Source organism: Lentzea sp. NPDC051213 (assembly GCF_044455585.1).
Classification (GTDB): domain Bacteria; phylum Actinomycetota; class Actinomycetes; order Mycobacteriales; family Pseudonocardiaceae; genus Lentzea.
In genome coordinates this window covers 507,612-564,862 of sequence record NZ_JBITEX010000001.1, presented here as the reverse complement: position 1 = coordinate 564,862, position 57,251 = coordinate 507,612, and the positions used below count along the sequence as shown (strand labels likewise).

Here is a 57,251-nt window from a genome sequence, read left to right as displayed (position 1 = left end):
GGCCGAAATTCCGGCGGCTCACGCTGAGCCCATCCGACCTCACCGGCTGTTCGAATGGGCAGCCGGGTTTGTCCGTTCGGGGTAGTTGAGCCGCCTCTCAACCGATCCGTTTGTACCGGAATTCGGGAAACCTGTTTCGCCCGGAACCGGTTTCGGCTACTAAGTATGAGAGCGCTCCCACACGCTGCCGCCGCACGAGCCCTCCGGAGACCACATGGATCGCGACGACGTGCCCTACCTCGACGCTGCTCTGCCGACCGCCGACCGGGTCGCGGACCTGATCGGGCGCATGACACTGCCCGAGAAGGTCGGGCAGATGATGCAGCTGGACTCGAGGGAGGACCTGGACGACCACGTGCTGCGCAAGCACGTCGGTTCGATCCTGCACACCTCGCCCGAACGGGTCCTGCGCGCGCACGACCTCACCAACAACACACGGCTGCAGATCCCGCTGCTCATCGCCGAGGACTGCATCCACGGCCACTCGTTCCACGAGGGCGCCACGATCTTCCCGACCCAGCTCGGCATGGCCGCGTCCTGGGACCCGGACCTGGTCGAGCAGGTCGCGCGCGTCACCGCCGTCGAGGCGGCCGCGACCGGCGTGCACTGGACGTTCTCCCCGGTCCTCTGCATCACCAGGGACCTGCGGTGGGGCCGCGTCGACGAGACGTTCGGCGAGGACCCGGTCCTGATCGGCGAGCTCGCGGCCGCGATGGTCCGCGGCTACCAGGGCGACGGCCTCGAGGACCCGACGGCGATCCTCGCGACCGCCAAGCACTTCGCGGGCTACTCGGAGACGCAGGGCGGCCGGGACGCCAGCGAGGCCGACCTGTCGCGGCGCAAGCTGCGGTCGTGGTTCCTGCCGCCGTTCGAACGGGTCGCCCGCGCGGGCTGCGCCACGTTCATGCTCGGCTACCAGACGACCGACGGCGTGCCGATCACCGTCAACTCGTGGCTGCTCGACGAGGTCCTGCGCGGCGAGTGGGGATACAAGGGCACCCTGATCACCGACTGGGACAACGTCGGCCGCATGGTCTGGGAGCAGAAGCTGCAGCCCGACCACGCCCACGCCGCCGCGGCCGCCGTGAAGGCGGGCAACGACATGATCATGACGACCCCGCAGTTCTTCGAGGGCGCGCTGCAGGCCGTCGAGGAAGGCCTGCTGGCCGAGGTGGACCTCGACCGCGCGGTCACCCGCATCCTGACGCTCAAGTTCGACCTGGGGCTGTTCGAGAACCCCCGCAGGCCCGACACCGAGCGCCAGCGCACGATGATCAACCACGACGAGCACGTCGCGCTCAACCTCCAGGTCGCGCGCCGGTCGCTCGTGCTGCTGCGCAACGACGGCGTGCTGCCGTTGCAGCAGCCCAAGGCCAAGATCGCCGTCGTCGGCCCCCTCGCCGACGACGCCCAGACCCAGCTCGGCGACTGGGCGGGCTCGTCCGGCCAGGCCGACTGGCTGCCCAACGGCCAGCCGCGCGACATGATCACCACGGTCCTGGACGGCCTCCGGGAGCTCTCGGCCGGAGAGGTCACGTACGCGCGTGGCGCGGACATCCTCACGCTCGTACCGGACCCCGCCGGCGACACGTTCCCCGACGGCCAGCCGCGGCCGGAGATCGTGCGGCCCTGCCCGCCGGACGCGGACCTGATCGCTGAGGCCGTCGCCGCCGCCGAGGCCGCGGACTACGTGGTGGCCGTGGTCGGCGACCGGATCGAGCTGGTCGGCGAGAGCCGTTCCACCGCCACGCTCGACCTGATCGGTGGCCAGATCGCGCTGCTCGACGCACTGGCCGGGACCGGCAAGCCGCTGATCGTGGTGCTGCTCGCGTCGAAGCCGCTGGTGCTGCCCGAGTCCGCGCGCAACGCCGCGGCGCTGCTGTGGGTGGCCAACCCCGGCATGCAGGGCGGCCGGGCCATCGCCGAGATGCTGCACGGCCTCATCGAACCGAGCGGGCGCCTGCCGATCTCGTTCGCGAGCCACGTCGGGCAGCAGCCGACCTACTACAACCAGATCCGCGGCCAGCACGGCACCCGCTACGCCGACCTCACCCAGGAACCGGCGTTCGCGTTCGGCGAGGGCCTGTCCTACACCACGGTCGAGTACGGCGACCTGCGCGTGGAGACGGCGGTGCTGCGTCCCGACGAGACCGTCCAGGCCTCGATCACGGTGACGAACACCGGCTCCCGTCCCGCGCGCGAGACGGTGCAGGTCTACGTCAGCGACGCCGTGACGTCGGTCAGCTGGGCGGACAAGGAGCTCAAGACGTTCCAGCAGGTCGACCTCGAACCGGGCGAGACCGCGACCGTGCGGATCGACCTGCCGGTCGCGGCCTGCTCGATCGTCGACGCTCAGGGGCTCCGGGTGGTCGAGCCGGGCGAGTTCGTCCTGCTGGTCGGTCCGAGTTCGAAGGAGCTCCGCAGTGCGGAGTTCACGGTGAAGCCTCAGTTTTAAGTAACACTGAAGTTATTGAGAGAACGAGGAACGATCGTGAGGTAGCGCGGAGGCACCTCCACCGCCCTCGTGATCGCCTTCTTCACCGCCGGGACCAGGTCCGCGTCGACCAGCGCGACCGCGGGCCTGCCCGGCGGATCGATCAGCATGCAGGCACCGCGCGCTCCGGCGGCCAGTGCGGCGCGGACCACCGCGTCCTGTTCCGGGTCGGGAACCTGGACGTGGTGGTAGGCGGTCATTTCGGCGCCGAGGTCCTCGGTCCGCGGGGTGAACGGCCTTTCCTGCTGCGGTTGCGGCCTGCGCACCCGCGTGTCGACGACCAGCAGCCGCTGACCTGGCAGGTCGAGCGGCACCGCCGGGGGTTCCTCGAACCGCTCGGCCGCGAGATCCCGCAGCGCCAGCCCGACCGCCGTCCGCAGCGCCTCGCCTGCCGACAGGCCACTGCCCTGTGGCAGGTCGACGCTGCACATCAACGTCGCGCCGCCCTTCGAGCCGGTCAGCGGTGCCGCCCACGCAGGAACATCTTGAGCTGGCAGCAGTGCCCGTTCGGTCGGCCGGTTCACCGAGACCAGTTCGAGCTTGCCGTCCTCACGCCGTTCGCCTGCCACGATGGCGCCCCACTTGGCCTGCACCCGCACCGCACCGCCGAGCAGGTTCAGCACGCCCGGCGCGTACCAGACACCGGTGGCCGGGCGGCCGAACGTCTGGCGGAACGCGTGCGGCACCAGCCTGAGCTCCGGCGCGATCTCCGGCCGGTCCGCGATGTCGATCATGCCTGCTGCACCGATTCCTTTTGGGCCAGGAGCCGGTAGGCGTTGCCGCGGTCGCTGCGGTGCGCCAGGAACCGGTTCACCGTCTGGTCCAGCGCCAGCGCGACGAAGAACGCCGGAATCCCCAGCGACCACACCAGGAGGCTCCTGGTCCGGCGCAACCGGACGCGTTCCGGCCGCCACGGTGCGGGCGTGCGTGGCGCGATGTTCCCCAGCCACAGCAACAACGCCAGCGTGAAGTCGTTGCACATGTGCGCTTTCGAGCGTTCCGTAGCCACGGTCTTGAGCCCGCGGTCGGCCAGTGCGTGCTCCAGGTTGCCGATCGGCATCATGTGCTGGTGCTGCGGCTGGAACCACGGCATCCAGTACTGGCCGAACAACCGCCCGAGCCCCCACTCCGGGTCCGGCAGCTCGATCAGCAGGTAGCCGCCGTCGGGCAGCACGTCCGCGGCGATGTCGAGCTCCTCCCACGGATCGCGCACGTGCTCCAGGTAGTGGTGCATGCTGATCACGTCGTAGCGGCCCTTGAGCTCGCCGGCGAAGTCCTTGAAGCTGCCCCGGTAGGACTGCTCGATCCGCCCGAGCCTGGCCGCGTCCTCGATCGCGGCGCCCTGGTCGAGCCCGTCGAACACGGTCGCGGGCAGCACCTCCTTGGCGCCCAGGCAGAAGTGCGCGTGCCCGGAGCCGACGTCCAGCCACCGCTCGGGTTTCGTGAACGGCTCGACCATGCGGGCCCGGCCGTAGTAGGGATCGGTCTTGCCGGAGAACACCGCCTCCGCCGACGTCTCGCCGAGGCCGTCGTAGAAGTCGCGGTAGTAGAAGCCCAGTCCCTCTCCGGACAGCCGGGGGTTCTGCCAGACGTGTCCACATCGGACACAGCGGTCCATCGTGAACTTGCCGGGCTTGCGCTGCACCAGGTCCGTGGCCGTCACCCAGCGGCGCAGGTCCAGGCTGCCGCACGACGGGCAGTCGTCGCGGCGCGCCTCGTGGAAGTCGCGATGCCGGTTCTCCTCGTACCAGGGCGCGGCCTGCTTGAGGTGCTCGGCCTGCCGGCGTTCGGCCGTGGACTTCTTGCCGTTCGCGGTCTTCACCCACAGGTACGGCGTGCGCAGGAACCGCGGTACCCACAGATCCCTTGGCTTGAGCGGCGTTCCGGCGAACACCAGGATCGGGTGCGCCCAGTACGCCGCCAGCGCGACCAGTCCCCACGGCCAGGCCGTGACCAGAGCGGTGACGACGGCCGCGTAGCCGATGACCGAGCCCGCGATCCACAGCGACGGCCGCTTGCCGAACTGCCGCAACGTGGCCGCGCGGTAGCCCAGGTCGTACGGCCCTGACCGCAGGCCGGGAGCGACCGCGATGTCCACCTGAGCGTGCACGTGATCCTTGACCCGGCGGACGAACGCCACGAACTCGGTGGGGTCGTCCGGGTTCACGTCCTCCTTGTACTGCGCGCTCACCAGCACGGCCTGCGAGGCGCTGATGCCCCGTGCCCACTGGTCGTCGCGGTACTTGGCCGGATCGACCGAGCCGAGCAGGTCGAGCGCCGCGACCGTCGGCAGGTCGCGCGGCACCAGGTCGACCAGATCGGCGTCGCTCTCCCACGAGCCCTCGGGATGGACACCCGTGGCGGTGAGAAGCGAGTGCTCGCCCGCGCCCGTGGCGAGCACTCGCAGCTTGGACGCGCGGGAACGCAGGCGCAGCACGTCCAACAGGACGACCAGCACCACCACCACGCTGAGGATCACCCGGCCACCACCTTTTCCAGTCGGTCGGCTGCGGCCGCTGCGCCGCCTGCCGCCAAGAACGACTCCCGCACCAGTTCCGCCGCGGTGGCGTACTCCGGTTCATCCAAAACGGACTCCAGCGCGGACCGGATGTCGGCCGCGCGAGCCCGTGAGTAGGTCAGCCGCACACCGGCTCCGGCCGCCACGACCTGGGCGGCGACGGTCGGCTGGTCGTCCCGGATCGGGGCCACGACCAGCGGCAGTCCGTGCGCCAGCGCCTCGCACACCGTGTTGTGCCCGCCGTGCGTGATCACCGCGTCGAGGTGCGGCATCAGCGCGAGCTGGGGCACCGACGGCAGCATGAGGACGTTCGGCGGCCCAGGACGCGGTTCGGCGACCATGATCACCTGGAGGTCGAGTTCCGAGACCGCCTCCAGCACCTGGCTGAAGAAGCGTTCGCCCGCCGGGCCGTTCAACGTGCCGAGCGAGACCAGCACCCGTCGCTTGCCGGTCAACCGCTCCCACGGGAAGTCCGCGCGTTCCACGCGATGGGCGAGTGCGGGCCCGACGAACGCGACCTCGTCCCCGAAGTCCTCCGCCACCAGCGACTTCGAGCTGTAGACCAGCACCAGCAGCTCCGAGAACCTGATGTCGCCACCCGCGAAGTCGTGCAGCATGTCCCGCACCCACGCGTCGACCTTCGGCATCGTCCTCAGTGGATTGACCAGCTCGGCCGAGGTGGACGCCGAGGTCACCCACGGCAGACCGGCGTGCTTGGCCACCAACGGCCCGGCCAGCGCCTGCTGGTCAGCGATGATCACGTCCGGGGCGAACTCCGCGACGGCGCCCGACACGCCCGGCACCATGGAGTGCCCGAGCGGGATGAGGAACTCCTCCCAGAAGAACTTCAGCACCGCCATCCCGCGCAACGCGAGCCACCGCTCCCGTTGCGCCCGGATGTCGGCTTCCAGGAAGTCGTCGATCGCGGGGAACACCACCGCGTCGTCCGGCAGCAGCGGCGTGAGCGTGCCCGGATGCCCGACCCACGCCACCTCGTGGCCGCGCGCCAGCAGCTCGCCACCGACCGAGGCGGTCGGGTTGACGTGCCCGGTCAGCGGCGGCACCACGAACAGGAACCGGCTCATGACGGCAACCAGTCCAGCAGCACGTCGAGCAGCTCGGCCGTCGCCTCGCGCAGCACCGTGTGCCCGAGCCCGGAGACGATGTGCAGCCGGCACGACGGGATCCGCTCGTGCAGCTCGGCCGCAGCCCCGATCAGTTCCGATTCGGAGCCGTACACCCCGAGCACCGGGCACCGCACCTGCGTCAGGTCGAGCTTCGCGCCGGAGCCGAGGTCGTCGATGAGCGTCGTCCCGTTGAGCAACGCGTTGGCGTTCACGGCGAGCCGGGCGATCTTGCGTTGCCCGAGTGCCATCAGCTGGTCCTGGGTCCGGTCGAACTCGAGGCCCAGCGCCGCGACCGTGAGCGTGTTCGTGATGTCCTCGAACCACGCGTCGCCGACCACTCCCCCGCACGCCGACTCGACGAGCACGACCCCGCCGACCCGTTCGGGCGCCTGGACCGCCGCGTGCATGGCGACGACGCCGCCGTAACTGTTGCCCAGCAGGTAGACCGGCTCGGTCACGCCGATCTCGTCCAGCACGGCCACGAGGTCCAGCGCGCTCTCCTCCGGCGTGTAGCCGGACGGGGGCCGCTCGGACAGGCCGTGCCCGCGCAGGTCGAACAGCACGGTGCCGTAGCCGCTTTTCGCGAGCGGCGCGGCGAGCGTGTAGTAGAAGCTGGACAGGTTGTCCATCACCAGGCCGTGCACGAACACCACGGTCGGATGCCCTGCTTGGTCAGACACTGCCGGCCCGAGCCGCTGCACGTGGAATCGCAGCCCTCGGGCGTGAACGTCAGACACGAGCCGTGATGTGGTCGACGAGGCGGCCTACGGACATCGCCATGATCTCGTCGATGTCCATGTCCGCCAGGAACGCCACGAGATCGACGCCGTAGTGGGCGTTGAGCTTGTCCGCCAGTGCGACGAACTCGATCGACTCCAGACCCAAGTCGTCGCTGAACGTGGTGTCGCGGGTGATCTCCACGCCCAACAGGAAGTCCGGCCCGACCACCTCGGTGATCAGCTTGGCGACCTGCTGCAGCACCTCGTCCATCACTTCTCCGTCTCCACCCTGGCGGCGGCTGTTCCTCGTTCGGCAACGACTTCGACCCGTGGCACGGCGAACGCGCCACGCACCCTGCAGGCGGCGTCCACGGTCAGTTCCGCCGGGTAGATCGGCCCGGCGCCGCGGTCCCACAGCCACGTGCGCACGGCGTCCTTCACCGCGATCACGCGCAGCAGCCAGTCACGTTGGGCCGGCACGTCCAGCCCGCCGTAGTGCCGTCTTTCGGCGGCGTTCAGGTAGCGGCGCATGATCAGGTCGCGGGTGGCGCTGTCCGCCCAGTTCTCCTTGACCCGCAGCCACTCCTCGTTCGGAGTGGACAGCATTTCGGTGCCCGGCCGCAGTTTCACCTGCCAGATCCGGTCGTCCGTGGTGAACCGGCGGGTGGTCCAGCCGCTGATCCGGCACCACAGCGCGCCGTTCACGGTCAGCTCGGCGTCGGCGACCATCTCCTGGGCGGTCACCGCGCGGATCCAGGCCGTGCAGTGGACGTCGCCGGTCGGCACCGGTCCGTGGAACGAGACCTGCTCGATCCCGGTCGGCAGCACTGTCTGGTCGACGGTGAGGCTGACCTGCATCCAGTGCCCGATCAGCTGCCCGGCGCTGTCGAGCAACGCTCCCGGCGCGGGCAACGGCGTGAGCACGCCGCTGATCCCGTTGTCCGCCAGCGACTCGATCTTCGTGACGCCCGCGAACGCCGGTCCGTGGAACATCCAGTTGTCCCGGTACAGCTCTGTGGCCTGGACCGGTGCCTCGCGCACGCCCTGCAGCTCTGTCTCGACCCGCTGCACCGGAACCGGTGCCATCAGCACGATGCCCTCAGCGAAGTCGCCGACCTTCACCATCACGCGATCCGCGCTCTCCACGCGGGCGGTGATCTTCGCGGTCGTCGCGGGCAGCGCGGTCAGCCAGCGCTTGGCCCTGACCTCGGCGAACCCGTGGACGGTGCCCCCGGTGAGCCGGCGGGCGGCGTCCGCGAACACCTCCAGCAGGCCGGTCGCGGGCACGATCGGGAACCCGTCGGCGAGGTCCGGCCAGCCGGGCGCCTGCGGGAACACCGAGTGGTCCACGAGCTCAGGCATGGTGCGCAACGAGAATTCGCGGGTGAACCCGGCCTCGTTGGGCCGCAGCGCGCCGACTACCTCGCGGGCCACCGCGTTCGTGTGTGCGAGCAGGGCGTTGACCGCGGCCGACATCGGGCTGTCGTCGGCCACCACCGCGGGTCCGGCGGCGATCGGGTCGAGCCTGATCCTCGGCGTGCCGAGCTGGAGCTTGACCCGGTGGGCGGTGCCGCGCTTGAGCCCGAACGCCCACAGCGCCTCCGGCGCGATGTCGGCATTCACCGCGAGGTGCGGCCGGTCGGACAGCGTGTCGCCGACGAAGCCGGGCAGGCTGCCCTGTCCGATTTGGACGAACGCGCGGAAACCCGCACCGTGCAGGCGTTCCAGCAGCGGCCGGAACCGCACCGGTTCCACCAGGTGCCGCAGGACCAGGTCGCGGATCTCGCCGGCGGCCATCGGTTCGAGGGAGTTCGCCGACCACACCGGGATGTCCGAGGCGCGGACGGGCAGCTGGTCGAGCATCTCCTTGGCGCGCCCGAGGTACGGGGCCAGCGCCGGGGTGTGGAAGCCGGTGCGGAACGGCATGAGCTGAGCCAGCACGCCGTTGGCCTTGAGTTTCTCGAGCACTGTCTCGAGGCGGTCGATCGGGCCGCAGATCACCGACTGGTGCGGGCAGTTGTCGTGGCTGATCGTGACACCGTCTGCGAGGTACTTCTCGGCGATGTCGGCCGAGCACCCCAGCGCGGCGTATGCGATATCCACGACCGCGACCGCGCCAGGTCCGAGCGCGCTGACGAACTCGTCGATCGTCGGGTAGATGCCGCCGACGACCATGGCGGTCCACTCGCCCATGCTGTGCCCGGCGAGCGCGCCGGGGGTGATGCCGAGCGCCATCAGCTCACGGGCCTCGCGGCGGCCGTCCTGCAGCAGCTTGACCGCGTGGTCGACGACCTCGCCGCTGAACTCGCGCTCGAAGCCGGGGAACAGGAACGCGACCTGGTCCGTGCCGGTCAGCAGCGGCTGTGGAGAGAACCAGATGTCGTGGCGGCCGGGCCACGCCTTGCCCTGGGCCAGCACCCGTTCGGCGAGCTTGAGCTTGCGCTCGTCGGGGTTGCCGATCGCGAGCCGGAACGCCCTGTCCGCACTGGAGGACCGGCGTTCCTGGAGCGCCTTGGCCAGTTCCTCGGCGGTGTCGGCGGCGAAGGTCATGACCGGCTTGCGCGGCTTGGCGACCGTGTGGCCGTCGAGCACGGCGTGCGCGTTGATCCCACCGAAGCCGAACGCGTTCACGACCGCGCGGTGCGGACCGGTCCAGTCCCTGGCTTCCTGGACCGGCGTGAACCTGGTGCCGTTGAGCGCCGAGTGCGGCTTGTCGACGTGCAGGGTCGGCGGCAACGTGTTGTGGTGCAACGCGAGGGCGGCCTTGATCAGCCCGGCCATCCCGGCGGCGGGCATCGCGTGGCCGATCATCGACTTCACCGTGCCGATGCCGATCTCGTCGCCGTCGGCGCCGAACGCGTTGATCATCGTCTGCAGCTCGGCCGCGTCACCGGCGGGCGTGGCGGTGCCGTGAGCCTCGATCAGGCCTGGTCCGTCGGTTCTCGGGTCAAGGCTCGCTGATGCCCAGGCCCGTTGCACGGCAAGGAGCTGGCCATCGGGGTTGGGCGTCATCATGCTGGTGGCGCGGCCGTCACTCGCGGTGCCGATGCCGCGGATCACCGCGTAGACGCGTTCGTCGCCGACGTCTTCGAGGCGCTTCAACACGACCATGCCGACGCCCTCGGACAGCAGCGTGCCGTCCGCTCCCGCGTCGAACGGCCGGATGCGCTCGCTCGGGCTGAGCGCGCGGAGCTGGGTGAAGACGCTCCACAACGTCGGGTGGTGGCAGACGTGCACGGCGCCGGCGAGCATGGCGTCCGCGCGGCCCTCCTGGAGCTCGCGGACGGCGTGCTCGACGGCGACCAGGCCGGACGCGCAGGCCGCGTCCACGGTGTAGGCAGTTCCCTTGAGGTCGAACCGGTTCGCGATGCGGGAGGCCGCGAGGTTCGGCACGAGGCCGATCGACGACTCGGGCTGTTCCGGTCCGAGCCGCTCGCGGATGGCCTGGCGCACCGACTCCAGGTCCGTGCCGGGGAAGAGGTCCCGGACGACCGACACGACCTCGTCCGCGAGCCGGACCCGCTGGTCGAGACGGGCACAGCCGGGCGTGAGGTAGCCGCCGCGGCCGACGATCACGCCGATGCGGTCCCGCGACGGCAGGGTCGTCTCGCCGCCGGCGTCCGCGATCGCCTCGGCGGCCGTCGCCAGCGCGAGCAGCTGGTCCGGCTCCGCGCCGTCCACTGTGGACGGCATGATGCCGAACCTGGTCGGATCGAACTCCGCCAGGTCGTCGACGAAGCCGCCCTTGCGGCAGTAGAACCGGTCGCCGGTGGTGCTGCCCTGGTCGTAGTAGGTGGCCGGGTCCCAGCGGCCGGGCGGGATCTGCCCGATCGCGTCGACGCCGGCGACGATGTTGCGCCAGAACGTCGTGGCATCGGGGGCACCGGGGAAGACGGCACCGATCCCGACGATCGCTATGCCTCCCATCGGTAGACCACCTGCACGTCCTCACCGGCGGCGATCTCGTTCAGCAGCGCGTCGGCGCCCTGTTCGGGATCGATCAGCCCGATGCCGCGGCGCGCGTACTCGCCGGCGAGCCCGACGGCCATCCCGGCACCGGCCCAGGGACCCCAGTCGACGGCGACAACACGCCGTTGGGTGCCCCAGAACCTGGCCATCCGGTCCAGCGCGTCGTTCGCGGCCGAGTAGTCGGCCTGGCCGCGGTTGCCGAAGACGCCGCTGACACTGCCGAACAGCACGAGGAAACCGTCGCCGAACGCCTTGGCACCGTTGACCTTGGTGGCCCAGACGCGGTCGAACGACTCCTGCGTCTTGTCGGCGATCAGCTTGTCGTCCAGCACGCCCGCGCCGTGGATCACGCCGTCGATGCGCCCGAACCTGGCCCGGATGTCGTCGAGCACGGCGGTCACGGCTGCGGTGTCGGTGACGTCGCACTCGTGGTAGCGCACCGAGGAAGCCGTGGCGCGCAGCCGTTCCATGGTCTGGCGGACTTCGCGTTCGGCGAGCACCTTGCGTGCCTTGGCCGGCACGTTCTCCTTCTCCCCCAGCTCGAACAGCGCCTTCACCAGGTCGGGCTCGGTGGTGGCGTGGCTGAGCCGGTGGTCCTCGGCCGCGATCGGGGTGCGGCCGAGGAGCTCGATGTGGCAGCCGGTGCGTTCGGCGAGCTTGAGCGCGGCCAGCGCGGTGATGCCGCGGGCGCCACCGGTCAGGAGCACCACGCTGTCGGCGTCCAGCTTGAGGTCACCGGTCTTGAGGCCTTGTTCTTCGGCTTCGATGATCTGGCGCCTGCCTGCCTGATAGCCGACGACCGCCGGGCCGGGGCCGATCTCGGTGAACAGGGCGGTGGCGATGTCGCGGTGGCTTTCCTTGGGGTTCACGTCGACCGCGCGCACCACGAGGTCCGGGTACTCGAGCGCGGCCGTGCGGATCAGACCGTGCAGGCCGATGTCCGCGGGCAGCTCGTCCGGGGTGTGGTCGAAGCCGAACGTGCCTCCGCCCGTGGTCACCACGAGGAGGCCGACCCCGCTCGTGACGCAGGTCTTGACCTCGCTGAACGCCTCCGGCAGTCGTCCGCCGAGCCGCACCACGACGTCGATCCCGGTCAGGTCCGCGGGGAAGGCGGGCTCGATGCGCGGGCGGGTGATGTGGCGTTCGAGGATGTCGGCCAGTTCGAGGCCGATGCCGTTGTCGTCGACGATCAGCACGGTCTTGCCGGTGAGGTCGGCGGGGTGCGCGGGCTCGCAGGGCACGACCTGCGGCACCAACCGCACGAGACGGCCTGCTGTTTGGGCGTCTGCAAGTACTACCAACTGCGAGTTGGTAGTACTTGCAGACGCCGTGCCGAACCAGCCGACGATTCCGTCGATCGTCTTCAGCTGGGCCAGTTCGTCGATCGCACCTGTCGCACCCAGTTCCTGGGCCAGCTCGCCGACGATCTCGGCGCGCTTGATGGAGTCGATCGACAGGTCGGCTTCCAGGTCCAGGCCCGGCTGCAGCATGTCGATCGGGTAGCCCGTGCGGGTGCTGATGGTCTGGAGGACGACGGCACGCACGTCCTTCGCCGGGGCTGATACCGGTGCGGAGACACCGAACCAGCCGACGATGCCCTCGATCGTCTTGAGCTGCGCCAGCTCGTCGATCGACCCCGTCGCGCCCAGCTCGGCCACCAGCTCGCCGACGATCTCGGTCCGCTTGATCGAGTCGATCGACAGGTCGGCTTCGAGATCCAGCCCTGGCTGGAGCATCTCGAGCGGGTACCCGGTGCGGGCGCTGATCGTCCGCAGCACCACCGCGCCCACGTCCTCCTGCGGCGCGGCCTGGGGTGCCGGGGCCACCGCGCGTTCGATGGCGGGCTGTACCGGTGCGGGCGCCGGTGCGGCAGGCGCGTTGCCGAGGTAGCTCAGCAGCACGTCGCGCTGGGCGCTGACCGCGTCCCGCATGCCGTCCAGGAACTTCTCGATGATCTCGTCGCGACTCAGCCCGGATCCCACGTGCAGCGTCGGGAACTCGGTGGCGGGCCGCAGCCCACCGGGTAGTGCGTCGCCGTTCGCGTCCCGCACGAGACCTCCATCCACGTACCAGGACGGCCGTGGCGGCACGGCCGTCGCCGGTTCGGTCCTGTCCTCGAACAGCGGCGCGGCGTCCACCTCGACACCGGCGACCGCGAGCTCCGCGAGCGTGCGCAGGAACGTCACGTGGTCGTCGCAGCGCAACGCCTGGTGCGGCCGGTCGCCGAGGGTCTTGCCCACCAGCGACGTCAGCACCCCGCCCGGTCCGGCCTCGACGAAGATCCGTGCACCCGCCGCGTACATCGACTCGATCTGGTCCACGAACCGCACCCGGCCCGCGAGCTGCGCGGCCAGTCCGCCGCGCACGTCGGTGTGCGGCTCGGCGGTGACGTTCGACCAGACCGGGAAACGCGTCTCACCAATGGAAACGGCCGCGAGACGGGCCGCGAACCGGTCGCGGGCACCGCCCATCAGCGGGCTGTGGAACGCGGCGGCGACCGGGATGTTCTTCACGGTCAGCCCTGCGCCTCGCAGCACCTCGACGGCGTTCTCCACAGCCTTGGTGGGACCGGAGATCACGACCTGGTCGGGCGAGTTGTGGTTGGCCACCACGACATCCGCGGGCAGCAGGGCCTCGACCTCGGCCACGGCAGCGGTGACCGCGGCCATCGTGCCGGGATCCTCGCCGACGGCGTCGAGCATCGCCTCGGCGCGTGCCGCGCTGAGGGCGAGCAGGTCGGCGGGCTCGAACACGCCGGCCGCGGTGAGCGCGACCAGTTCGCCGTAGCTGTGGCCACCGGCGAGATCCGGCCGCACCCCAACGGATTCCAGCAGCGCGGTGACCATGAGCCCGGCGATCCCGAGCGTCGGCTGAGCCATCCGGGTGTCGGTGATCGCGGCACGCTGGCTCGCCACGTCGTCGGCGGTCAGCGGGGCCGGCGGGAACATCACCCGCTCGTACCTGGGGTCCACGAAGTCCTGCAGTCGCGGGAAAGCCGTGACCAGGTCGAGCAGCATGCCCGGCCGCTGGCTGCCCTGGCCGGGGTACAGGAACGCGATCTTAGGCCGCTCCCCCGTCGTCAACCGCACGACGTCGGACGCCTGCCAGGCCTCGACATCAGCCAGGGCCTTCCGAAGACCGTCGTGATCGCTGACCACGAACGCCGCCTGAACCACCCCGCTGCCGCAAGCCGCGGCCAGGGCGCGCAACGGCGTCCGCGAGTCCACCAGAGCGGAGAGGCGGGCGGCTTCTCGTTGCGCGGCTTCGGGGTTCTCGCCGCGGATCAGGAACAACTCGGCCGGCCACACGGTCCGGCCGTGACGCGGCTCGTCGGCGCCGTCGTAGCCGGCGATGACGGTGTGGAAGTTGGTGCCACCGAACCCGAACGCGCTCACCCCCGCGATCCGGTCCCGCACGGGCGTGGCCCAGGTGCGGTGGCCGAACGCGAACGGGCTGGTCTGCGCGTTCCAGAAAGCGTTGGGCTGCTTGACGTGCAGCGTGCCGGGCCGTACCCCGGTGTGCACGGCCAGCGCCGCCTTGATCACGCCCGCCAGCCCGGCCGCGCACTTGGTGTGCCCGATCTGCGACTTCACCGAGCCGATCGTGCAGGTGCCGGGTCCGGCCGCGGAGAACATCTCGGTGAGCGAGGCCAGCTCGGTCCGGTCGCCCACCACGGTTCCGGTGCCGTGCGCCTCGACCAGGCCGACCGCCGTGACCGGCACACCGGCGGACGCGTAGGCCCTGCGCAGCGCCCGCTGCTGGCCTTCCGGACGGGGCGCGGTGAGGCCCAGCGACCGGCCGTCGCTGGACGCGCCGATGCCCTTGATCACCGCGTAGACCCGGTCGCCGTCGCGTTCCGCGTCGCTCAGCCGCTTCAGGACCAGGCATGCCACGCCCTCGCCGAGCGCGATGCCGTCCGCCGCCGAGTCGAACGTGGCGCACCGGCCCTTCGCCGACAACGCCTTGACCGAGGCGAACATCTGGTAGTCGTGCGCGCTGTTGTGCAGGTCGACCGCGCCGCACAGCACCATGTCGCTGGTGCCGCCGACGAGTTCCTTGCACGCCACGTCGAGCGCGGCGAGGCTGGACGCGCAGGCCGCGTCGACCGTGTAGTTGGCGCCGCCGAGGTCGAGCCGGTTCGCGACGCGGCCCGAGATCACGTTGCCCAGCACGCCGGGGAACGAGTCCTCGGTCAGCTCGGGCAGGTGATCGTCCAGGCCGCGAATGCCCAGGGCGGGCAACGCGGTGCGGATCGTGTACGCGTTCGCCAGGTCGGCACCGGCCTCGGCGCCGAAGATCACCGCGGTGCGTTCGCGGTCGAAGATCCGCGTCGCGTAGCCGGCGTCCTTCAGCGCCCTCGCCGACACCTCCAGCGCCAGCAGCTGCGCGGGTTCGATCGAGGTCAGCGACGTGGGCGGGATACCGTAGACAAGCGGGTCGAACGCCGTGCGCGGGATGAATCCGCCCCATTTGAACGGGCTGTTGTAGCGCTCGGGTGACCACCGGTCCGCCGGGATCTCGGTGATGGAATCGGTGCCCGCCAGCACGTTCGACCAGAACTCGGCGACGTCCCGCGCGCCCGGCATGATCGCCGCCATGCCGACGATGGCGACGTCCAGCGGCTCGGCGACGGTGCCGTGATGGGCGGCTTCCGGCAGCAGGCCGGAGACGATGTCCTCGTGCAGCTGGGCGATCGTGGTGCGTTCGGACCTGAGCGTCGCGACCTGGCCGATCATGAACATGCCCTCGCGGCGCTGTTCGTCCTCGCCGACCTCCACCAGGCCGTCATCGCCCCGGACGAGACCTCGGCTGGCCAGCCGGAGACGTCCCAGGTTGAGCTGTTCGAGCCGCTCCCAGCTCTCCTGCTTCGACAGACCGGTGAGTTCGGCCCGCGCCTGCTCGAAGGTGTCCACATAGGACGTCTGGGCGCACCGGACCGCGTGGCCCGGCGAGGTCTCCAGCAGCGCGGTGTCCTCGCACTCCAGTGCGATCTGCTGGAACACCGGCCGGATCGCGCCGTGCGTGACGGCTTCCTCCGTGAAGAGGTAGGCCGTGCCGATCAGGACGCCGATCGCCGCACCCCGCGCGGCCAGCGGCGCGGTCATCGCGGAGATCATGGCGGCCGAACGGGCGTCGTGGATGCCACCGGCGAACAGCGCGACGACGTCTTTCTCGCGGCCGCGCAGGACGTCGATCTGCTGCTGCCACAACGTGAAGCTGGATCGGGGGCCGGTGTGCCCGCCGCATTCGGAGCCTTCGAAGACGAACTTGCGCGCACCCTCGTCGAGGAACCGGCGCAGCAGCGCGGGCGACGGCACGTGCAGGAACGCCTCGATCCCGGCGTCCTCCAGCTTGCGCGCCTGCGTGGGCGTACCTCCGGCGATGATCGCGTACTTGGGCCGCACCTCCAGCACGGCCGCGAGCTGACCGGCCCGCAGCTCCGGCGGCGCGAACCCGAGCAGACCGACACCCCACGGCCGGTCGCCGAGCTTGTGCGCGGTGTGCTCCAGCAGCACGCGGACGGCCGCGCCCTCCATCAGCGCCAGCGCGAGGAACGGCAGCGCGCCGCCCTCAGCGACGGCCGCGGCGAACGCGGGCTGGTCGCTGACGCGGGTCATCGGGCCCTGCGCGATCGGGTAACGCAGTCCCGGCACGCGGTCGCAGAACGGCCCGCCGGCCCGGATCGAGCGGTGCTCGCCCGCCTGGGCGAGATTGTCCCGAATGGCCCGCTGAATCGCGCCGACGAGGCCTCCGACGGTGCCAAACGAGATGCGGTTGAATTCCGCGAACGCACCTTCCTGACCAATTTCAAGCGTGTTCTGACGAACATGAACACGTAACCCGTTGGTCACGGAGGTGTCGGCCCCGTCCATCATGCGGACCGTGTTGACAATTTCATCGGATAACTGTTTTCGAGCCTCTGCAAGGAGCGTGAGCTGCCCATCCAGGACCACTCCACGTGCACCGCCGGCGATTGCTGCGGCAGCCGTGCCGGGGCCGATCGAACCGGCCACCCAGACCGGCAGATCGGTCAGCGCGAGCACCTGCTGGAGCAACACGAATGCGGGCGAACCACCCACCCGGCCGCCTGCTTCAGCACCCTTGGCGATCAGCCCGGTGGCCCCGTACTCGATCGCCGCAATGGCCTCGTCCACCGAGGTGATCACCGCGAGGACGCGGCGTTCACCCAGCTCAGCCCGGTTCGGGAGGTATCGAACCAGATCGACCACGACGGTGTCGACGGCCTCGGGCAACGCGACCGTCAACGGCCCGTGCAGGCGCACCCCGAACGCGCGCGGGTGACGCGCGGTCACGCGGCGAAGATCAGCGGCGGCGCTCGGCCCAAGATCGAGCACGCCGAGGCCGCCCGCTCGTTCGGCCGCGACCACGAGGGCCGGGTTGGGGGTGCTGAACGGACTCAGGCACAGCACCCGTTCTCGATCCGACAGCATGTTCACTGCTCTCGCTTCCTCACCGTGCAGGGGTGGGGAGAAAGGAATTCAGCTCGGTTACTACTGGCCGGTACGGTTACAGCGCGCTCACCGTACGCACAAACCACAGGCGCCGTCGAGGGGGGTAGTGAAACTTTCTCATATACGTAACCTGACGAATGACCCCAGATGGCGGGGCGCCTTACTCCGGTTCGCGGATGGCGCGGCGTGCTATGCCAGCGCATCCGCGTCCCGGCATTCGGGCGGAGCGCCTCAGAACAGGCCGTTGGAGTGCGGCAACTCGACCGAGGCGGGCGCGATGACGTCCCAGTGCTCGACGATGCGGCCGTCCCGCACGCGGAACAGATCCCAGTACGCCACCGGCTCGCCGAACTCACCCTCCGACTGAAGCAACACGAGATCACCCTCGGCCACCACTTTGTGGACAGTCGTGTAAACAAGGTTCTTGCCCTGCTCGGCCCACTTCGCCGCGGCGGCCCCGAACCCGTCGAGCCCGTCCGCCGCCTCCGGGTTGTGCTGGAGGTAGGTCTCGGTGGAGATGTAGTCGGTGAGCACCGAGTAGTCGGCGTCCTGGAGGATCCGCTGGGCGAATTCCTTTACCAGAGCCCGGTTTCGCTCGGTGTCGTCGTTCGACGGCTCGCTCTGTCCGTCCGTCTGCGACCGTCCACTCGCGGTCTCCCCGACCAGGGGCGCGAGGGCGTCCCAGTGCTCGGCGAGCTTGCCGTTCTCGACCCGGAAGAGGTCGAACGCGACCAGCGGCTCCGGCCCGAAGCCGTGGTACACACCATGCAACGCAACGAGATCACCGTCTTCAACCACCCGCGCAAGCTCGTAGCGGAAGCCTTCCGGCAGGCTCGCGACGAGCCCCCGCAGCGCCTCGGGTCCGTCGGCGATGAGCGAGCTGTGCTGGCGGTAGTCCGGCGCGACCCAGCGGTCCACAGCGGACGGGTCCTTGTCTCCGAAGAGTTCACCTGCGGCCTTGAGCACGATTTCCTTGTTGTTCATGGCTCCAAAGATGTCCCACCCGTGCTCCGCGGACGAGGTAGGATCACGCCTCACCATGGTCAAAAGTGGACAGGTCGCGGAGTTCGGCTTCAGCAACCCCGACCGCGGGAAGCTGGGTCTGGAAGCGCTCGACCTCGGCGTGCTCCGTCGCAGGGTCACGGCGGAAACGCTTTCCAGGGTCCACCGCACCGACTTCCACCAGCTGTTCCTGTTCACCGCGGGCACCGGCACCACCATGGTCGATTTCGTGGACCACCCGTGCACGCCCGGCACGTTGCTGCACCTGAGCCCTGGCCGCGTGCTGCGCCTGCCCCAGGGCTCCGCGGACGCGTTGATGGTCCTTTTCACCCCGGCGTTCCCGCCGCCGCTGGACGGCACGCGGCAGTTGCTGAGTCCGTTCGGCCCGGTGGTGCGGACCGTCCCCAAGGCGGAACTGCCGGTCGTCACCCGAGCCGTGCAGGACCTCAGGCAGGAGTACCGCCGCAACGTGCTGACGAACGAGCCGGTGGACCTGCTCCGCCAGTTGCTGGGCGCGGTATTGCTCCGCGTCGCCCGCCTGCCGACGGACGCGGACACGTCGCGCGGCGACGCCCGTTTCGAACGCTTCCAGCACGAGCTCGAGCGCTCGTTCGCTTCGACGCGCAACGCCGCCGAGTACGCCACGCGCATCGGCTATTCGTTGCGCAGCCTGAACCGCATCTGCCTCGAGGCGACCGGCCGGTCGGCGAAGGCGTTGATCGACGCCCGCGTGGCGCTGGAGGCGAAACGGCTTCTCGTGCACACCGATCTGTCGTCCGCGGCGATCGGGCATCGGCTGGGGTTCAGCGAGGCCACCAACTTCACGAAGTTCTTCACCCGTGAGACGGGTGTGTCACCAGGTGCCTTCCGGCACTAACTGGGTGAGGGTGTGCTTCGCGATGCCCGCGAGGAACTTGTTCGTCTCGCGATAGTACGGCAACGCGAGCACGGCGAGCGCCAGCGCCCATCCCTGCGCGCGGACCCAGGTGGCGTCGTCGAACTCCGCGAGCTCACGCCGGAACTCCTTGCGGCCACGTTCGTCGAGGAACAACCACGCGGTCATGAGGTCTGCCGCCGGATCGCCGGCGCCCGCGCTCCCCCAGTCGATCACACCGGTCAGCTCGCCCTCGGTGAAGAGCAGGTTGCCCGCGTGCAGGTCGGCGTGCAGCCAGCGGGCGGGCCGGTCCCAGTGCGGCGCGTCGAGCGTTTCCTGCCACAGCGCGAGGAGCCTCGGGTCGCCGCCGAGTTCCGCGATGGCACTCCGAACTCGCTCGTCGCTGTCGGAGCGATCGAGTCGACCGCGGTAGGTGGTCCACGGTTCACCCGCGGCATCGATCTCGTTCAACGACCGGACCACCTCGGCGAGGCGGGTCGCGGTGTCCCGGTTGACCGCATCGATCGTGGAGATGTCGCCGTCGAGCCAGCGCACGACCGACCAGCGGTAGGGGTAGTGCTCCGTGGGATCGCCCAGCTCCAGCGGTTCCGGAATCGCGACCGGGAGGTGCGGGGCCAGCCGTGGCACCGTGACGAAGTCCCGTTCGGCCTGATCCTTGGCCCATTCGATGCGCGGGAGCCGCACCGCGAGCTCATCCCCGAGGCGGTAGATCTCGTGGTCGGTGCCGCCGTGCCGCAGCCGGGTGAGGGGCAGGCCGTGCCAGCGCGGGAACTGCCCGCGGATCAGCTCGTCCACCAGCGCCACGTCAATGGCGGTCTCGCCGTCGAGCATCGATCAACTCCCCAGAGGCTCGGTGTCCCGATGCAACACCTGGGCCTCCACCTGGAGCAACCGATTTCCGGGCGCGCCTTCAGGTGATCACTCAGGAAACGTTCTCACGCCCAGAAGCTGTGGAATCCACTACTAGTGCAGCTGTTCGAATGTGCACACGGGGATCGCCTCGGGGAGCACCGCGGGATTCGGACCGATGGAGAGCATGAGCAGCTGACGATCGCGCTCGCCGCGGTGCCGCCACCGTCTCGACTCGGCCGACGCACCGAACGCTGACCCACTTCACAGACGGAAGGTTTCCGGCGATGCCGAACGAAGAGAAGCTCGTGGAGTACCTGAAGTGGGTCACCGCTGACCTGCACGAAACCCGGCAGCGCCTGGAAGCGGTCGAGTCCGGCAAGCACGAGCCGGTCGCCATCGTCGGTATCGCGTGCCGGTTCCCCGGCGACGTCCGCTCCGCCGAGGACCTGTGGGACCTGGTCTCCGAAGGCAGGGACGCGATCACCGGCTTCCCGACCGACCGCGGCTGGGACCTGGGAACGCTGGCGGGCGGGGACTCCGCGACGTTGCAGGGCGGGTTCCTGTACGACGCGGCGGAGTTCGATCCCGGCTTCTTCGGCATCTCGCCGCGCGAAGCGCTGGCGATGGACCCGCAGCAGCGCCTGCTGCTGCAGGCGACCTGGGAGGCCGTCGAACGGGCCGGCATCGACCCGGTTTCGTTGCGGGGCAGCGAGACCGGCGTGTTCGTCGGCACCAACGGCCAGGACTACGGGCACGTGCTGATCGCGTCGGAGGAAGACGTCGAGGGCCACGCCGGCATGGGCACGGCCGCGAGCGTCATCTCCGGCCGTATATCGTATACATTCGGTTTTGAAGGTCCGGCCGTCACGATCGACACGGCGTGTTCCTCTTCTCTCGTCGGGTTGCACCTCGCTGCTGCCGCACTCCGCAACGGCGAGTGCTCGCTGGCGATCGCGGGCGGCGTGACCGTGATGGCGACGGCGTCGAACTTCGCCGGTTTCACCCGCCAGGGCGGTCTCGCCGTCTCGGGCCGCTGCAAGGCGTTCTCCGACGACGCGGACGGCACCGGCTGGTCCGAGGGCGTCGGCGTGTTGCTGGTGGAGAAGCTCTCCGACGCACAGCGCAACGGCCACCCCGTGCTCGCGGTGGTGGCGGGCAGCGCCGTCAACCAGGACGGCGCCTCCAACGGCCTCTCCGCCCCGAACGGCCCCGCGCAGCGCCGAGTGATCGCCGCCGCCTTGGCATCGGCCGGGTTGGCTGCTGACGATGTCGACGCGGTCGAGGCGCACGGCACCGGCACCGTGCTGGGTGATCCGATCGAGGCACAGGCGCTGCTCGCGACCTACGGCCAGAACCGCACCTCGCCGCTGAGGCTCGGGGCGGTGAAGTCGAACATCGGCCACACGCAGGCCGCCGCGGGTGTGGCGGGCGTGATCAAGATCGTGATGGCGCTGCGGCACGGCTCGCTGCCGCGCACGTTGCACGTGTCCGAGCCGTCGTCGCACGTGGACTGGGCGGCGGGCGACATCGCGCTGCTGACCGAGGACACGCCGTGGCCTCGCGGTGAGCGGCCGCGGCGAGCCGGGGTGTCTTCTTTCGGCGTGTCGGGCACGAACGCGCACGTGATCCTTGAGGAGGCGCCGGCTTCGCCCGATGCGAACGGCGACGCCGACGGCGGATCGACCCCGAGCGGCACGTGCCCGATGGGCTTCGGCGCGACCACCGAGACCCCGCTGGTCGTCTCAGCGAAGTCGCCAGCAGCCCTGCAAGCCCGAATCGAGCAGACAGCCGCGCTGGCAGCAAGCGGAGCGAACCCCGCAGCCATCGGCTACTCGCTCCTCACCACCAGGGCGACCGGGTTCGAGCACCGAGCCGTCCTGCTCAACGGCGCCACCATCGCCACCGGCCAGATCCAGCGCAAACCCACCGCAGCCCTCTTCAGCGGCCAAGGCGCGCAACGCCTCGGCATGGGCAAGGAGCTGTACGAAACGTCAGACACCTTCCGCCGGGCGTTCGACGACGTCACCCAGCACCTGGAGGCGGACCTCGACGACGTCATCTGGGGCGACGACGAGGAAGCGCTGAACCAGACCGGCATTACCCAGCCGGCCCTGTTCGCGATCGAGGTCGCCCTCTACCGCCTCCTCGAGAGCTACGGCTTCAAGCCCGACCACGTCGCCGGCCACTCCATCGGCGAGATCGCGGCCGCGCACGTCGCCGGCATCCTCACGCTCGAAGACGCCGCCAGGCTCGTCAACGAACGCGCCCGCCTCATGCAGGCCCTGCCGCAGACAGGCGCCATGTTCGCGGTCAAGGCCACCGAACAGGAGGTGCGCCAGCACCTCACGGCCACCGTCGCCATCGCCGCCATCAACTCGGCGACGGACATCGTCATCGCCGGCGACGAACAAGAGGCCAAGCGGATCGCGGGCAACTGGGAGCACAAGCAGCTGCGGGTCAGCCACGCGTTCCACTCCCCGTTGATGGACCCGATGCTCAACGACTTCCGCAACGCCATCCAGAACCTCAAGTTCCGCCAGCCGCGCATCGACATCCACACCGACGGCGACCCGACCGACCCGGAGTACTGGGTCCAGCACGTCCGTGACACCGTCCGCTTCGCCGACAACGTCGAGAGCATCGGCGAGGCCACGTTCGTCGAGATCGGGCCCACCGGTGTGCTGTCCGCACTGGTCGACGGCTGCATTCCCACGCTGCGCAAGAACAAGGCCGAGCTCGAAGCGGTCCTCACCGCGCTCGGCAAGCTCTACACCGCGGGCGTGAACGTCGACTGGGCGAGGTTCTACCCGCACGGCGTCAAGATCGCGCTGCCCACCTACCCGTTCGACACGCAACGCTTCTGGCCCAAGGGCACCGGCGCGCCGACCGGGCCGTCGAAGCAGAGCCAGCCGGCCCTGCACGAGCTGACCTGGACCGAGAAGACGGTCACCGCGAACCCCGTCGCGGGCGCCAGGTGGGCGATCATCGGTGCGGACGAGTTCGACCTCGCGCACGTCCTCTACAGCGCGGGCCAGACTGTCACGGGCTACGGCGAGACTCTCGCGGAAGCGGCGCAGAACACGACTCCGGACGTCTTCATCGTCTCCGTCAGCGGTGACGGCACGCCGGAGAGCACGCTCGCACAGACCAAGCGGATCCTCGCGATCCTGCAGGAGGCGAGCGAATTCAGCTCGCGCATCGTGTTCGCCAGCCGCGGTGATCTCACCGCGGAGGCGGTGTGGGGGCTCGTGCGCAGCGCGCAGATGGAGAACCCCGGCCGGTTCCTGCTGTTCGACACCGACGGGCTGGACGTCTCCGGTGCGTTGCTGCCCAAGCTCATCGCCTGGGACGAACCGCAGGTCCGGGTCCGCAATGGACAGACGAAGGTGCCGCGGCTCAACGAGATCCCGCTGAGCGACGAAAAGCACCGGTGGGAGCAGGACAAGACCGTCCTGATCACCGGTGGCACGGGCGGGCTCGGCGCGGAGTTGGCCAGGCACCTCGTCACGCGCCACGACGTCCGGCACCTGCTGCTGGCGAGCCGGCGTGGCGAGGACTCCCCCGGCGCCGCCGAGCTGAAAGCCGAACTCCAGGCGGCAGGCGCGACGGTCACGATCGCCGCGGCCGACGTCTCCCGCCAGGATGACGTCACTTCGCTGCTCTCAGCGGCACAACAACCGTTGCAGGCCATCGTGCACACGGCGGGTGTGCTGGACGACGCGCTGATCGACGCACTTGACGACGAGAAGCTCACCAAGGTGCTCGGCCCGAAGGTCGATGCGGCCCACCACCTCCGCAACGCCACGGACGTCCCGCTCATCCTCTACAGCTCGGTCTCGGGTGTCATGGGTGCTGCGGGCCAGGGCAACTACGCCGCGGCCAACTCCTACCTCGACGCGCTCGCACTGAGCCACCCCAACACGATCAGCCTCGCCTGGGGCCCCTGGGCGCAGGACTCCGGCATGACGGCCGGGCTCAGCCAGGCCGCGATGGACCGCATGAACCGGTCCGGCATGCCGCCGCTGGCCAAGGAGCAGGGCCTCGCGCTGTTCGACGCGGCCATCGCGCAGCAGAAACCCGTGCTGGTGCCGATTCACGTCGCCGCGCAGCGCGGACCGGTGTCCAAGCTGCTCGGCGGCACGACCGAAGCGCCGCAGGAGAAGGCCGCCGTCACGGTCCTGGACCGGCTGCGCAACGACCCGGCGAACCGCGAGAGCATGGTCAGGGACCTCGTCGTGGGCACCTGTGCGGCGCTGCTCGGCCATCCCGACCCGAGTGCCGTCGACGCGGACAAGGACTTCCTGGAGCTGGGCTTCGACTCGCTCATCGCCGTCGAACTGCGCAACCAGCTCAACGAACTGCTCAACCTCAAACTCGCCGGCTCCATCGTGTTCGACAACAAGACACCGGCGAACCTCGCCAAGCACCTCGTCACCGAGCTCGGCACCCTCCACAGTGGAGCGTCGAGCAGCAACGGCGTCGAGGTGGCCGCGGAGGACACGGTGTTCGGGCTGTTCATGGACGCCGTGTCCAAGGGGCAGGTCGCGGCCGGGCTGGCGATGCTCAAGGGTGTGGCGAACCTGCGCCCGATGTTCTCCTCCCCCGCCGAGCTCGACGAACTGCCGGACGCGGTCACCCTCGCGGACGGCCCGAAACTCCCGAAGCTCATCTGCATCAGCGCGCCGGGAGCCACCGCCGGCGTGCACATGTACGCCAGGCTCGCCGCTCACCTGCGAGGAAAGCGGCAGGTCAGCGCGTTGCCACTGGTCGGGTTCGGTGCCGGTGAACCGTTGCCCAAGGACGCCGCCGCGGTCAACAGGTGGGTGGCGGAGGCGGTGCTGCACGCGAGCGACGGCGACCCGTTCGTGCTCGTCGGGCACTCCTCCGGCGGCACGCTCGCGTACCTGGCGGCTGGTGTCCTCGAGGAGACGTGGGGCATCAAGGCGGACGGCGTGATCATGCTCGACACGCTGAGCCTCAACTACGACAACCGCGAGGGCATGGACTTCGGGTCCGTCACCACGAACTACTTCAACACGATGGACTCGCCCGCGGTCAACATGAACAGCGCCCGGCTGTCCGCGATGGCGCACTGGTTCCCGCGCATCATCGACACCGGTGTCCACCCGACCGTGCCGAAGCTGCTGATCCGCTGCTCCAACGAGGTCGAGGGCACGGGTCTCGTGACCACGACCCAGGACGTCGCCGTGCCCGCTGACGACGTCCGGTTCGTGGCCACCGACCACATGGCGATGGTGAAGGAGGACGCGCACCTGACCGCCGGGGTGATGGAGGACTGGCTGGCGGCGTTCCACCCCGTCGAAGCCTGACGGGCAAAGCACTTCCGAACGCCTGGGCGGCGGGCCGCACGTCGGCTGACGGCGTGCGGCCCGCCGTCAGCCGGCGCGCCGGTCCGCGAGCCGGACCACGTTGGACGAGCGTTCCACCCGCACCCGGCCGCTGGAGACGACCAGATAGCCGACGCCGCGCACCGTCTGGATCACGTCCGCCGCGTCACCGAGTTTCTGCCGCACCCGGCGGACGTGCACGTCGACCGTGCGGGCGCCGCTGTAGTCGTCGTCGACACCCCACACCGCCGACAGGAGCTCGCGGCGGCGGTGGACGCGGTCGCGATGCTCACACAGGTGCAGCAGCAGCTCGAACTCCAGCCGGGTGAGCTCGACGAGCTCGTCCCGCAGCAGCACCTGCCGCGTGTCCGGCAGGACCAGGACGTCCACGTCCTCGGCCGCCGTTTCCAGGGTCTGTTCCAGACCCACGTCCTTCAACGCGCTGAGCAGCCGCAGCGCGGTCTCCTCGTTCTCGGTGTCGATGGTGATGCTGAAACGCATGACGGTTCGCCTCCTGGCGGATGCCGGGATCAGGTCTTCGGCAGGCCCTGCGGGTTGATCTCCGACGTGGGCACGGCCTCGTCGGAGAGCCCCCAGCGCTTCAGGACCTCGGTGTACTTGCCGTTGGCGATGAGCTGGTTCAGCGCTTCCTGGACCGGAGCGACGAGACCGTTGTCCTTCTTGGTGGTCACCGCGATCTTGCCCTGGACGGACGCGCCACCGGAGAAGTTGCCGATCACCTCGGTCTGGCCGGAGGTCGCCGCGTGGTAGGCCGAGGTCGGGTTCGGGCCGAGGTAGGCGTCGATGCGGCCCGACTGCAGCGCCAGGTAGTAGTCCGAGGAGTTCTGGAAGTACTTGATGTCGGTGGCGGGCAGGCCGGCCGCGACGTTCTTGGCGCTCCAGTCGACGAGGATCTTCTCCTGGTTGGTGCCGGAGCCGACGGCGATGATCTTGCCCGCCACGTCCTTCGGCTCCTTCACCTTCCAGGTGCCGCCCTTCTTCGCCTCGAACGCCAGCGTGTCCAGCCGGTAGGTGGCGAAGTCGTACTTCTCCTTGCGCGCCTCGGTGACCGTGATGTTCGACAGGCCGACGTCGAAGGCGCCGCTGTCCAGACCCACGAAGAGGTTCTCCCACGACGCGACTTCGAGCTTGGGCTTGAGGCCCAGCACGTCGGCGACCAGGCTGGCGATGTCGGTCTCGACACCGATCACGGTCTTGTCGTCGGTGGCGTAGAACCTCAGCGGCGGTGCTGTCCCGGCGGATCCGCCGATCACCAGCTCTCCCTTTGTTCTGAACTTCTCCGGCACCTTCGAGGCGATCCTGTCGTCCTTGGTGGCGGCGATCCGCTTCTGGTCCGGGCTGAGGTCGACGCTCAGGCCGGCGACCTCGGCGGGTTCCTCGCCACCGGCGGTGCCGCAGGCCGCGAGACCGAACGCCAGGACGGCGAGAAGTACTTTGCGCACAACGAACTCCTTCTACAGAACCTTGGACAGGAAAGCGCGGGTGCGCTCGTGGGCCGGATGATCGAGCACCTCGTCCGGTGTGCCCTCTTCGACGATCACGCCGTCGTCCATGAACACGACCCGGTCGGCCACCTCGCGGGCGAAGCCGATCTCGTGCGTGACCACGACCATCGTGGTGCCGGCGCGGGCGAGGTCGCGCAGCACGTCGAGCACCTCGCCGACCAGTTCCGGGTCGAGCGCCGACGTCGGTTCGTCGAACAGCACGACTTTCGGTCGCGTGGCGAGGGCTCGCGCGATCGCGACGCGTTGCTGCTGGCCGCCGGAGAGCTGGCGCGGGTACGCGTCCGCCTTGTCCGACAGCCCGACCCGTGCCAGGAAGTGCCGGGCCTGGGCCAGCTCGGCCACCTCCGCGATGTTCTCCAGGGCGGTGAGGTGCCCGAACAGGTTGAAGTTCTGGAAGACGAACCCGATGTCCTTGCGTTGCTTGAGGATCTCGCGTTCCTTGAGCTCGTGGAGCTTCCCGCCGCGCCGCTGATAGCCGATCAGCGAACCGTCGATGGTGATGAACCCGCGATCGACCTTCTCCAGGTGGTTGATCGTGCGCAGCAGTGTCGACTTGCCGGATCCGGATGGGCCGAGCACGACCACGACCTCACCTGCCGCGACGGTCAGCGACACCCCGCGCAGCACCTCCAGCGAGCCGAAGCTCTTGTGCACACCCAGAATCTCGATCACCGGCGGTCTCCTCGCGCGAAGTAGCGCTCGACGTAGTGCTGGCCGATCGAGAGGAGGGTGGTCAGGATGATGTACCAGACGGTCGCGACCATCAGCAGCGCCACGACCCGCGCGTTGCGGCCGTAGATCACCTGCACCTGGTAGAAGAGCTCGCCGATCGCCATCACGGAGACGACCGACGTGCCCTTGAACAGGCTGATCACCTCGTTGGCCGCGTTGGGCAGGATCGAGCGCATCGCCTGGGGCAGCACGATTCTGCGGAACTGCCGGAACCTCGGGATGCCGAGCGCGGCCGCCGCCTCCAGCTGCCCGCGGTCGACCGAGATCACGCCGGACCGGACGATCTCCGCCGCGTAGGCCGCCTGGTGCAGCGCGAGGCCGAGCACGGCCGCGCCCATCGGGCTGATCAGCGCGATGGTCTCGAAGCTCACGAACTCCGGTCCGAACGGGATGCCCAGGCTGAGCCGTTGGTACAGATAGGAGATGTTGAACCAGAACAGCAACTGCACGATCAGCGGGATCGACCGGAACGCCCAGATGTAGGTCCAGCCCACCGCCTGCAGGAACGGGCTGCGCGACATCCGCAGGACCGCGACGACGATGCCGAGCGCGAAGCCCAGCACCGTGCCGAGCACGGTCAGGACGATCGTCGTGCCGACGGCGGTCAGGATCGACTGGGCGGTGAAGTACCGCGCGAAGGTCGGCCAGTCCCAGGCGGGGTTCGTGACCAGGCCGTGCACGAACTGCGCGGCGAGCACCAGCACGAAGGCGACACCGACCCAGCGCCACGGGTGGCGGGCCGGCACGACCGGTAAGGAGGCGAGCTCGTCGTCCTTTGTGGACACCAGTGTCAGGGTGCCGGAAGAGGGCATGGCGAATCCTTGCTGCGGCGGGGAACGTGAGGCGAGACGAGAGCACTCGCACAACGACGCTCACGCTAAGGACCGCTCGATCGGCCGAGCAAGGGCGTCCACTTCGTGAACAACTGTCGGATACCGAGGTGATCCCGGAGCCGCGGAACTACGGGCTTGCGCTTCCCGGCCGGTTGGTGTCACGATCTTCCGCATGTCGACTCGAAAGGGCGTGCGCGCCCTCGCGCTGTGAGCGCACCGGGCGGGCTTGAGACCCGCTCCCCCGTTCTGCTCCGCGATAGATGGCTTCGCCATGCGCTGAGCACCGCACCCGCTGATCGTCCGACGGCCGAAGAGGCCGTGGCGCAGCTGTACGCGGCTACCGGCAGGCCACCTCCCCGGTTCGTGTGGGTGCGATCACCCGCAGAGGCCACAAAAGTGTTGCCTGCCAAGGAAGTTGTGCGGTTCGACGGCGACTGGCAGTCCGTCGAGGCACGGATCGCCGCACTGGCGTCCGATCTGCGATACGAGCTGCGGCAGCGCACCGGCTGGCAGGGCCAGGCCCAGCGGGCGCGGGTGCGCGAAAGCCTTGTCTCACTGGTGAAATCCACCATGCCGGTGTCACTCGGCCTGGGCTGGTGCGGCCAGCACGACACGGATCTGTGGCAGACGCTGGCCCGCTCGACCGGCTGGTGGTGGCCACGCGAAGACGTCTGCGTCATGGCCGAACGGCCAGTTGCGATGCACGTTGACGAGGATTCGTTGCCGCACAACGACAACGGGCCCGCCATCGCGTTCGCGGACGGCAGCTGCGCCTATGCGTGGCACGGCACCCCGTTGACGCCGATCGCCAGCGCACACGATCCCGCGAACCCGGGCTTTCACCTGACGCTCCACGACCTGCCCGAACGCGCCCGCCTGCTGGTGGTCGTCAACGGCTCGGTCGAGCGTGACGGCACGCGGCGCCGCTACGGGCTGCGCGTGCCCCAGTGGTTCCGCCACCCGGTCGAAGCCGCGGCCTGGACCTACGGGCTGGAGCCCGACCAGTACCTCCAACTCCTTCGACGCACCTAAAAGTAACCATGAACCTTGCTGAACTCGTCGGCCGCACCAACGTCGACGCGCTCGACCACCTCGAGCGAGAGACCACCATCCCCGTCGTCGACGGCCTGCAGGCCCAGGGCGACCTGATCATCATCCCGTTCTCGATGTTCGCCGGCGATCCGGACCCGAACGCCTCCCGCTGGGTGCCCGCCGAGGGCATCCACCTCGTCGCCGGCGGGGACGGCCGCAACCCGCACGTCCTCGTCGCCGACCCGGGCACCTGCACGTGGTCCGCGGTCGGGAACCCGGAACTGGGAATCGGCATCATCGAGAACACCGCGCCCGCCTACCTGCTGCATCCCGAGCACGGCGGCACCGGCATCGCGCCCGGCCGCTGGGTCGTCCGGCGGCAGCGGGAACGCACCGGACTGGTCGCGGACTGAGAATGTTGCCTTGACGTGCGCGTCAAGGTTTAGCGTCGTGGCCATGAGGATCGGCGAACTGGCCAGGCGAGCCGGCACCACCACCCGTGCGCTGCGCTTCTACGAGTCCCAGGGGCTGCTGGAGGCGCAGCGCACGGCCAACGGCTACCGCGAGTACGACGAGCACGACCTCCGGCTGGTCAGCGAGATCCAGTCGCTGCAGGCGGTCGGCATGTCGCTGGAGGACACCAGGCCGTTCGTGGCCTGCCTGCGCGCGGGGCACGAGTCCGGCGACTCGTGCCCCGACTCGCGGGAGGTCTACCGGCGCAAGCTCGCCGAGGTGGACGCGTGCCTGGAGCAGCTCCAGGGTGTGCGCGACTTCCTGCTGGCCAGGCTCGCCTTCCAGGACCCGTGCCTCGTGGCCGAACCGAAGGAGTTCAAGTGCAGCTGACAGATGCCACGTTCGCAGCCGAGACGAGAACCGGCACCGTGCTGGTCGAGTTCTGGGCGCAGTGGTGCGGACCGTGCCACATGCTCTCGCCCGTGCTCGACGAGATCGACCGCGAGCGCGACGACCTGACCGTGCTGAAGATCAACGCCGACGAGAACACCGCCACCGCGCGCGACTACCAGGTCATGTCGCTGCCCACGATGCTGCTGTTCCGCGACGGTCAACCCGTCCACCAGATCGTGGGAGCGCGCTCCAAGTCGCGCCTGCTGGCCGAACTGGATGACGCGCTGGCGCGCTGAGCCGCCTATCTTGGGCGCATGCTCGGTCTCGAACTCGTAGTGGTGCTGGGCGTCTGCATCCTGGCGAGCAGCGTCGCGTCAGGACGGTTGCGTCTCGCGGCACCGGTGCTGCTCGTCGTCTGCGGCGCTGTGCTGGGCTTCGTGCCCGCCCTGGAGTCGGTCAGCCTGCCGCCGGAGGCGATGCTGCTGATCTTCCTCCCGGCGTTGTTGTACTGGGAGAGCCTCAACACCTCCCTGCGGGAGATCCGCAGCAACCTGCGCCCGATCGTGCTGCTCAGCACGCTGCTCGTGCTCGCGACGGCCGCGGCGGTGGCGTCCGTCGCCCACGCCCTGGGCCTCGACTGGGGCCCGGCGTGGGTGCTCGGCGCGGCCCTGGCACCCACCGACGCGACCGCCGTCTCCGCGATCGCACGCGGGATGCCGCGCCGCACGACGACCATCCTGCGCGCCGAGTCGTTGATCAACGACGGCACCGCGCTCGTCATCTACGCGATCGCGATCGCCGTGACCACGGGCGAGCAGCAGTTCAGCGCGGGCATGGTGAGCTGGCGGCTGCTGCTGTCCTACGTGGGCGGCGCGGTGGCGGGCCTGGCGATCGCCTGGCTGGCCGTGCAGGTCCGCAAGCGGCTCGACAGCCCGTTGCACGAGAGCGTCGTCAGCATCCTCACCCCGTTCGCCGCCTTCCTGCTGGCCGAGCTGGTGCACGGCTCCGGCGTGATCGCCGTCGTCGTGTGCGGGCTGACGCTCTCGCAGGTAGGGCCGCGCATCGTGCCGGCCGACACCCGCCAGCAGAGCTACGCGTTCTGGAGCCTGGCCACGTTCCTGCTCAACGGCGCCCTGTTCGTCCTGATCGGACTCCAGGCACACGGCGCTGTGAGAGCGCTGAACGGTTCTGAAATCCTCACCGCGTTCGGTGCGATCGGGCTGGTGGCGCTGACCGTCGCCGCCACGAGGATGTTGTGGAGTTACACGACTCCCTATGTCATCCGGGCGATCGATCGCCGTCCGCAACAACGACTCCGCCGGGTGGGCGCGCGGCAACGCCTGGTGTCGTCCGCGGCGGGTTTCCGCGGCGCGGTGTCGTTGGCTGCCGCCTTGGCCGTGCCCGAGACGGTGGTGGGCGGCGGGCCGTTCCCGTTCCGCGGGGAGATCATCCTCATCACGTCCGGCGTGGTCGTGCTGACGTTGATCGTGCAGGCGCTGATGCTGCCGTCGATCATCCGGTTCTCGCAGCTGCCCGAGGACACGGCGCTGGACGAGGAGCTTCGGCTGGCGCAGTCGACCGCGTCCGAGGAGGCCTACGAGGCGCTGCCCGGCCTCGCGGACAAGGTCGGGGTGAGCGACGTCGTCTACAAGCGGGTCCGGGCCGAGTACGAGCACCACCTGGAGGTCGTGCGGGCCAAGGAGGCCGGTGACGAGGAGGTCGTCCAGTCCGAGACCGAGTACACGGCTCTTCGGCTCGAGTTGATCGCGCACAAGCGGGCCACGGTGGTGCGGTTGCGGGACGAGCGGGCGATCGACGACATCGTGTTGCGGGCGGTGCAGACTCGGCTGGACATCGAGGAGGTTCGGCTGTCTCGGCGGGAGATCGCGGAGGACTGACATAGGCTCGGTCTCATGATCACTCCACGAGACCGGGTGCTGGGCAGGATCGCCGATCATCTCGCTGCGCTGCGGCCAGGGCATCCGTTGCGGGTCGCGGTGGACGGGATCACGGCTTCGGGCAAGACGACTTTGGCCCGCGAGCTGACGGCCGCCGTTGTCGCTCGTGGGCGCCCGGCGGCGCACCTGTCGATGGACGGGTTCCACAATCCGCGGGTCGTGCGGCATCGGCAGGGGCGGGACTCGGCGGACGGCTACTACGCCGATGCCTACGACTTCGCCTCTTTTGCCCGTTTGGTGCTGGAGCCGCTCGGGCCTGGCGGGGATCGGCGGTATCGGCAGCGGATCATCGACCTCGCCTCCGACACCGCGATCGACGAACCGCCGGTGACCGCTGCCGAGGACATGGTGCTCGTGGTGGACGGCAGCTTCCTGCAGCGCGAGCTGACGTGGGACGAGGTCGTCTTCGTCGACACGCCGTTCGAGGTCGCCCGCGAGCGCGGCACGCGCCGGGATGCGGAGTTGCTCGGCGGGCTGGAACAGGCCGGGCGCGCCTTCGACCAGCGTTATCACGCGGCCAGTCGCCGATACCTCACTGAGGTCGAACCCGCTCGGCGCGCGACGATCGTGCTCAGCAACGAGGACATCGCGAACCCGGTGCTGCGACGGATCGGCGCACTCCGAATCGATCCGGACCACTACCTGGCCAGACCGCGCAATTCAAGCGGCGACTGATCTGTCCTCAGCTCCTCGAGGCCTCGAGGAGCAACTGCTGGACCTCGTCCCCGAACACACTGCCGGCCATGGTGTCCGGCACGCCGAGGCTGCTGTTGACAGACACCACGATGCCCTGGCCGGTATTCGTGTTCAGGTCGGCGAGCCACGGGCCGCCGCTGGAGCCGCCCGTCATGTCGCAGCGGACCAGCTGATGCGGATTCGATGGATCGGTGACGGTGTGGTCGACCGCGGACTTCCCGGCGCAGTGCATCAGCTGCTCGCCCAGCTGCGGATTCGAGGCGGGATAGCCGAAGCTGACGACCTGCTTCCCCGGCTTCCGGCCGACGGCCACCCGCTGCGCCCCTACCACGTCGTTGACATGCTTTCCGTCGACAGGGTCGACCACGAGGGCGGCCACGTCGTTCTTGGACTCGTTGACGAACGATGTCGGCATGAGGAAGGAACGGACCGGGAACACACCGTAGGGCACCTTCCCGTTGTCGTATCCGGGAACGAAGACCATGGTCGTGTACGGGAAAGCGGGAGCGCTGCCCTTCTGCACGCAGTGCGCGGCGGTCAGGACGACATCGCGGTTGTCGCTGTGCACCGAGGTCGCTGTGCAGTAGCTGTCCTTGCCATTGTCACCGTGGACGAAGAACAGCCTGCCGATGGTCTTCATCTGCACCCCGGACCAGTTCTGGGCGATCGGCCCGGTGGGGCCCAGGTCGAGGTCCACGCCGAGCTGCTTCATCCGCTGAGGGGTCCAGTACCCAAGCGCCTCCGCGCGCTCCTGCGGCGTGAAGTCCACCTTCGTGATGGCTGGAGCCGCTGGGGGCTCCGCGCCAATTCCGGGTGCTATGCAGGCGACGGCCGACCAGCCGACCGTCGCGATCAGAACCACGCCGGCCCAGCGTTTCCGCAGCATTCCCAGCTCCCAACGATCTCCGATCTGGCTGATCGACATCGCGGGACCCTACGCATGCAGGTTTGAGGGCGACAATGCTTTCGCGGTGCAACTAACCGAAAGGGCACGCACCGTGCGCGAAAGTGTCGCCAAACGACGGGTCTAGCTGACCAGCGACAACCCGCGACGCACCGGCTCAGAGACAACGGCGGCGGACTCGGCGGACGGGATGACCACTTCCTCGCCGCCGATCTCGCGCGTGATCCAGGCGCCGGACTCCACCATCACCTTGAGGGTGCGGACGTCCATGGCGTTGATGCGACCGTAGTACCACTCGTCGGTGGCCAGCGAGCCCATCCGGTCGCCGAGGCGCTTCTTGATCTCCATCACGCGCTCGAACAGCGTCTGCACCAGGGCGGCGCGGTCGAACGGGCCCTGCAGGCCCTCGCGGATGCGGTCCTCGATGCCGCGCGGCACGCCTTCGCTGTCGGGCATGAGCATGGTGGTCCAGGCGCGGGACTTCTCGCGGTACTGGAGCTGCTGCATGATGCCCTCGTGCTGCGCGAAGTCGGCGGCGCGGAAGGCGTTGCCGCGCCAGCGCTTCTGCAGGTTCACGGCGAGCGACAGGGCGCTCTTCAGGCCGGTGTTCAAGCCACGGCCGGGCCAGAAGTGCAGCGAGTTGGCTGCGTCGCCCAAGAGAAACCCGAAGGTCGAGGGAGCGAGTTGGGCGGTGAACTTCGACATCTGCTGCATGCCCAGCGTGAACGAGTTGATGCCCACGACGTCTGCCGCGCCTACGCCGAAGAAGCGCAGGCCGTCGAGGATTCGGGGCCACAGGTAGGAAAGCTTGTCGACGGAGGGCTTGAAGACCGCGCGGTGGCGGTCGCAGACGAAGCGGGTTCCGCTGGGGCGCATGGTGCAGCCGAACTTGCCGATGCACGACACCGGGCCGTTCTCGCCCAGCGCGACGATCTCGGAGGCCTCCTCGGCGGTCAGGCGCATGTTGATGAAGCCGCCGCCGAGCGAGTTGAAGAGGAACCTGTTCTGGCCCACCGTCAACGGCACGGTGTGCTCGTCGGGGACCTTGGCGGTGACGCGGATGCCCAGGACTCGCTCATCGAGCGGGGAACCGTCCACTGAGAACAGTTCGCGGCTCGGGGTGCCGAAGTGGTCCTTCAGCGCGTCGCGGGTCGCGGACCTGGCGCCGTCGGCGATGGCCAGCACGTGGCGGCCGTCCCAGCGCGCGGGTACCTCGTAGGCCTGCGGGAGGACCTCGATGCCGTAGACGTCCTGCGCCATGTCCAGCAGGGCGTCCTCGATCCAGCGGATCTTGATGTTGCGCGGACGGCCCTTCGACTCGGGCGAGTCCGGGCCGAGCGGCCACATCTCGGAGAACTTGCCCGGCGTGAACAGGCGCTGCTGCACGGCGGCGGGGAGGGCTGCCCAGACGTTGCTCTGCAGCGTTACGACCTGCTCGCGGCGGTTGTTGCCCTCGGCGGCGCCGCGCCAGACGATGCGGTCACCCTGGCGCATCCAGCGACGGTCGTAGACGCGCAGTGCGACCTGGTCGCCCAGCATCGACTTCAGCGTGCAGGCGAACGCCAGACCGACCGGGCCCCCACCCGCGACGTCGACCCGCAGCGGCGCCTTGCGCGGCAGCCTCGTGACCGAAGCCCCCTGCTTCGGCAGCTTCACCGTCGGGCCACATCGGCCGATCAACACCGTCTTCTCGTCTGCCATGGCCCGTCCCCTCGATCATCTTCGACGGCGGGAACACGTGGTGGGACGGTGGAAGGTTCAACGATTTTCGAGGAAGTTTTTCCAAGCCGCGAAACCAAAGGTCAGGACGTCTCCGGCGGGATTCTTCGAGTCGCGGACGAGGGCGTCGTGGGCGAGCGACACCTCGACGCAGTCCCCGTCCTCCGTCGCACCGCTGTGGCTGCTCTTACGCCATACGCGTTCCTGCGTCATCGAGTTCCTCTCGCGGTTTGCCGGCGTACTCCGCCAGCTTGCTCCGCGATTGTTCCGCATCCAAGGCGACCTCAGCCAAACGGTCGAACAGCAGACGAGCCCTCACGATGGCGCCGGGATCCTGCACGAACACGTTCACGAGGTCGCCTTCGATGAACGCCACCGGCATCGCCTTCTCGTACTCCCACAGCGTGCAGTTGGAAGCGACCACAGGCGCATCGGCAGGGATGATCCGGAAGAGGTGGACGCTGCGCAGCAGCCGTGCGTACTGATCCGCCATGATCCGGTCGTCCCCGACCTGGGTCTGCAACGCGTGCTCATGGATGTAGAACAAGCAAGTCGGCCGATCGTGCCGTCGCAGGATCGACTGTCGGTCCGTCCGGAACTGCACAAGCGCCGGGATTCGCTCTTCGGCCACGAATCCGCCCATCCGGTAGAGGGCGTCGGCGTACTCCGGGGTCTGGAGGAGACCGGTCACCGACTGCGTGTCGTAACGCATGATCGTCTTGGCCGTGGACTCCGCCATCGCCAGCGTGCGCAGGTTGTCAGAGACCTGGACGATGTACTCCTCGAACGCGTTGCGGTAGCGCCGCTTGAAGTCGTCGAAGAAGTCGGTGTCCTTGTCGCACATCGTCAGGTACTGCACCAGGTCGATCTCGCTCGGGCGGTACTTGCCGCGCTCGATGGTCGACACCTTGCTCGGGTCCCAGCCGAGCCGGACGGCGAGCGCGGCGCCGGTCAGCTTGGTGCAGGTCTCCCGCAACCGGCGCAGCTCGTCGCCCAAGTCCCTGCTGTACGCGGTGGATGGAGTGGTCGTGGCCATGCCGTCGACGCTAGAGGTTGCTCGAAGAGCAACAAGGTGCTCATTCGGGTGAAAACAAGATAGCGATCATCAGGAAACTGCCAGGAATCTCGCAGCCCATCTACAGCTTGGCAGACGAAGCTCCGTGCCCATGACTCGACGTCGCAGATCCTTGTTGATCAACGGACTGCTGGTGGTGGTGCTCCTCGGCGCCGGCGTGGCCGGCTACCTGGTGTTCTTCGGTTCCTCCGGCAGTGCCCAGACCACCGCGACACGCACCGCGGCCGCCGCGAACCGGGACGTCAGCGAGGTCGTGACCGCCTCCGGCACGGTGCAGAGCTCGTTCAGCGCGGCCGCGTCGTTCGGCACCACCGGGACGGTGACCGAGGTCAACGTCAAGGTCGGCGACGTCGTGACGAAGGGCCAGCAGCTCGCGAAGCTCGATCCCACACAGGCTCAGCTGCAGGTCGACATCGCCCAGGGCAACCTCAACGCGGCACTGGAGAAGGGCACCTCGACGACCGCGCTGCTCAACGCCTACAAGCAGACCCAGCTCGCGCTCCAGCAGGCGAAGGACGCGCTGGCCTCCACCAAGCTGACCGCGCCCGGCGACGGCACGATCACGTCGATCACCGGCGCTGTCGGGCAGAAGGTCAGCAGCGGCAACACTTCCACCAGCACCGGCACCACCACGACCACCACCGCTCCGTCCGGGTTCGTCGTCGTCACCGACCTGAAGAACCTCGTCCTGCACGCGAACGTCTCCGAGTCCGACGTCAGCAAGCTCAAGACCGACCAGGCCGCGACCGTGGCGGTCAACGCCATGTCCGGCACGCCGGTCCAGGCCAAGGTCGCCTCGGTCGACCTCACCCCCACGACCGCGAACAACGTCGTGCAGTACGGCGTGACGCTGGCGTTGACCGAGCCGCCGGCCGGGCTGCGGCCGGGTCAGTCGGCGAGCGTGGAGATCACCGTCGCGCAGGCGTCCAACGTGCTCGCGGTGCCCGCGGCAGCGGTGCAGACCGTCAGCGGTGCGAGTTCGGTGGCGGTGATGGCGAACGGCGCGGAGACCCGCAAGACGGTCGAGATCGGCGTGCGGGGCGACCAGTACGTGGAGATCAAGACCGGGCTGACCGCCGGTGAAGAGGTCGTGCTGCCGCCGGTGACGACGTCCACCAACACGAACCGTCAGCCTCAGCAGGGCGGAACCCTCCCCGGAACCGGCACCGGCACCGGCAACCGCACGGGCGGCGGCTTCACCGGGACCGGTCGATGAGCCCGGTCATCGAGGTCCAGAACCTCCGCAAGACCTACGGCTCCGGCGACACGGCCGTGCACGCGCTCAGAGGCCTCGACCTCACCGTCGAGCAGGGCGAGTACATCGCGATCATGGGCGCGTCCGGCTCCGGCAAGTCGACGCTGCTCAACATCCTCGGCTGCCTCGACGTGGCGACGTCCGGCACGTACCTGCTGGACGGCATCGACACCGGCGACTTCGACGAGGAGCAGCTCTCGTTGCTGCGCAACAGGAAAATCGGGTTCGTCTTCCAGTCGTTCAACCTGGTGCCGCGCACCACGGCACTCGCGAACGTCGAACTCCCGTTGGTGTACGCGGGAGTTCGACGTGCCCAGCGCCGTGAGCGCGCGCTGGCGGCCCTCGACCTGGTCGGGCTCGCGGACCGCACACACCACCGGCCCAACGAACTGTCTGGCGGGCAACAACAACGCGTCGCCATCGCACGGGCGTTGGTGACCTCGCCGGCGATCGTGCTCGCCGACGAACCGACCGGAAACCTCGACACGGACTCCAGCCGTGAGGTGCTCGGCATTCTCGACCGGCTCAACGCCAGCGGCCGCACGGTCCTGCTGATCACGCACGAAGACGAGGTCGCGGCACACGCCATGCGCACGGTCCGAGTGGTGGACGGCCGGGTTGCGGGGGTGCTGGTGTGAGAGTCATTGAGATCGCGGCGTTCGCGGTGCGTGGCCTGACCGCGAACAAGATGCGGTCCGGCCTGACCACGCTGGGCATCCTGATCGGTGTCGCGTCGGTGATCCTGCTGATCGCTGTCGGCAACGGCGCATCCAGCGCGGTGCAGCAGAGCATCGCCGGGCTGGGCACGAACATCCTGACGATCAGCCCGCAACGCGCCCAGCCCGGCACCACCGTCAAGCCGCTGACCACGGCGGACGCGGCCGCATTGGTCGGCGCCGACTCCCCCGACGTCAAGTACGCGTCGCCGGTGGTGACCGCGCAGGCGACCGCGGGCTACGGCGACACCACGCACGACGTCGCGCAGTTCATCGGCTCCGATCCGCGCTACTTCAACACCACGAACAGCGCCGTCGCGCAGGGGAACCTGTTCTCCGACAACGACGTCCAGCAGGCCCGCAAGGTCGTGGTGATCGGCGCGACCGTCGCCACGCAGCTCTTCCCCGGTGTTGAGCCGGTCGGGAAGTCCATGCTGGTCAACAACATCCCGTTCACCGTCGTGGGAGTGCTGGCCGCCAAGGGTTCCAGCGGCTTGCAGGACGCCGACGACATGGCCGTCGCACCGCTGACGACCACGCAGAACGCGTTGACCGGCTACGGCAGCCTGACCCAGATCGTCGTGCAGGCGCAGTCGGCGGACGCGTTGCCGAACGCGCAGGCCCAGGTGACCACGGTCCTCAACGGCCGCCACAAGATCACCGGTGCCGCCGACTACCGGATCCTGTCGCAGGACCAGTTGCTCACCGCGCGGACCGCGACGACCGAGACGTTCACCGTGCTGCTCGCGTCGGTGGCCGCGATCTCGTTGCTGGTAGGCGGAATCGGCATCACGAACATCATGCTGGTGACCGTCACCGAGCGGATCCGCGAGATCGGCATCCGCAAGGCGGTCGGCGCGCCCCGGTCGTCGATCCTCGGCCAGTTCCTGATCGAGGCCACGCTGCTGAGCCTGTTCGGCGGCGCTCTGGGCGTCGCCGCCGGGGTGATCGGCAGCCGGTTCATGATCGCCGGCATCCAACCTGTTCTCGTGCCGTCGTCGGTGCTGCTCGCCTTCGCGGTGTCGGCGCTGATCGGCCTGTTCTTCGGCAGCTACCCGGCTTCGCGCGCGGCCAAGCTCCGCCCCATCGAAGCCCTCAGGCATGAATAAGGAGAGTTCCGTGACCAACCCACTCGACCAGCCGCTCGAGACCGATCTGTCGGCCGAGCTGCAGGAACGCAAGGCAGGCTTCGGCAAGACCACGGTCGTTCTCGGGGTCTCGGTGCTCGCCATCGTCGCGTTCGTCGGCGGGGTGTTCGTGCAGAAGTCCTTCGGCGCGGCGGAAACCCCGGCCAGGCAGACCGCGGCGGGCCGGGTGCCCGGTGGTACCCCGCCTTCCGGCGCCCAGCAACGGCCCAACGGCGGCTTCGGCCGCGGCACGGCCGGCACGATCGACCACATCGAGGGCACCACGGTGTTCGTGAAGACGCAGAACGGCGAGATCGTGAAGGTGTCCACTTCGGACACCACGAAGGTGGAGATCACCTCGGCGGGCAAGCTCGCTGATCTGAAGGCGGGCCAGCAGATCGTCGTGCAGGGCCAGGCGGGCACGGACGGCACCGTGAGCGGGCAGACCATCACGCAGCGGCCGACCACCGGGTGATGCAGGATCAACGCGTGGAACGTGGCCGGTTGCTCGTCGTCGAGGACGAACCCAGCATCCGCGAACTGCTGTGCGCCAGCCTGCGGTTCGCGGGGTTCACCGTGACCAGCGCCGGGACCGGCGGCGAGGCGTTGCTGCTGGCGCGCACCGATTCGCCGGACCTGGTGCTGCTCGACGTGATGCTGCCCGACCGGGACGGGTTCGAGGTGGTGCGCCGGCTGCGTTCGGGTGGCGTGCACGTGCCGGTGCTGTACCTGACCGCGCGCGACAGCGAGGACGACCGGATCACCGGCCTGACCATCGGCGGCGACGGGTACATCACCAAGCCGTTCAGCCTGGAGGAGGTCATCGCGCGCGTGACCGCCGTGCTGCGCCGCACCCGCCCCGGCGCCGAGAGCCAGCAGCTGACCTGCGGTGATCTGTCGCTGGACGTGGAGAGCCACATCGTGCGGCGCGGCTCGCGGGTCGTGGACCTGTCGCCGACCGAGTTCCGGCTGCTGCACTACCTGCTGCGCAACAGCGGGCGGGTGCTGTCCAAGGCGCAGATCCTGGACCAGGTGTGGAGCCACGACTTCGAGGGTGATGTGGGCGTGGTGGAGTCGTACATCTCGTACCTGCGGCGCAAAGTGGACGCTCAGGAACCGCGGCTGATCCACACGATTCGAGGCATCGGATACATGATTCGCCCATGACGTTGCGCGTGCGGCTGGTGGTCGTGCTCGTCGCCCTGGCGGCCGCGGGCCTGTTCAGCACGTGGCTGGTCGGCTCGAAGGTGATGGAGAACTACCTGCTCGGCCAGCTCGACTCCCGGCTGGACCGGGCGGTGTCGGCGCCGCGGCCGTTCCCGATGCGGGACAACATGGTCCTGCGCGACGCTTCCGGCGTGCTGTCCGGGACTCCTTTTGAGGGGTTGCCTCCTTATGGGTCGTTGACGTCCGGCGAGCACGTCACCGTGGGGTCGCACCGGCTGGTGATGCGGTCTTTCGAGGGCACCGAGCTGATCGCGGCGACGGACCAGTCGGAGGTGGACAAGGCCGTCGACGACCTGCGGGTGGCGTTCCTGCTGATCAGCCTCGGCGCCCTGGTGCTGGTGGGAATGGCCGGGTACGCCCTGGTTCGTGCCTCCACACGGGCGCTGGAGGAGGTCGAGCAGGTCGCCGGGGAGATCGCGGCCGGCGACCTGTCGCGGCGCGTGCCGGTGCGGCAGCCGGGAAGCGAGGTCGGGCGGCTGGCTTCGGCGCTGAACACCATGCTCGGGCAGATCGAGCAGGCCTTCGCGGTGCGGGTGAGCTCCGAGAACCGGATGCGGCAGTTCGTGGCCGACGCGTCACACGAGCTGCGCACACCGTTGACGTCTATCCGGGGCTATGCCGAGCTTTACCGGCAGGGCGCCACTTCGGCTGCGGGTGACGTGCTGCGGCGCGTCGAGGACCAGGCCGCGCGGATGGGGTTGCTCGTCGACGATCTCCTGCAGCTGGCCCGGCTGGATTCCGCGCAACCGTTGTCGTTGTCCACTGTGGACCTGGTCGTGCTGGTCACCGATGCCGTTCATGAGGCGCGGGTGCGGGATCCGGAACGGGCTGTGTCGCTGGAGTTGCCTTCGGGTCCTGTTCTGGTGCAGGGCGATGACGGTCGGGTGCGGCAGGTGCTGACCAACCTGCTGGACAACGCTTTGACGCACACGCCTGCCGGTTCGCCGATCTCCGTCCGGCTCGCGCCGGGGGTGATCGAGGTGGCTGATCATGGGCCGGGGATGCCGGCGGAGCAGGCTTCGCGGGTGTTCGAACGGTTCTACCGCGCGGATTCCGCTCGTGGGCCCGGTGGTACCGGGCTGGGGCTCGCGATCGTGGCCGCGCTGGTGGCGGCGCACGGGTGGCGGATCGAGCTGGAGACCGCGCCGGGTGAGGGTGCGGTGTTCCGGGTACTGCTACCGGCTTAGGTCCAGCTCTGATCATCGATCAGCCGACTGGTTCGGCGGGCATGACCTCGTGTCTCGCCGGCCGCACGATGAGCTTGTGCGGGCGTGGAGCACCGACGGCAGCAGGCCCGACCGGCGCTGGCAGCGCGTAGGGCTCGGAGGCCTCCAGGTCGACCTGGTAGCCGATGTCGATGAGGCTGCCCGCGGTGAGCCTGCTGATCGGGTTGCCCTGGCCCGCGATCGTGCTGGTCATCAGCTCGCTGCGGAACTTGCTCTCCCGCCAGTGGCTGTCCCGAGAACCCTCGCCACCGACGTTCTCCACGGGCACCATCTCGGCCAGACCGCCGCGGAGGTGGCCGTACTCGATCATCGCCAGCCGTCCGGTGAACAGGGGGTTGTCGGTGCCGATGTCCTGGATCAGGCCCATCTCAGCCCACATGGTGCCGATACCGAGCACGTGTCCCATCTCGTGGGTGATCACGTCGTTGAGCGTGCCGTCCTGCTCCATCTGCTCGAGATCGGCCGTGTCGAACCGCATGATTCCCTTGCAGGGCAGGCCACCGACGCGAACATGCGTGGGTCCCGCCTCCGCGAGCACGCCGCCTGCCCCGCCGAGGTCCGCGCCTTCGGCGAGGATCAGGACGTCGTCGATGATCTCGCCGTCCACTTCCACGTCCGGCAGGTCGCCGACGATGACCCTGGCCCAGCGATCAGCCGCTCTGGCGAACGCGGCCTGCTGGGCAGGCGTCAAGCCACCGACGAACTGGACGGTGATGACGAACGGCGACGTGGTCTCCGCGATCTGCAACGCACGACTCGCGTCGGCACGGGCTGTGTAGACCTTCATGTGCAACTAGTCGCTCAGGACCGATCGACGTAACACCGAATCACTCATTCAGACGCATAAGGTATGCCTATTCGGGGCGTGAGCGGTTGGGCCAGTCGCGTTCGTAGTGCTCCTCGGGGAAGTCACTCGGGCTGGAACCAGTCGCTTGGGCGTGGCGGATTTCCTCGGCGTAGCGCTCGTTTCGGACACACCACGGCGCCGCCGGGATGTACATGACGTTGCCCCAGCCCTGCTGGTCCCGGACCGGCGCGACGCTGTGGATCATGTCGCAGTGCCACCACACCGAGTCGCCAGCCTGGACGTCCGGGATGCCGCTCAGCGCTTCGAGCAGGAGTGGGTGCCACTTCTCGCTGACCGGGAACACCTGGTTGACGGTCACGCCGCACATGTCGTCGTCCGGCACGTCGTCCAGCAGCGGGCGCAGCATCAGGTAGGCCATGGCGCCGGGGATCGGCACGGTGTGCAGGACGCCCTGGTCGTGCGGCATGTCGGACAGCGCGGTCCAGCCCTGGAAGGTGCGGAACACCGAGCACATCGTCGTGCCGGGGTACTGCGGGCCGGTGGTGCGGTGCGCGGCGTCCCACGGGTCGTACTGCTCGACCGTGCCGTTGAAGAGGTGGCGGAACGCCTGCTGGTACTCCTTCGTCATCCACAGGTCGAGGGTGCCTGGGTCGAGGTGGGTGCCGAGGCCGTTCGAGTCGGTGCCGGGCGGGCGTCGTCGGATGCGGTCCGGGTAGGCCACGTCGCGGTCTGGGTCGAACCAGCCGTCGTGCTTCCACAGGCCGTTGAGGAACTTCTGCACGGTGGCCATGCGGGTGTGTTGCCTGGCTTCGGTTTGGGCCGGTGACCAGTAGATCGGGTAGATCTCCGGTTTCGAGCCGACGCTGCCGAAGAAGTCGTCGCCGGGGCCGCGGTAGTTCTCGAAGAACCGGTTGCCCTCCACGTAGTCCACAATGGACTTGTCCCACCCGAGAGCCTGCTCGCGGTCGAAGTGGCCGCGGACGACCAGGCAGCCGCGGCGGCGGATCAGGCCGGCGTCCGCGGTGCCGGCCTCGATGTCGGCGTAGTCGACCACCGGCCAGGCGCCGGTGGCGCGGATGTCGTCGACCTCTTGGCGAATCTGCTTCTCGACGACCGCGAACACCTCGTCGACGGTCCGTCCGGACGACTCGATCTGTGCGCGGATCGCCTTTTTCACCTCGCGGACTGCTTTCGGCAGGTCAGCGGGGGTGGTCTCCCAGTTCGGCAGCACTTCCGACTCCTTCCAGTAAGGCCTCCTAACTTAGAACCATAAGCGTGTCGCGGCCTTGTAGGCAAGCCCTCTAACTAGAGTGCGCGGCGTGACCAGGCCGTCCCAGGAACTGCTGCGCTCGATCTCCGACGAGCACGTGCTGCGCTCGTTGATGTCCGAACGGAAGCTGACCAGGGCCGAACTGGCCACCACCACGGGCCTGTCGAAGCCGACGGTGAGCGAGAGCGTGCGGCGCCTGGTCGAGAGCGGCCTGGTGGCCGACACCGGCGAACGCACTCCGGGCGGGCGCGGCAAGGGGCGGGTCGGGTCGTTCTACAGCCTTGCTTCCGATGTGGGCGTCGCGCTGGTCGTGACCATCGCGCCCGGCGGTGTGACCGCCGAGTGCGTCGATGCCTACGGCGATGTCGTCGGCCGCACGCACCACCCGATCGACTCACCGGCCGAGGTGCCCGCGGTGCTGCCGTCGATCGCCGCGGAAACCGTTGCGGCGCACAACGTGCGGCTCTGCACGGTGAGCGCGGCCGATCCGGTGGACCGCAGCACTGGCCGGCTCGTGCAGCTGCCTGACTCGCCGTTTCTCGTGGGTGAACTCGATCCTGTCGAGGTGCTGAGCCCGTTGCTGCACGGGCCGGTGATCGTGGACAACGACGTGAACTGGGCGGCTCAGGCCGAGCACGCGGCGATCGGTGTCGCGGACTTCGCCTACCTGTACCTGGGCGAGGGCCTGGGATGCGCGCTCGTCAGTGATGGCGAGGTGCGGCGCGGGCACGCGGGGCTGGCCGGCGAGATCGCGCACGTGATCACGGTCGGGCCTTCCGGTTCGGCGATGCCGTTCATCGAGGTGTTCGGTCAGCTCGGGCTGCGGCGGTCCGGCTCGACCGCGATCGACGTGGCCCGGCTGCGGGCGGCGGATCCCGAGGTGCTGGCGCGGGCGATCGGTGGTGTTGTCACGGCGTTGGTGACGCTCGCGGACCCCGAGGTCGTGGTGGTCGGCGGCACGTGGGGGCCGTCGTTGCTCGATGCGATCACCGCGGAGTGCTCGAGGCTGCCGCGGCAGGTCGGGGTGGTGGGCGCGTCAGTGGCGGAACCGTCGTTGACCGGGGCACGGGCGGAGGCCTTGAAGCGGCTGCGGACGGCACTGGTGGAAGCGTCGCGCGCTTAACGCATTTGCCTTCCGATGGACGTATTGACACGTCCACAAGTCTGCGGCGAATGATCCGGACGGGCTAGTATTCGACATTATCGGCACTGCAGACGGGCCTGTTAATTCTTTCTGTTCACGCATTCCGACCTGCGTCCGTAAGATGATCCAGGTGAGTGTCGATTCGAACGATTCTCCGCCATCCGGTGAACCCGAGAAGTTGTCGGCGGTATTCGCAATTCGAGCCGCAATGGAGCAGCTCGGTGCTCTGATCGGCCGGGCGCCGGAGGCCGTTTCGGGGGTGCGCGCGCTGCCGGACGGAGGCTGGTCTGTGCTCGTTGACGTGCTCGAACTCGAGCGCATCCCGGCGACGACCAGTGTGATGGCTACCTATCGAGTCGATGTCGATGTGGCCGGTGAGTTGTACGGCTGCGAGCGCCTCAGGCGCTATACCCGTGGAACGACCGACATGTGACGGGATGGTTTCGAAAGGTGAACGACAGATCCAGTTCGCTTGCCGACACATTGGAACGGGTACTGGACAAAGGTGTGGTGATAGTCGGGGACATCGCTGTCTGCGTGGTGGACATCGAGCTGCTCACACTACGCGTGCGGTTGTTCATCGCCTCTGCTCAGACCGCCCGGGAAATGGGGATGGACTGGTGGACGAACGACCCGTTCTTCACGCCCAAAGCGGTGGCCGGTGCGACCGAGATGAAGGAGCTGGCCGAGCAGAACGCCGACCTGCGGGATCGCCTGGCTGCGCTGGAGCGGGCGCTGGAGGAACGATCGTGAGCTTCGGCCTGTACGCCTACGCGATCACCAGGGACAGCGCGATCGACCTCATCGGGCCCTCGCTGATCAGGCACCGCGGTCTCGCGCTCGTGGTGGCCGACGTCGATCTCGACCGGTTCACCGGCCTCGAGCTCGACGAGCCCGCCGAGGACGGACCGCTGGCCGTGCTGGTCCGTGAGCACGATGCCGTCGTCCGTGCCGTGTTCGAGCAGGAACCGGTGCTACCGCTGCGATTCGGCACCGTCCTCGACGGTACCGACGCCGCCCGGCGGCTGCTCGACGCCCGGCACGAGGAGGCGTCGGCGTGGCTCGGCCGCGTGGCGGGGCGGCGGGAATGGGGTCTGCGGCTGCGCACCGCCGCGCGCGAGCAGGTGGACCTGGACCAGGTGTCGGGCACGGCCTACCTCGCGCTGCGCCGTCAGCGGCTCACCGCCGCAGAGGACGCCCGGCACGCCGCCGCGACCGTGCACCAGACGTTGGCCCAGAAGGTCGCCGAAAGCACGCGGCGCGAGCACGTGGGCGATGTGCTCCTCGAAGCTGCCTACCTGGTGGATACCGACGCCGAGGAGGACTTCCACGCCGAAGTCCGCCGGCTGACCGGGGAACTGGGGTTGCCAGCGGAGATCACCGGACCCTGGCCGCCGTACTCGTTCACGAGAGTGGAGTTCTCCGATGCCTGAGCCCAGCACCGCGAGCCTGGTCGACCTGCTCGACCGGGTCGTGCACCAGGGAGCGGTCGTGCGCGGCGACGTGGTCATCACGCTGGCGGGCGTCGAGCTGATCCGGCTCGACCTGCGGTTGCTGCTGATCGGCCTCGGCAGCGTCCGATGAGCGCGCAGGACGCAGGCCGCGGACTCGGCCGCATTGTCGTGGCCGTGCTGGAGATCGTGTGCGAACTGCTCGAGCGCCAGGCGTTGCGCCGGGTGGACGCGGGCACGTTGACCGACGAGGAGGTGGAGAACCTCGGCCAGGCGCTGATCTCGTTGCAACGCCAGTTCGCGGCCCTGCGCGAAGCACTCGGGGAGCCGGACTCCTCTGGTGTCCGCCTGCCGGTGGACATCGCGAGCCTGTTGGACGAAGAGAGGACATCATCATGACCGCTCCCGCCATCCCCAACTCCGGCGGCCTCGCCGACGTGCTGAACATCCTGCTGGACAAGGGACTCGTGATCGACGCGACGGTGCGGGTCTCGCTGATCGGCATCGAGATCCTGTCCATCGAGATCAAGATCGTGATCGCGAGCGTCGACACCTACATCCGTTACCTGGAGGCGATGCAACGGCTCGACGCAGCCCGCCGGGGTGTGGTGGCGCCGGTGCCCATGTCGCAGGGCATCGGCGGCACCTACGGCCTGCTGGCCTCCGCGGTCCCCGCCGTCGTCACCCCGGCCGTGGTCACCGCGGCCCCGCCGGCCGACCCGGCTCCGCAGTCGTGAGCCTGCACCTGCACGGCATCGTGCGGGCGAACCACCGCCTGCCGGCCGGCTCGCCGTTCCGCCTGGTCGAGGTCGAGGATCTCGCCGTGGTGGTCAGCGACCGGCGGGACGACCGCGCGCTGACCGAGCAGGAGGCCACCGCCGCGCTGGCCGGCCTGTGCGCGCTGGTGCCGGGCGGTCCCGTGCTCCCCCTGCGCATCGGCACGACCGCGGTGGACGAGACCTCCGCCCGCACCGCGGCGCTCGCGCTGGGCGTGGCGGCGCTTCGAGACCACTTGACACGGCTCGACGGCGTGGCCGAGATGCACGTGCGCCTGATGTTCGACGAAGACGTTGCGCTGCGTGCGGTTTACGACGACCTCGCGCTCACCGGCAACGCCGACATGGCCACCGTCATCGCGCAAGGCGAGCAGATCGCCAGGAAGATCGTGGCGTGGCGCCGGACCCTGGCCGACACACTGCTCGCCCCGGTGTCGGCGGTCGCTTCCTCGGTCGCGCTGCTCGACCCGCCCGAGCACACCGAGGAACACCGCGCGTTCCTGGTGCCGCTGGATCAGGTCGAGGCCGTGCGCGGCGCCGTCGCCGCGCTCGGCGGAGTCACGGCCATCTGCACCGGACCGTTGCCCGCGTTCCACTTTCTGGAGCTTTCGCCGCACGACAGCCCGCCCGCTTCCCGCTGGGGCTGGTAGGTCCCCGTCACCCTCGGCGTCGCGCTAGACCACCGTGAAGCACGGCAGACCATAGCTGCCGCCGCTCTTGAAGCCCTCCACGCAGATCCGGGTCTGGCTGGGGAACTGCCTCTGCGGGTAGACCCAGCCGCGGTAGGTCGTGAACACGCCAACGTTCTCGGTGTGCGTCCACTGGCTCCAGCCGTTGGAGCTCCACACCTTGGCGTTGACCCGACCGGCCTGGTTCTGGGTCCAGATCGACACCTCGAGCCTGCCCAGATAAGTGCCATTGTCGTAGGACTGGATGCACGTCTGGTTGTTGCACCACTTGCCCTCGGCGTGAGCGGGCGTCGTGGCGACGATCGTGAGGCCCCCAGAGACCAGCACAGCGAGAGCGGCAGAACTCAGCTTTTGTCGTAGCTTGATCACCTATCGCACGCTAGACCAAACGGTCTAATTTCGCTCATTACTGATATCAATGCGGCTGTGCGGGTGACGCTCCCCGTTACTGCTAACGCCACCACGCGCCAAGGCGACGTGAACCAACATGATCGCTGGAAAGGTCGTCCGGGCGGCGCTGACAGCGTGCGCAGCCTCCGCGGTGACGCTCGCCCAGCTGAACCTGCCGGAGAAGTCGTTCTGGGATGCCCGCTCGGTCGTGCTCTATCTGAGCGTCACAGTCTTGGCCATCACCGTTGTGCACGACGCGACGATCGCGGTGACCCACGCACTCCAGGCCAACCAGATCAAGTCATACGGCGGCAACCTCAACGCGGCCTTCGCGGCGACCGTCACCTCGGTCGTCACCGAGTTCGGCACGCCGTGGGACGAGATCGCGGTGACCTTCTACCGGTCGAAGCTCTTCGGTCGATGGCGCAAGCTGATCCGCGTGGGCGGAGTGCGGGCGGGCGCTCGCCCGATCAACCTGAACCCGTACATCCGGACGCGGACCGGAATCGTGGGACACACGTTCACGGAACAGGCGATCATCGCCGCGGAGTGGAAGGACTTCGTCGAGTCCGCGGTGAGTCAGGGCAAATCCGCCTGGGAACAGCGACGCCCTCAGGACAGGTACGGCTTGTCATGGGGTGAACTGATGCGAGCGGAACGGCCTGACGGCATCGTCGCCCAGCCCATCTTCAACGAGCGCGGACGACCGGTCGGGTGCGCGTCCATCACCGGCCCCTTGAAGCTCGTCGACATGAACAGCCCGCAGATGGGGCAAATCCTCAACGACCTCGCCACGGCCATGTACCTGATCGGGCCGACACCTCGCGGATGGTGGAGCTTCCATGGCTGACCGGAACATCTCGCGCATGCGGCCCGACTACGACGGCACGATCTCGCCCGCGTTCACCTCACTGATGGAGAGGTACGGCGCCACGCCGGACCTGGTGAGGACGATGCGTTCGGGCACATCGCGTCAGGGTTCGATTCCGGACGGCGTCAATTCGCCGACCTTCAGCACCGCGTCCGTGCCAGCCCTTGCCGCCCCTCACCTGTGGATGTGGCTAGTGGGCCGGTTGCCGGTCGTGAACGTGAACTGGACAGTCGTGAGAGCTGCGGCGGGTGCCTTTACCTCGCTCGCGTTCTTCGTGGCCGCGATCGCCTACACCCCTGCTCCTATGGGATACAAGGTCGCCGCCTACGGGGCGACCGGCGAGGTGTTCGATGACAGCAACGCGACGCTGAAGCCCTTCGAGATCAGCGACATCACCGGAGACGCCATCGAGTTGCGTCCGGGCAACGTCGGTGAGCGACTCGTGCGGATAAGCAACCCGAACAAGGTCGCGATCGACGTGGAGAACCTGGGGGCCGTGCCAGGACAGCCCTACGTCGTGGGTGGCCAACGGTTGACCGAATGTCCGGCGGGTGTTCTGCAGGTCGCACCCGTCAACGAGCGGCTGCACGTCCCCGCGGGACACAGCGAGATCGTCCGTTTCGAGGTGGAGGTGAGCAACACCGTTCCGAAGGGCTGCTCGGACGCGGTCTTCCCGTTGACCTACAGCGGTCGCGCCAGGGCCTCGCGTTGACACCTCACCACTCGGCGAAGCTGCCGTCGTCGTGCCGCCAGATCGGCGACCGCCACGCATGACCGATCTCGGCGGCCCGACGCACCGCCACCTCATCGACCTCGACACCCAGACCGGGCCCGGTAGGCCGGGCGATCCACCCGTCGACGACTCGCACCGGCGCCATGTCCACCAGGTACGTGGGGTCGGTGCCGTTGTAGTGCATGCCCGCACTCTGTTCCTGGATCAGGAAGTTCGGGGTTGTGAAGGCAACCTGCAGCGACGCCGCCAGCGAGATCGGCCCAAGTGGACAGTGCGGCGCGATCGAGGCGCCGTAGATCTCCGCCAGCGAACCGATGCGCCGCAGTTCGGAGATGCCGCCCGCGTGCGACGGATCGGGTTGCACAACAGCAACGCCGGCGTCCAGCATGGGTTTGAACTCCCACCGCGAGAACAGCCGCTCCCCCGTCGCGATCGGCACCGTCGACGCCCGGACCACCGACGCGAGCACCTCGGCCGGGAGCTCGGGCAGCACCGGTTCCTCGACGAACATCGGCTGCACCTCTTCGAGCATGCGCACCAGACGTCGTGCCATGGCGGGAGAAACGCGGCCGTGGAAGTCGATCGCGAGATCACCGTCGGGCCCGAGCGCCTCACGAGCCTCGCGCGCGCGGTCCAGCACGGCGTTGGCCTCCGCGGGCGAGGCGATCGGGCGCATCTCCGCGGTGGCGTTCATCTTCACGGCGCTGAAGCCCGCCTCGACCTGCCTGGTCACGGCCTCGAAGACACTGGTCGGGCGATCGCCGCCCACCCACGAGTAGGCGCGCACGCGGTCGCGGACCGGACCGCCCAGGAGTTCGTGCACGGGCACGCCGCGGGCCTTGCCGGCGATGTCCCAGAACGCGTGGTCGTAGCCGGACAACGCGGACGACAACACCGGGCCGCCGCGGTAGAAGCCGCCGCGGCGCAGCACCTGCCAGAGGTCCTCGACGCGCAGCGGGTCCTGGCCGATCACCAGCTCGGCCAGTTCGTGGACGGCCGCGCGAACCGTGTCGGCCCTGCCCTCCACGACCGGCTCACCCCAGCCGGACACCCCCTCGTCGGTGCTCACCTTCAGAAACAGCCAGCGGGGCTCGACCAGGAACGTCTCGACGCCCGTCACCTTCATCTGAAGTCCTCCGAAAAGATCCCGTCCGGCAGGGCGGGGTGGAATCGAATCCCCACAGGGCAAAGCGGGGACAACCGTGCATCTGGGACCGCACAGCAACTGCTGGGTTCTGAACTGTGGGTAGTCAGGTGAAGCGGACGTTCAAGTACCGCTGCTATCCGACCGCGGCTCAAGTTGCGGAGCTGTCGCGCACGTTCGGGTGTATTCGCAAGGTCTACAACCTCGCATTGCAAACCCGCACGGAAGCGTGGAACCAGCGCCGCAAGCAGATCGACTACCGCGCCACGTCGGCGCTGCTGACCGCGTGGAAACGCACCGAGGAGCTGGCATACCTCAACGAGGTGTCGTCGGTGCCGCTGCAGCAGACGCTGCGGCATCTCCAAGCGGCGTTTTACAACTTCTGGGCGAAGCGTGCCCGCTACCCGCGCTTCAAGTCGCGGAAGAAGTCGCGCTCCAGTGCCGAGTACACGCGTTCGGCGTTCCGCTGGCGTGACGGCGTGTTGACACTGGCGAAGATGGCTGAACCGTTGGACATCCGTTGGTCTCGGCCGATGCCTGAGGATGCCGTACCCACGACTGTGACCGTGTCGCGGGACGCGGCCGGACGCTGGTTTGTCTCGCTCCTGTGCGAAGACCCACGGGTAATGCCGCTGCCTGCCGCCGACTCGGTCGTGGGCATCGACGTCGGTATCGACCACCTGCTCGTGCTCTCGACCGGAGAGAAGATCGCCAATCCCCGGCACGAACGCCGCGATCGGCGCACGCTCGCCAGAGCCCAGCGAGCTCTGTGCCGCAAGCAGATCGGTAGCAACAACAGGGCCAAGGCCAGGGTCGAGGTCGGCCGCGTCCACGCCAGGATCGCGGATCGGCGCACGGACCACCTGCACAAGATCACCACTCGGCTCGTGCGTGAGAACCAAACGCTCGTGATCGAGGACTTGGCCGTGTCCAACCTGATCCGCAACCGCCGACTTGCTCGCGCCATCGGTGACGCCGGCTGGGGACAGTTCCGGCACATGCTGGAGTACAAATCGGCTTGGTATGGGCGAAAAGTCATCACGGTAGATCGATGGTTCCCGTCCTCCAAGCTGTGTTCTGATTGCGGCGCCCTCGCGACAGCGATGCCGCTGAACGTGCGCACGTGGACCTGTGATTGCGGAGCGACCCATGACAGGGACGTCAACACTGCCCGCAACATCTTGGCCGCCGGGCTGGCGGTGACAGTCTGTGGAGCCGATGTAAGACCTCAACGGAACGTTCCGAGCGGGCAGTCGGCGGCGAAGCAGAAAGCCCTGCGGCGTGAGCCGCAGGAATCCCCTCGTCCACAAGGATGAGAAAGTCAAGAAGAATCCTTCGCCGCGGACCAGCCGCCATCGACCACGATCTCCGCGCCCGTCACGAACGACGCCGCCGGAGACACCAGAAAACCGATCACCGAGGCCACCTCGGCCGGGTCGCCGAGGCGGCCGGCCGGGGTGGCTCGGGCACTGCGTTCCCGGTCCTCGACGGAGACCCGGTCCCAGGCCGCGGTCAGCACGGGACCGGGCAGCACCGCGTTGACCCGGACCTCCGGCCCGTACTCGACGGCGAGCTGGCGGGCCAGGGCCACCAGCCCGCCTTTCGAGGCCGCGTACGCGCCGTGGCCGGGGATGCCGAAGTGCGCGTGCACCGACGAAACCAGCACGACCGAACCGCCGCAAGAACGCAACAACGGCAGGCACGCCTGCAGGCCGTGGAACGCGCCGCCGAGGTTGACCGCGAGCTGGCGGTCCCACTCGGCGGGCGTCGTCAGGTCCAGTGGCGAAACCACAGCCGTGTAGGCGTTGCTCACCAACGCGTCCACGCGGCCGTCGCACAGTTCCACCGCCCGCTGCCACGTCGCCGGGTCGCTGACGTCGCCGCGGACGGCGACATCACCGGTCAGGTCGATGCCGATCACGGCGTAGCCGTTGTCGGTCAGGTGCTTCGCCGTCGCGGCACCGATTCCCGCTGCCGCACCCGACACCACCGCACACTTCATGCGAGTTCTCCTAGAGCGTCTGCCGGTAGACCTTGTTGTCCGGCCCGCGCACCACTGTCCACGCGGAGCCGTCCGGACCAGCAGTAGCACCGACTGCGCCGACCAGCGAGTTGCTCGGGAACTCCGAGCGCTTGAACCAGCCGCCCCAGGTGCCCGCGGAACGGTTGATCTGCCAGAGCGTGTAGTCGCCTGCCCGCGCGAACAGGTAGATCCGGTCCTGGTACTCGACCAGGGTCGGGCTGCCGGAGATCACGCCTCCGAGTGACGTCCACTCGCCGCCGGCGACCGGGCGCACCCACACGGCGTCGGCCGCGGTCCGCACTGCCACGACACCGCCCGCCACGCTCGGCCGGCCGTAGATCGGGGCGTCACCGGGCGCGCCCAGGGACTGCCACGAACCGTAGGTGTACCGCCAGACGCGGCCATCTGCGCCGCGGGCCACGATCGTTCCGTCGGAGGAGACCGAGGGCGCGTCGGTCAGCTTGCCGCCCAGCGACTTCCACGAGCCCCAGCGTCCGTTGTGGAGCGTCCGCTGCCAGGCCTTGTTGTCCGTGCCGCGCACGGTCACCTCGAGGTCGGCCCCGACCGTGCGGACGGCCGGCTGGCCCTGGATCGCCTTGCCCAGGCCGGACCACTTGCCGCCGCGAAGAACCCGCAGCTCGCCGCCGATGCCACGGGAGAACACCAGCGACTCGTCGCCGACACGGGCGATCGCGGGCGAGGCGGTGGCGTCCGAACCGATGGCGTCGCCGGGCACGAGGTCGGTGCCGCGGAGCTTGACCATCGCCGTGCCGTGCGGAGGAACGGTGACGGTGTACTTGCCGGAGGCGGTGCCGCGGTCGGCGCGGGCCCGCAGGTCGCGGACCGACACGGTGCCCTTCAGACCGGCGTCGGCGAAGTTCACCGTCATCTCGGCGGGGACGTCACGGCGGTTGAGCAGCACGACCGACCGCTCGCCCTTGCGGGACAAGACCTTGCTGTACACGTCGGTGTCACCGGTCGACGCCACCCGCACGCCCTGGATCGCCTGCGGGTCCTGGTTGACGGCGAGGATCTCGGGGTTCTTCAACGTGGCGACCATCGACGGCGGCAGCGTGCGCGGGTCCGAGCCGATGATCAACGGGGAGGACATCTGCGCCCACATCACGAACTGCGAGGTGGACTCCTCCTCGTTGAGCTCGTAGGTGCCCTGCTGCGTCTTGCGCATCGGGATCAGGTAGTCCGGGTCGTTGTAGTGGCCCGGTCCCTGCGCCTCGGGGTGTGCAGCGTTGCGGTCCATGTTGCGCAGCACCTCACGCCAGATGCCCTCGTACGGCGTACCGAACGCGATGTCCGTGGTGGTGCGCCACGAGTCCGCGACCCGCGGCCCGAACGTGTACGAGAAGCCCGCGAGCTGGTCGGGCTCGTGCGGGACGCCCCACTCCTCCGAGACCGGGTTGCACACGTTGAGGATCATCGGCCGGCCGGTCTTCTGGATGGCCCTGCTGAGGTCCGCGAACGCCTGCGCGGGCTTCAGGTTCGCGAAGATGCCGCACAGGAAGTCGACCTTGATCGCGTCGAACTTCCAGTCGGCGAACCGTTTCGCGTCCTTATCGTAGTAGCCGCCACCGCTGCCGGCCGCGCAGTTCTTGCCGTCGGACGGACCGGCGTCGGTGTAGATGCCCGCCTTGAGCCCCTTGGCGTGCAGGTCCCGCACCAGCCTGGTCAGACCGCTCGGGAACTTCGCCGGGTCCTCCACCAGGTTCCCCGCGGCGTCCCGCGGGGTCGGCGCGGTCCAGCCGCCGTCGATCCACACGATCCGGTAGCCCGCGTCGCGCAGGCCGCTGCCGACGAGGTAGTCCGCGACACCGCGGATGTCCTTCTCGTTCGGCGCACCGAGACCGTAGTACGTGTTCCAGCCCATGTAGGGCGTCTTGGCCACACCACTGTCGTAGTAGGTGGGCGCTCCCTGATCGTCGCCTGCGTATGCGGCGGGCGTCGCGACCAAGGTCATCAGTGTGATGGCCAGCGCGACTCTGCGAATGGACATGCGATGAGCCTCCCCCGGCCAACTTCGGGTGTCAAGAATAAATACTAATTTATGTTCAGCGAGGTAAGGTACGGGTCGTGTACCGATACGAGATCACGCAAGCCGTTGTGCGCCAGGGCATCATCGCGATCATCCGCACGAAGGACGCGGCGTCGGCGATCAAGGCGGCCGTCCCGTTGCTGGACGCAGGGTTGACCTCGCTGGAGCTCCCGCTGACGAACCCGCAGGCGCTGGAGGCGATCCAGCACCTGAGGAGTACTTACCCGGACGCCACGATCGGCGCGGGCTCGGTGCTGGACGAGACGTCGGCCGTGCAGGCGATCCGCGCGGGCGCCCAGTTCCTCGTGGCGCCCAACCTGGAGCCGGCGGTCATCCGCGCCGGGCACCGGTACGGCGCGGCGGTTCTTCCCGGTGCCGCAACGGTCACCGAGATCGTGCAGGCGATGGAAGCGGGCGCGGACGCCGTGAAGGTGTTCCCGGCGCCCACAACCCAGTGGCTCAAGGACGTGCGTGCTGTGCTCCCCCACGCCCCGTTGGTGCCGACGGGCGGCGTGGCACCAGCCGACGTGCCCGCGTGGCTGGAGGCGGGCGCGGTGGCGTGCGGGGTCGGGTCGGCCCTCGCCCGCACGCCCCTCGAGGAGATCCAGGCCCTAGTACGGGCGTAGCACCACCACGTCGGCGTCGTTCGTGGGCGACCAGTCGAACGGCAGGCCGACGTGGGTCAGGTGTGCGCCCGAGTACACCTCACCGTTATCGTCCACATAGGACTGCGCGGTCAGGCCCCTGAGCTTCACCCGCGAGGACTGGCCGGGCACCACCGGCACACCGGTCAGCGAGCCGGTGTTCCAGGCCAGCACGACCACCCGGTCCTCGCCCACGTACTGGATCGCGTCGTTCAGCAGGTGCGCCTGACCGCCGTGCACGACGTCGCGGATCTGCTTGTACCGCTTGATGAGCACCGCGGCTTCCTCGTGTTCCTCGCGCGTCCAGTGGCGGACGTCCGCGCCGATTCCGAGCACCCCGGCCATCGCCAGCACGAACCGGAACTTCAACGATCGTGGCCGCGCGTCGAACATGCCGGGTGCGTCGGTGACCCACGACGACATCAGGTGCGGGGCGTGCATGTGCAGGAACCCGTGCTGGATCTTCAACCGGTCCAGCGGCGCCGTGTTGTCACTGGGCCACACCACGTCCACCCGGCCCGTGGTCGCCAGATCGGTGCGGCCGCCACCGCCTGCACAGCCCTCGACCAGCACGTGCGGATGCTTCTCACGGAGATGCTCCAGGACGCGCCAGTAGTTGCGGACGTGCGCGTTGTCCAGCTCGCCCGCCCGTTCGGTGGCGGGCCGGTTCATGTCCCACTTCAGGTAGCTGATCCGGTAGTCGGTCAGCAGCCGGTCGAACGTCGCGATCACGAACTCGTACACCTCGGGCAGGCCGAGGTTGAGCAGCAGCTGGTTGCGGATCAACGTCGGCTCGCGGCCCTCCGTCCGGTAGACCCAGTCCGGGTGGTCGGCGTAGAGCTGCGACTTCGGGCTCACGCACTCCGGCTCGACCCACAGCCCGAACTCCAGGCCCATCGCCCGCACGTCCTCGACGAACGCGGCGAAGTCCGGCGATTCCGGGTACCAGTCGCCGAGGCCGCCGGTGTCGTCGTGCCGGCCGACGAACCAGC

At 68.9% G+C, this 57,251-nt stretch carries 50 protein-coding genes and 1 pseudogene (1 of these 51 only partly in view); 27 read left to right on the top strand and 24 right to left on the bottom strand.

Annotation, left to right across the window (positions count from 1 at the left end; all coding sequences use genetic code 11):
* The first annotated feature begins 214 nt into the window (after positions 1-214).
* Entirely contained in the window at positions 215-2,455 is a 2,241-nt protein-coding gene (locus tag ACIA8G_RS02590) for a glycoside hydrolase family 3 N-terminal domain-containing protein (protein WP_396416485.1), read from the top strand.
* On the opposite strand, the gene ACIA8G_RS02585 is transcribed toward ACIA8G_RS02590, so the two are convergent.
* From ACIA8G_RS02585 to ACIA8G_RS02550, 8 genes are all read right to left on the bottom strand, one after another.
* Complete coding sequence (locus ACIA8G_RS02585; protein ID WP_396416484.1) at positions 2,452-3,228, bottom strand: hypothetical protein; 777 nt, start codon at positions 3,226-3,228, stop codon at positions 2,452-2,454. The genes ACIA8G_RS02590 and ACIA8G_RS02585 overlap by 4 nt on opposite strands.
* Positions 3,225-4,973: a methyltransferase domain-containing protein gene (locus tag ACIA8G_RS02580; RefSeq protein ID WP_396416483.1), complete on the bottom strand. Its 1,749-nt coding sequence runs from the start codon at positions 4,971-4,973 to the stop codon at positions 3,225-3,227. The genes ACIA8G_RS02585 and ACIA8G_RS02580 overlap by 4 nt, the downstream gene beginning before the upstream one ends.
* Positions 4,970-6,097: a glycosyltransferase gene (locus tag ACIA8G_RS02575; protein ID WP_396416482.1), complete on the bottom strand. Its 1,128-nt coding sequence runs from the start codon at positions 6,095-6,097 to the stop codon at positions 4,970-4,972. Before ACIA8G_RS02575 ends, ACIA8G_RS02580 begins: the two co-directional genes overlap by 4 nt.
* Positions 6,094-6,819: an alpha/beta fold hydrolase gene (locus tag ACIA8G_RS02570; RefSeq protein ID WP_396416481.1), complete on the bottom strand. Its 726-nt coding sequence runs from the start codon at positions 6,817-6,819 to the stop codon at positions 6,094-6,096. Before ACIA8G_RS02570 ends, ACIA8G_RS02575 begins: the two co-directional genes overlap by 4 nt.
* Before the next feature lie 49 nt (positions 6,820-6,868).
* On the bottom strand, positions 6,869-7,129 hold the full coding sequence (locus ACIA8G_RS02565; protein ID WP_036014077.1) for an acyl carrier protein: 261 nt from the start codon (positions 7,127-7,129) through the stop codon (positions 6,869-6,871).
* Complete coding sequence (locus tag ACIA8G_RS02560) at positions 7,129-10,785, bottom strand: beta-ketoacyl synthase N-terminal-like domain-containing protein (protein WP_396416480.1); 3,657 nt, start codon at positions 10,783-10,785, stop codon at positions 7,129-7,131. Before ACIA8G_RS02560 ends, ACIA8G_RS02565 begins: the two co-directional genes overlap by 1 nt.
* On the bottom strand, positions 10,773-17,279 hold the full coding sequence (locus ACIA8G_RS02555; protein ID WP_396416479.1) for an SDR family NAD(P)-dependent oxidoreductase: 6,507 nt from the start codon (positions 17,277-17,279) through the stop codon (positions 10,773-10,775). Before ACIA8G_RS02555 ends, ACIA8G_RS02560 begins: the two co-directional genes overlap by 13 nt.
* A gap of 252 nt (positions 17,280-17,531) precedes the next feature.
* A complete protein-coding gene (locus tag ACIA8G_RS02550; RefSeq protein WP_396416478.1) occupies positions 17,532-18,284 on the bottom strand; it encodes a nuclear transport factor 2 family protein in 753 nt (250 codons plus the stop codon).
* A gap of 55 nt (positions 18,285-18,339) precedes the next feature.
* Here ACIA8G_RS02550 and ACIA8G_RS02545 point away from each other — a divergent pair, with 55 nt between their 5' ends.
* Complete coding sequence (locus ACIA8G_RS02545; RefSeq protein WP_396416477.1) at positions 18,340-19,179, top strand: helix-turn-helix domain-containing protein; 840 nt, start codon at positions 18,340-18,342, stop codon at positions 19,177-19,179.
* Here ACIA8G_RS02545 and ACIA8G_RS02540 read toward each other — a convergent pair.
* Positions 19,156-20,028: an aminoglycoside phosphotransferase family protein gene (locus tag ACIA8G_RS02540; protein WP_396416476.1), complete on the bottom strand. Its 873-nt coding sequence runs from the start codon at positions 20,026-20,028 to the stop codon at positions 19,156-19,158. The genes ACIA8G_RS02545 and ACIA8G_RS02540 overlap by 24 nt on opposite strands.
* 305 nt (positions 20,029-20,333) lie before the next feature.
* Here ACIA8G_RS02540 and ACIA8G_RS02535 point away from each other — a divergent pair.
* A pseudogene (locus ACIA8G_RS02535) lies at positions 20,334-25,379 on the top strand (SDR family NAD(P)-dependent oxidoreductase); the annotation flags it as partial.
* Positions 25,380-25,445: 66 nt separating this feature from the next.
* Here the strand turns inward: ACIA8G_RS02535 and ACIA8G_RS02530 are convergent.
* From ACIA8G_RS02530 to ACIA8G_RS02515, 4 genes are read right to left on the bottom strand one after another with little or no spacing between them, the layout of a single operon-like run.
* Positions 25,446-25,898 carry a winged helix-turn-helix domain-containing protein gene (locus ACIA8G_RS02530; protein WP_396416475.1) on the bottom strand — a complete coding sequence of 151 codons (453 nt, stop codon included), beginning with the start codon at positions 25,896-25,898 and terminating at the stop codon, positions 25,446-25,448.
* Between the two features lie 29 nt (positions 25,899-25,927).
* Entirely contained in the window at positions 25,928-26,860 is a 933-nt protein-coding gene (locus ACIA8G_RS02525) for an ABC transporter substrate-binding protein (RefSeq protein WP_396416474.1), read from the bottom strand.
* 12 nt (positions 26,861-26,872) lie between these two features.
* On the bottom strand, positions 26,873-27,595 hold the full coding sequence (locus ACIA8G_RS02520) for an amino acid ABC transporter ATP-binding protein (protein ID WP_396416473.1): 723 nt from the start codon (positions 27,593-27,595) through the stop codon (positions 26,873-26,875).
* The gene (locus ACIA8G_RS02515) at positions 27,592-28,440 is read right to left on the bottom strand and encodes an amino acid ABC transporter permease (RefSeq protein WP_396416472.1); all 849 of its coding nucleotides are present in this window, start codon (positions 28,438-28,440) and stop codon (positions 27,592-27,594) included. The genes ACIA8G_RS02520 and ACIA8G_RS02515 overlap by 4 nt, the downstream gene beginning before the upstream one ends.
* 366 nt (positions 28,441-28,806) lie before the next feature.
* On the opposite strand from ACIA8G_RS02515, the gene ACIA8G_RS02510 reads away from it, so the two are divergent.
* Genes ACIA8G_RS02510 through ACIA8G_RS02485 form a run of 6 tightly spaced genes read left to right on the top strand, consistent with a single transcriptional unit; the run spans position 28,807 to position 32,999 of the window.
* A complete protein-coding gene (locus tag ACIA8G_RS02510; protein ID WP_396416471.1) occupies positions 28,807-29,520 on the top strand; it encodes a DUF6745 domain-containing protein in 714 nt (237 codons plus the stop codon).
* An 8-nt stretch (positions 29,521-29,528) separates the two neighbouring features.
* Positions 29,529-29,933 (top strand): hypothetical protein, encoded by a 405-nt coding sequence (locus tag ACIA8G_RS02505; RefSeq protein WP_396416470.1) that lies wholly within the window; start codon positions 29,529-29,531, stop codon positions 29,931-29,933.
* Positions 29,934-29,976: 43 nt separating this feature from the next.
* Positions 29,977-30,363 (top strand): MerR family transcriptional regulator, encoded by a 387-nt coding sequence (locus ACIA8G_RS02500; RefSeq protein ID WP_396416469.1) that lies wholly within the window; start codon positions 29,977-29,979, stop codon positions 30,361-30,363.
* Positions 30,354-30,662 carry a thioredoxin gene (trxA, locus tag ACIA8G_RS02495; RefSeq protein ID WP_396416468.1) on the top strand — a complete coding sequence of 103 codons (309 nt, stop codon included), beginning with the start codon at positions 30,354-30,356 and terminating at the stop codon, positions 30,660-30,662. The genes ACIA8G_RS02500 and trxA overlap by 10 nt, the downstream gene beginning before the upstream one ends.
* An 18-nt stretch (positions 30,663-30,680) precedes the next feature.
* Complete coding sequence (locus ACIA8G_RS02490; protein WP_396416467.1) at positions 30,681-32,264, top strand: Na+/H+ antiporter; 1,584 nt, start codon at positions 30,681-30,683, stop codon at positions 32,262-32,264.
* Positions 32,265-32,279: 15 nt separating this feature from the next.
* Complete coding sequence (locus ACIA8G_RS02485; protein WP_396416466.1) at positions 32,280-32,999, top strand: uridine kinase; 720 nt, start codon at positions 32,280-32,282, stop codon at positions 32,997-32,999.
* 7 nt (positions 33,000-33,006) lie between these two features.
* On the opposite strand, the gene ACIA8G_RS02480 is transcribed toward ACIA8G_RS02485, so the two are convergent.
* The 4 genes from ACIA8G_RS02480 to ACIA8G_RS02465 all read right to left on the bottom strand — a co-directional run bounded on the left by ACIA8G_RS02480 (position 33,007) and on the right by ACIA8G_RS02465 (position 36,679).
* On the bottom strand, positions 33,007-33,945 hold the full coding sequence (locus ACIA8G_RS02480; RefSeq protein ID WP_396416465.1) for a trypsin-like serine peptidase: 939 nt from the start codon (positions 33,943-33,945) through the stop codon (positions 33,007-33,009).
* 102 nt (positions 33,946-34,047) lie between these two features.
* Positions 34,048-35,625, bottom strand: a complete 1,578-nt coding sequence (locus tag ACIA8G_RS02475) for a hypothetical protein (protein WP_396416464.1) — start codon at positions 35,623-35,625, stop codon at positions 34,048-34,050.
* A 57-nt stretch (positions 35,626-35,682) separates the two neighbouring features.
* On the bottom strand, positions 35,683-35,856 hold the full coding sequence (locus ACIA8G_RS02470) for a DUF397 domain-containing protein (protein ID WP_396416463.1): 174 nt from the start codon (positions 35,854-35,856) through the stop codon (positions 35,683-35,685).
* Complete coding sequence (locus tag ACIA8G_RS02465) at positions 35,831-36,679, bottom strand: helix-turn-helix domain-containing protein (protein WP_396416462.1); 849 nt, start codon at positions 36,677-36,679, stop codon at positions 35,831-35,833. Before ACIA8G_RS02465 ends, ACIA8G_RS02470 begins: the two co-directional genes overlap by 26 nt.
* A gap of 130 nt (positions 36,680-36,809) precedes the next feature.
* Between ACIA8G_RS02465 and ACIA8G_RS02460 the strand changes: the two genes are divergently transcribed.
* From ACIA8G_RS02460 to ACIA8G_RS02435, 6 genes are read left to right on the top strand one after another with little or no spacing between them, the layout of a single operon-like run.
* Positions 36,810-37,934: an efflux RND transporter periplasmic adaptor subunit gene (locus ACIA8G_RS02460; protein ID WP_396416461.1), complete on the top strand. Its 1,125-nt coding sequence runs from the start codon at positions 36,810-36,812 to the stop codon at positions 37,932-37,934.
* Positions 37,931-38,611: an ABC transporter ATP-binding protein gene (locus ACIA8G_RS02455; RefSeq protein WP_396416460.1), complete on the top strand. Its 681-nt coding sequence runs from the start codon at positions 37,931-37,933 to the stop codon at positions 38,609-38,611. The genes ACIA8G_RS02460 and ACIA8G_RS02455 overlap by 4 nt, the downstream gene beginning before the upstream one ends.
* Positions 38,608-39,798, top strand: coding sequence for an ABC transporter permease (locus tag ACIA8G_RS02450; RefSeq protein WP_396416459.1), 1,191 nt, complete (start codon positions 38,608-38,610; stop codon positions 39,796-39,798). The genes ACIA8G_RS02455 and ACIA8G_RS02450 overlap by 4 nt, the downstream gene beginning before the upstream one ends.
* Before the next feature lie 10 nt (positions 39,799-39,808).
* On the top strand, positions 39,809-40,291 hold the full coding sequence (locus tag ACIA8G_RS02445) for a hypothetical protein (RefSeq protein WP_396416458.1): 483 nt from the start codon (positions 39,809-39,811) through the stop codon (positions 40,289-40,291).
* A complete protein-coding gene (locus ACIA8G_RS02440; RefSeq protein ID WP_396416457.1) occupies positions 40,291-40,983 on the top strand; it encodes a response regulator transcription factor in 693 nt (230 codons plus the stop codon). Before ACIA8G_RS02445 ends, ACIA8G_RS02440 begins: the two co-directional genes overlap by 1 nt.
* The gene (locus ACIA8G_RS02435) at positions 40,980-42,230 is read left to right on the top strand and encodes a sensor histidine kinase (RefSeq protein ID WP_396416456.1); all 1,251 of its coding nucleotides are present in this window, start codon (positions 40,980-40,982) and stop codon (positions 42,228-42,230) included. Before ACIA8G_RS02440 ends, ACIA8G_RS02435 begins: the two co-directional genes overlap by 4 nt.
* Positions 42,231-42,249: 19 nt before the next feature.
* On the opposite strand, the gene ACIA8G_RS02430 is transcribed toward ACIA8G_RS02435, so the two are convergent.
* Positions 42,250-43,056, bottom strand: coding sequence for a leishmanolysin-related zinc metalloendopeptidase (locus tag ACIA8G_RS02430; protein ID WP_396416455.1), 807 nt, complete (start codon positions 43,054-43,056; stop codon positions 42,250-42,252).
* Positions 43,057-43,123: 67 nt separating this feature from the next.
* On the bottom strand, positions 43,124-44,308 hold the full coding sequence (locus tag ACIA8G_RS02425; RefSeq protein ID WP_396416454.1) for a YbiU family protein: 1,185 nt from the start codon (positions 44,306-44,308) through the stop codon (positions 43,124-43,126).
* A gap of 88 nt (positions 44,309-44,396) precedes the next feature.
* On the opposite strand from ACIA8G_RS02425, the gene ACIA8G_RS02420 reads away from it, so the two are divergent.
* The 8 genes from ACIA8G_RS02420 (at position 44,397) to ACIA8G_RS02385 (ending at position 48,368) form a co-directional block, all read left to right on the top strand.
* Positions 44,397-45,470, top strand: a complete 1,074-nt coding sequence (locus tag ACIA8G_RS02420) for an ROK family protein (protein ID WP_396416453.1) — start codon at positions 44,397-44,399, stop codon at positions 45,468-45,470.
* Between the two features lie 151 nt (positions 45,471-45,621).
* Positions 45,622-45,924 (top strand): gas vesicle protein, encoded by a 303-nt coding sequence (locus ACIA8G_RS02415; protein WP_396416452.1) that lies wholly within the window; start codon positions 45,622-45,624, stop codon positions 45,922-45,924.
* Positions 45,921-46,244, top strand: coding sequence for a gas vesicle protein (locus tag ACIA8G_RS02410; protein WP_396416451.1), 324 nt, complete (start codon positions 45,921-45,923; stop codon positions 46,242-46,244). The genes ACIA8G_RS02415 and ACIA8G_RS02410 overlap by 4 nt, the downstream gene beginning before the upstream one ends.
* Positions 46,241-46,924 carry a GvpL/GvpF family gas vesicle protein gene (locus ACIA8G_RS02405; protein ID WP_396416450.1) on the top strand — a complete coding sequence of 228 codons (684 nt, stop codon included), beginning with the start codon at positions 46,241-46,243 and terminating at the stop codon, positions 46,922-46,924. The genes ACIA8G_RS02410 and ACIA8G_RS02405 overlap by 4 nt, the downstream gene beginning before the upstream one ends.
* Positions 46,917-47,075 carry a gas vesicle protein GvpJ gene (gene gvpJ, locus ACIA8G_RS02400; RefSeq protein WP_396416449.1) on the top strand — a complete coding sequence of 53 codons (159 nt, stop codon included), beginning with the start codon at positions 46,917-46,919 and terminating at the stop codon, positions 47,073-47,075. Before ACIA8G_RS02405 ends, gvpJ (ACIA8G_RS02400) begins: the two co-directional genes overlap by 8 nt.
* Entirely contained in the window at positions 47,072-47,341 is a 270-nt protein-coding gene (locus ACIA8G_RS02395) for a gas vesicle protein K (RefSeq protein WP_396416448.1), read from the top strand. The genes gvpJ (ACIA8G_RS02400) and ACIA8G_RS02395 overlap by 4 nt, the downstream gene beginning before the upstream one ends.
* Positions 47,338-47,679, top strand: a complete 342-nt coding sequence (gene gvpJ / locus ACIA8G_RS02390; RefSeq protein WP_396416447.1) for a gas vesicle protein GvpJ — start codon at positions 47,338-47,340, stop codon at positions 47,677-47,679. Before ACIA8G_RS02395 ends, gvpJ (ACIA8G_RS02390) begins: the two co-directional genes overlap by 4 nt.
* Positions 47,676-48,368 (top strand): GvpL/GvpF family gas vesicle protein, encoded by a 693-nt coding sequence (locus ACIA8G_RS02385; protein WP_396416446.1) that lies wholly within the window; start codon positions 47,676-47,678, stop codon positions 48,366-48,368. The genes gvpJ (ACIA8G_RS02390) and ACIA8G_RS02385 overlap by 4 nt, the downstream gene beginning before the upstream one ends.
* 24 nt (positions 48,369-48,392) lie before the next feature.
* On the opposite strand, the gene ACIA8G_RS02380 is transcribed toward ACIA8G_RS02385, so the two are convergent.
* Positions 48,393-48,776: a hypothetical protein gene (locus ACIA8G_RS02380; protein WP_396416445.1), complete on the bottom strand. Its 384-nt coding sequence runs from the start codon at positions 48,774-48,776 to the stop codon at positions 48,393-48,395.
* A 118-nt stretch (positions 48,777-48,894) separates the two neighbouring features.
* On the opposite strand from ACIA8G_RS02380, the gene ACIA8G_RS02375 reads away from it, so the two are divergent.
* A complete protein-coding gene (locus ACIA8G_RS02375; protein WP_396416444.1) occupies positions 48,895-49,647 on the top strand; it encodes a hypothetical protein in 753 nt (250 codons plus the stop codon).
* Positions 49,640-50,380, top strand: coding sequence for a hypothetical protein (locus tag ACIA8G_RS02370; protein ID WP_396416443.1), 741 nt, complete (start codon positions 49,640-49,642; stop codon positions 50,378-50,380). The genes ACIA8G_RS02375 and ACIA8G_RS02370 overlap by 8 nt, the downstream gene beginning before the upstream one ends.
* 4 nt (positions 50,381-50,384) lie before the next feature.
* On the opposite strand, the gene dgoD is transcribed toward ACIA8G_RS02370, so the two are convergent.
* The gene (gene dgoD / locus ACIA8G_RS02365) at positions 50,385-51,527 is read right to left on the bottom strand and encodes a galactonate dehydratase (RefSeq protein WP_396416442.1); all 1,143 of its coding nucleotides are present in this window, start codon (positions 51,525-51,527) and stop codon (positions 50,385-50,387) included.
* 128 nt (positions 51,528-51,655) lie between these two features.
* Here dgoD and ACIA8G_RS02360 point away from each other — a divergent pair, with 128 nt between their 5' ends.
* Positions 51,656-52,861, top strand: coding sequence for an RNA-guided endonuclease InsQ/TnpB family protein (locus ACIA8G_RS02360; RefSeq protein ID WP_396416441.1), 1,206 nt, complete (start codon positions 51,656-51,658; stop codon positions 52,859-52,861).
* Positions 52,862-52,866: 5 nt separating this feature from the next.
* Here the strand turns inward: ACIA8G_RS02360 and ACIA8G_RS02355 are convergent, their stop codons facing one another.
* Together ACIA8G_RS02355 and ACIA8G_RS02350 are read right to left on the bottom strand one after the other, a co-directional pair.
* Complete coding sequence (locus ACIA8G_RS02355; RefSeq protein ID WP_396416440.1) at positions 52,867-53,547, bottom strand: SDR family NAD(P)-dependent oxidoreductase; 681 nt, start codon at positions 53,545-53,547, stop codon at positions 52,867-52,869.
* Between the two features lie 10 nt (positions 53,548-53,557).
* Positions 53,558-55,576 (bottom strand): hypothetical protein, encoded by a 2,019-nt coding sequence (locus tag ACIA8G_RS02350; RefSeq protein ID WP_396416439.1) that lies wholly within the window; start codon positions 55,574-55,576, stop codon positions 53,558-53,560.
* Between the two features lie 77 nt (positions 55,577-55,653).
* Between ACIA8G_RS02350 and ACIA8G_RS02345 the strand changes: the two genes are divergently transcribed.
* Positions 55,654-56,241 (top strand): bifunctional 4-hydroxy-2-oxoglutarate aldolase/2-dehydro-3-deoxy-phosphogluconate aldolase, encoded by a 588-nt coding sequence (locus ACIA8G_RS02345; protein WP_396416438.1) that lies wholly within the window; start codon positions 55,654-55,656, stop codon positions 56,239-56,241.
* On the opposite strand, the gene ACIA8G_RS02340 is transcribed toward ACIA8G_RS02345, so the two are convergent.
* Positions 56,227-57,251, bottom strand: partial view of an alpha-galactosidase gene (locus ACIA8G_RS02340; RefSeq protein ID WP_396416437.1) — the 3' portion only. 919 nt of this gene lie beyond the right edge of the window; only the last 1,025 of its 1,944 coding nucleotides appear in the window; its start codon lies beyond the right edge, outside the window; its stop codon occupies positions 56,227-56,229. The genes ACIA8G_RS02345 and ACIA8G_RS02340 overlap by 15 nt on opposite strands.

Excerpts from the sequence above, each read along its gene's own strand:
- ACIA8G_RS02590 (WP_396416485.1), top strand. The coding sequence starts at position 215 with ATGGATCGCGACGACGTGCCCTACCTCGACGCTGCTCTGCCGACCGCC.
- ACIA8G_RS02585 (WP_396416484.1), bottom strand. The coding sequence starts at position 3,228 with ATGATCGACATCGCGGACCGGCCGGAGATCGCGCCGGAGCTCAGGCTG.
- ACIA8G_RS02575 (WP_396416482.1), bottom strand. The coding sequence starts at position 6,097 with ATGAGCCGGTTCCTGTTCGTGGTGCCGCCGCTGACCGGGCACGTCAAC.
- ACIA8G_RS02565 (WP_036014077.1), bottom strand. The coding sequence starts at position 7,129 with ATGGACGAGGTGCTGCAGCAGGTCGCCAAGCTGATCACCGAGGTGGTC.
- ACIA8G_RS02560 (WP_396416480.1), bottom strand. The coding sequence starts at position 10,785 with ATGGGAGGCATAGCGATCGTCGGGATCGGTGCCGTCTTCCCCGGTGCC.
- ACIA8G_RS02555 (WP_396416479.1), bottom strand. The coding sequence starts at position 17,279 with ATGCTGTCGGATCGAGAACGGGTGCTGTGCCTGAGTCCGTTCAGCACC.
- ACIA8G_RS02550 (WP_396416478.1), bottom strand. The coding sequence starts at position 18,284 with ATGAACAACAAGGAAATCGTGCTCAAGGCCGCAGGTGAACTCTTCGGA.
- ACIA8G_RS02545 (WP_396416477.1), top strand. The coding sequence starts at position 18,340 with ATGGTCAAAAGTGGACAGGTCGCGGAGTTCGGCTTCAGCAACCCCGAC.
- ACIA8G_RS02540 (WP_396416476.1), bottom strand. The coding sequence starts at position 20,028 with ATGCTCGACGGCGAGACCGCCATTGACGTGGCGCTGGTGGACGAGCTG.
- ACIA8G_RS02530 (WP_396416475.1), bottom strand. The coding sequence starts at position 25,898 with ATGCGTTTCAGCATCACCATCGACACCGAGAACGAGGAGACCGCGCTG.
- ACIA8G_RS02505 (WP_396416470.1), top strand. The coding sequence starts at position 29,529 with ATGAACCTTGCTGAACTCGTCGGCCGCACCAACGTCGACGCGCTCGAC.
- ACIA8G_RS02500 (WP_396416469.1), top strand. The coding sequence starts at position 29,977 with ATGAGGATCGGCGAACTGGCCAGGCGAGCCGGCACCACCACCCGTGCG.
- ACIA8G_RS02490 (WP_396416467.1), top strand. The coding sequence starts at position 30,681 with ATGCTCGGTCTCGAACTCGTAGTGGTGCTGGGCGTCTGCATCCTGGCG.
- ACIA8G_RS02485 (WP_396416466.1), top strand. The coding sequence starts at position 32,280 with ATGATCACTCCACGAGACCGGGTGCTGGGCAGGATCGCCGATCATCTC.
- ACIA8G_RS02480 (WP_396416465.1), bottom strand. The coding sequence starts at position 33,945 with ATGTCGATCAGCCAGATCGGAGATCGTTGGGAGCTGGGAATGCTGCGG.
- ACIA8G_RS02475 (WP_396416464.1), bottom strand. The coding sequence starts at position 35,625 with ATGGCAGACGAGAAGACGGTGTTGATCGGCCGATGTGGCCCGACGGTG.
- ACIA8G_RS02470 (WP_396416463.1), bottom strand. The coding sequence starts at position 35,856 with ATGACGCAGGAACGCGTATGGCGTAAGAGCAGCCACAGCGGTGCGACG.
- ACIA8G_RS02465 (WP_396416462.1), bottom strand. The coding sequence starts at position 36,679 with ATGGCCACGACCACTCCATCCACCGCGTACAGCAGGGACTTGGGCGAC.
- ACIA8G_RS02460 (WP_396416461.1), top strand. The coding sequence starts at position 36,810 with ATGACTCGACGTCGCAGATCCTTGTTGATCAACGGACTGCTGGTGGTG.
- ACIA8G_RS02455 (WP_396416460.1), top strand. The coding sequence starts at position 37,931 with ATGAGCCCGGTCATCGAGGTCCAGAACCTCCGCAAGACCTACGGCTCC.
- ACIA8G_RS02440 (WP_396416457.1), top strand. The coding sequence starts at position 40,291 with ATGCAGGATCAACGCGTGGAACGTGGCCGGTTGCTCGTCGTCGAGGAC.
- ACIA8G_RS02435 (WP_396416456.1), top strand. The coding sequence starts at position 40,980 with ATGACGTTGCGCGTGCGGCTGGTGGTCGTGCTCGTCGCCCTGGCGGCC.
- ACIA8G_RS02430 (WP_396416455.1), bottom strand. The coding sequence starts at position 43,056 with ATGAAGGTCTACACAGCCCGTGCCGACGCGAGTCGTGCGTTGCAGATC.
- gvpJ (WP_396416449.1), top strand. The coding sequence starts at position 46,917 with ATGCCTGAGCCCAGCACCGCGAGCCTGGTCGACCTGCTCGACCGGGTC.
- ACIA8G_RS02395 (WP_396416448.1), top strand. The coding sequence starts at position 47,072 with ATGAGCGCGCAGGACGCAGGCCGCGGACTCGGCCGCATTGTCGTGGCC.
- gvpJ (WP_396416447.1), top strand. The coding sequence starts at position 47,338 with ATGACCGCTCCCGCCATCCCCAACTCCGGCGGCCTCGCCGACGTGCTG.
- ACIA8G_RS02375 (WP_396416444.1), top strand. The coding sequence starts at position 48,895 with ATGATCGCTGGAAAGGTCGTCCGGGCGGCGCTGACAGCGTGCGCAGCC.
- ACIA8G_RS02370 (WP_396416443.1), top strand. The coding sequence starts at position 49,640 with ATGGCTGACCGGAACATCTCGCGCATGCGGCCCGACTACGACGGCACG.
- dgoD (WP_396416442.1), bottom strand. The coding sequence starts at position 51,527 with ATGAAGGTGACGGGCGTCGAGACGTTCCTGGTCGAGCCCCGCTGGCTG.
- ACIA8G_RS02355 (WP_396416440.1), bottom strand. The coding sequence starts at position 53,547 with ATGAAGTGTGCGGTGGTGTCGGGTGCGGCAGCGGGAATCGGTGCCGCG.
- ACIA8G_RS02350 (WP_396416439.1), bottom strand. The coding sequence starts at position 55,576 with ATGTCCATTCGCAGAGTCGCGCTGGCCATCACACTGATGACCTTGGTC.